45 protein-coding genes and 1 pseudogene (1 of these 46 running past the window's edge) are annotated in these 57,671 nt (G+C 69.2%); 24 read left to right on the forward strand and 22 right to left on the reverse strand.

The window, feature by feature from the left end:
• On the reverse strand, positions 1-2,275 hold the 5' portion of the coding sequence (locus DBV35_RS26590) for an ATP-binding protein (RefSeq protein WP_170135045.1). It extends 995 nt beyond the left edge of the window; the window shows 2,275 of its 3,270 coding nt (coding positions 1-2,275); it begins with the start codon at positions 2,273-2,275; the stop codon falls past the left edge of the window.
• 495 nt (positions 2,276-2,770) lie between these two features.
• On the opposite strand from DBV35_RS26590, the gene DBV35_RS26595 reads away from it, so the two are divergent.
• Positions 2,771-4,180, forward strand: coding sequence for a calcium-binding protein (locus tag DBV35_RS26595; RefSeq protein ID WP_108663393.1), 1,410 nt, complete (start codon positions 2,771-2,773; stop codon positions 4,178-4,180).
• A 39-nt stretch (positions 4,181-4,219) separates the two neighbouring features.
• Here the strand turns inward: DBV35_RS26595 and purH are convergent, their stop codons facing one another.
• The 9 genes from purH to DBV35_RS26640 form a co-directional block, all read right to left on the reverse strand.
• Complete coding sequence (purH, locus tag DBV35_RS26600; RefSeq protein WP_108663394.1) at positions 4,220-5,809, reverse strand: bifunctional phosphoribosylaminoimidazolecarboxamide formyltransferase/IMP cyclohydrolase; 1,590 nt, start codon at positions 5,807-5,809, stop codon at positions 4,220-4,222.
• 14 nt (positions 5,810-5,823) lie between these two features.
• Positions 5,824-7,551 carry a heparinase II/III family protein gene (locus DBV35_RS26605; RefSeq protein ID WP_108663395.1) on the reverse strand — a complete coding sequence of 576 codons (1,728 nt, stop codon included), beginning with the start codon at positions 7,549-7,551 and terminating at the stop codon, positions 5,824-5,826.
• 162 nt (positions 7,552-7,713) lie between these two features.
• Positions 7,714-9,072 (reverse strand): RsmB/NOP family class I SAM-dependent RNA methyltransferase, encoded by a 1,359-nt coding sequence (locus tag DBV35_RS26610; protein ID WP_108663396.1) that lies wholly within the window; start codon positions 9,070-9,072, stop codon positions 7,714-7,716.
• A 78-nt stretch (positions 9,073-9,150) separates the two neighbouring features.
• The gene (htpX, locus tag DBV35_RS26615) at positions 9,151-10,095 is read right to left on the reverse strand and encodes a zinc metalloprotease HtpX (protein ID WP_108663397.1); all 945 of its coding nucleotides are present in this window, start codon (positions 10,093-10,095) and stop codon (positions 9,151-9,153) included.
• An 85-nt stretch (positions 10,096-10,180) separates the two neighbouring features.
• Entirely contained in the window at positions 10,181-10,846 is a 666-nt protein-coding gene (locus tag DBV35_RS26620) for a GNAT family N-acetyltransferase (protein ID WP_108663398.1), read from the reverse strand.
• Positions 10,847-10,927: 81 nt separating this feature from the next.
• On the reverse strand, positions 10,928-12,106 hold the full coding sequence (locus tag DBV35_RS26625; protein ID WP_108663399.1) for a CCA tRNA nucleotidyltransferase: 1,179 nt from the start codon (positions 12,104-12,106) through the stop codon (positions 10,928-10,930).
• Between the two features lie 103 nt (positions 12,107-12,209).
• Positions 12,210-12,479, reverse strand: a complete 270-nt coding sequence (locus DBV35_RS26630; protein WP_108663400.1) for a DUF6111 family protein — start codon at positions 12,477-12,479, stop codon at positions 12,210-12,212.
• Complete coding sequence (locus DBV35_RS26635) at positions 12,476-13,264, reverse strand: NUDIX hydrolase (protein WP_170135046.1); 789 nt, start codon at positions 13,262-13,264, stop codon at positions 12,476-12,478. The genes DBV35_RS26630 and DBV35_RS26635 overlap by 4 nt, the downstream gene beginning before the upstream one ends.
• Entirely contained in the window at positions 13,261-13,863 is a 603-nt protein-coding gene (locus DBV35_RS26640; protein ID WP_245944107.1) for a DUF1285 domain-containing protein, read from the reverse strand. Before DBV35_RS26640 ends, DBV35_RS26635 begins: the two co-directional genes overlap by 4 nt.
• Before the next feature lie 174 nt (positions 13,864-14,037).
• Between DBV35_RS26640 and DBV35_RS26645 the strand changes: the two genes are divergently transcribed.
• From DBV35_RS26645 to DBV35_RS26670, 6 genes are all read left to right on the forward strand, one after another.
• Complete coding sequence (locus DBV35_RS26645) at positions 14,038-15,039, forward strand: AAA family ATPase (protein WP_108663403.1); 1,002 nt, start codon at positions 14,038-14,040, stop codon at positions 15,037-15,039.
• A gap of 59 nt (positions 15,040-15,098) precedes the next feature.
• Positions 15,099-15,962 (forward strand): DUF58 domain-containing protein, encoded by an 864-nt coding sequence (locus DBV35_RS26650; protein WP_108663404.1) that lies wholly within the window; start codon positions 15,099-15,101, stop codon positions 15,960-15,962.
• A gap of 24 nt (positions 15,963-15,986) precedes the next feature.
• Positions 15,987-18,743, forward strand: coding sequence for a DUF4159 domain-containing protein (locus DBV35_RS26655; protein WP_108663405.1), 2,757 nt, complete (start codon positions 15,987-15,989; stop codon positions 18,741-18,743).
• A gap of 8 nt (positions 18,744-18,751) precedes the next feature.
• Positions 18,752-20,803, forward strand: coding sequence for a hypothetical protein (locus DBV35_RS26660; RefSeq protein WP_108663494.1), 2,052 nt, complete (start codon positions 18,752-18,754; stop codon positions 20,801-20,803).
• A 226-nt stretch (positions 20,804-21,029) separates the two neighbouring features.
• On the forward strand, positions 21,030-22,130 hold the full coding sequence (locus DBV35_RS26665; RefSeq protein ID WP_108663406.1) for an enolase C-terminal domain-like protein: 1,101 nt from the start codon (positions 21,030-21,032) through the stop codon (positions 22,128-22,130).
• A 340-nt stretch (positions 22,131-22,470) separates the two neighbouring features.
• A complete protein-coding gene (locus DBV35_RS26670; protein WP_108663407.1) occupies positions 22,471-22,812 on the forward strand; it encodes a DMT family transporter in 342 nt (113 codons plus the stop codon).
• A 26-nt stretch (positions 22,813-22,838) separates the two neighbouring features.
• Here DBV35_RS26670 and DBV35_RS26675 read toward each other — a convergent pair whose 3' ends face one another.
• Entirely contained in the window at positions 22,839-23,324 is a 486-nt protein-coding gene (locus DBV35_RS26675; RefSeq protein ID WP_108663408.1) for a GNAT family N-acetyltransferase, read from the reverse strand.
• Between the two features lie 213 nt (positions 23,325-23,537).
• Here DBV35_RS26675 and DBV35_RS26680 point away from each other — a divergent pair, with 213 nt between their 5' ends.
• A complete protein-coding gene (locus DBV35_RS26680; protein ID WP_170135047.1) occupies positions 23,538-24,599 on the forward strand; it encodes a sensor histidine kinase in 1,062 nt (353 codons plus the stop codon).
• Here the strand turns inward: DBV35_RS26680 and DBV35_RS26685 are convergent.
• The 9 genes and pseudogenes from DBV35_RS26685 to DBV35_RS26725 all read right to left on the reverse strand — a co-directional run bounded on the left by DBV35_RS26685 (position 24,523) and on the right by DBV35_RS26725 (position 35,271).
• Positions 24,523-26,397, reverse strand: a complete 1,875-nt coding sequence (locus tag DBV35_RS26685) for a tetratricopeptide repeat-containing sulfotransferase family protein (protein ID WP_108663410.1) — start codon at positions 26,395-26,397, stop codon at positions 24,523-24,525. The two genes, DBV35_RS26680 and DBV35_RS26685, sit on opposite strands and share 77 nt — an antisense overlap.
• 89 nt (positions 26,398-26,486) lie before the next feature.
• A complete protein-coding gene (locus tag DBV35_RS26690) occupies positions 26,487-27,485 on the reverse strand; it encodes an ABC transporter ATP-binding protein (protein ID WP_108663411.1) in 999 nt (332 codons plus the stop codon).
• Between the two features lie 899 nt (positions 27,486-28,384).
• Positions 28,385-29,371: pseudogene (locus tag DBV35_RS31200) on the reverse strand (ABC transporter ATP-binding protein); the annotation flags it as partial.
• Positions 29,371-30,258 (reverse strand): homocysteine S-methyltransferase family protein, encoded by an 888-nt coding sequence (locus tag DBV35_RS26700; protein WP_108663412.1) that lies wholly within the window; start codon positions 30,256-30,258, stop codon positions 29,371-29,373. The gene DBV35_RS26700 and the pseudogene DBV35_RS31200, both read right to left, overlap by 1 nt.
• The gene (locus DBV35_RS26705; protein ID WP_108663413.1) at positions 30,255-31,256 is read right to left on the reverse strand and encodes an ABC transporter permease; all 1,002 of its coding nucleotides are present in this window, start codon (positions 31,254-31,256) and stop codon (positions 30,255-30,257) included. The genes DBV35_RS26700 and DBV35_RS26705 overlap by 4 nt, the downstream gene beginning before the upstream one ends.
• Complete coding sequence (locus DBV35_RS26710; RefSeq protein ID WP_108663414.1) at positions 31,253-32,230, reverse strand: ABC transporter permease; 978 nt, start codon at positions 32,228-32,230, stop codon at positions 31,253-31,255. The genes DBV35_RS26705 and DBV35_RS26710 overlap by 4 nt, the downstream gene beginning before the upstream one ends.
• Positions 32,231-32,265: 35 nt before the next feature.
• On the reverse strand, positions 32,266-33,858 hold the full coding sequence (locus DBV35_RS26715; RefSeq protein ID WP_108663495.1) for an ABC transporter substrate-binding protein: 1,593 nt from the start codon (positions 33,856-33,858) through the stop codon (positions 32,266-32,268).
• A gap of 137 nt (positions 33,859-33,995) precedes the next feature.
• Positions 33,996-34,784 (reverse strand): creatininase family protein, encoded by a 789-nt coding sequence (locus DBV35_RS26720; RefSeq protein WP_342752401.1) that lies wholly within the window; start codon positions 34,782-34,784, stop codon positions 33,996-33,998.
• A 103-nt stretch (positions 34,785-34,887) separates the two neighbouring features.
• On the reverse strand, positions 34,888-35,271 hold the full coding sequence (locus DBV35_RS26725) for a RidA family protein (RefSeq protein ID WP_108663415.1): 384 nt from the start codon (positions 35,269-35,271) through the stop codon (positions 34,888-34,890).
• A gap of 140 nt (positions 35,272-35,411) precedes the next feature.
• Between DBV35_RS26725 and DBV35_RS26730 the strand changes: the two genes are divergently transcribed.
• From DBV35_RS26730 to DBV35_RS26770, 9 genes are all read left to right on the forward strand, one after another.
• Positions 35,412-36,425, forward strand: a complete 1,014-nt coding sequence (locus DBV35_RS26730) for an ABC transporter substrate-binding protein (RefSeq protein ID WP_108663416.1) — start codon at positions 35,412-35,414, stop codon at positions 36,423-36,425.
• Positions 36,426-36,439: 14 nt separating this feature from the next.
• Positions 36,440-37,243 carry an ABC transporter ATP-binding protein gene (locus DBV35_RS26735; RefSeq protein WP_108663417.1) on the forward strand — a complete coding sequence of 268 codons (804 nt, stop codon included), beginning with the start codon at positions 36,440-36,442 and terminating at the stop codon, positions 37,241-37,243.
• A complete protein-coding gene (locus DBV35_RS26740; RefSeq protein ID WP_108663418.1) occupies positions 37,240-38,085 on the forward strand; it encodes an ABC transporter permease in 846 nt (281 codons plus the stop codon). Before DBV35_RS26735 ends, DBV35_RS26740 begins: the two co-directional genes overlap by 4 nt.
• The gene (locus DBV35_RS26745; protein WP_108663419.1) at positions 38,082-39,335 is read left to right on the forward strand and encodes a cytosine deaminase; all 1,254 of its coding nucleotides are present in this window, start codon (positions 38,082-38,084) and stop codon (positions 39,333-39,335) included. The genes DBV35_RS26740 and DBV35_RS26745 overlap by 4 nt, the downstream gene beginning before the upstream one ends.
• Positions 39,317-40,705, forward strand: coding sequence for an FAD-binding oxidoreductase (locus tag DBV35_RS26750; protein ID WP_108663420.1), 1,389 nt, complete (start codon positions 39,317-39,319; stop codon positions 40,703-40,705). Before DBV35_RS26745 ends, DBV35_RS26750 begins: the two co-directional genes overlap by 19 nt.
• Entirely contained in the window at positions 40,705-41,292 is a 588-nt protein-coding gene (locus DBV35_RS26755) for an NAD(P)H-dependent oxidoreductase (protein ID WP_108663421.1), read from the forward strand. The genes DBV35_RS26750 and DBV35_RS26755 overlap by 1 nt, the downstream gene beginning before the upstream one ends.
• Before the next feature lie 176 nt (positions 41,293-41,468).
• Positions 41,469-41,972, forward strand: a complete 504-nt coding sequence (locus DBV35_RS26760; RefSeq protein ID WP_108663422.1) for a MarR family winged helix-turn-helix transcriptional regulator — start codon at positions 41,469-41,471, stop codon at positions 41,970-41,972.
• Positions 41,973-42,887 (forward strand): DMT family transporter, encoded by a 915-nt coding sequence (locus tag DBV35_RS26765; protein ID WP_281262248.1) that lies wholly within the window; start codon positions 41,973-41,975, stop codon positions 42,885-42,887. It begins immediately after the preceding gene.
• Positions 42,888-42,979: 92 nt separating this feature from the next.
• Positions 42,980-44,161: a pyridoxal phosphate-dependent aminotransferase gene (locus DBV35_RS26770; protein WP_108663424.1), complete on the forward strand. Its 1,182-nt coding sequence runs from the start codon at positions 42,980-42,982 to the stop codon at positions 44,159-44,161.
• Here DBV35_RS26770 and ubiG read toward each other — a convergent pair whose 3' ends face one another.
• Positions 44,162-44,899 (reverse strand): bifunctional 2-polyprenyl-6-hydroxyphenol methylase/3-demethylubiquinol 3-O-methyltransferase UbiG, encoded by a 738-nt coding sequence (gene ubiG / locus DBV35_RS26775; RefSeq protein WP_108663425.1) that lies wholly within the window; start codon positions 44,897-44,899, stop codon positions 44,162-44,164. It lies immediately after the preceding gene.
• An 80-nt stretch (positions 44,900-44,979) separates the two neighbouring features.
• Here ubiG and DBV35_RS26780 point away from each other — a divergent pair, with 80 nt between their 5' ends.
• From DBV35_RS26780 to DBV35_RS26810, 7 genes are all read left to right on the forward strand, one after another.
• On the forward strand, positions 44,980-46,218 hold the full coding sequence (locus DBV35_RS26780) for an aspartate kinase (protein WP_108663426.1): 1,239 nt from the start codon (positions 44,980-44,982) through the stop codon (positions 46,216-46,218).
• Between the two features lie 126 nt (positions 46,219-46,344).
• Positions 46,345-48,609, forward strand: a complete 2,265-nt coding sequence (gene ptsP / locus DBV35_RS26785; protein ID WP_108663427.1) for a phosphoenolpyruvate--protein phosphotransferase — start codon at positions 46,345-46,347, stop codon at positions 48,607-48,609.
• 8 nt (positions 48,610-48,617) lie between these two features.
• Entirely contained in the window at positions 48,618-49,679 is a 1,062-nt protein-coding gene (gene prfA / locus DBV35_RS26790; protein ID WP_108663428.1) for a peptide chain release factor 1, read from the forward strand.
• Positions 49,672-50,562: a peptide chain release factor N(5)-glutamine methyltransferase gene (gene prmC / locus DBV35_RS26795; RefSeq protein ID WP_157962002.1), complete on the forward strand. Its 891-nt coding sequence runs from the start codon at positions 49,672-49,674 to the stop codon at positions 50,560-50,562. The genes prfA and prmC overlap by 8 nt, the downstream gene beginning before the upstream one ends.
• A gap of 389 nt (positions 50,563-50,951) precedes the next feature.
• A complete protein-coding gene (locus DBV35_RS30920) occupies positions 50,952-51,647 on the forward strand; it encodes a DUF4167 domain-containing protein (protein WP_108663430.1) in 696 nt (231 codons plus the stop codon).
• A 329-nt stretch (positions 51,648-51,976) separates the two neighbouring features.
• A complete protein-coding gene (gene clpB / locus DBV35_RS26805) occupies positions 51,977-54,580 on the forward strand; it encodes an ATP-dependent chaperone ClpB (protein ID WP_108663431.1) in 2,604 nt (867 codons plus the stop codon).
• Between the two features lie 157 nt (positions 54,581-54,737).
• Positions 54,738-55,511, forward strand: a complete 774-nt coding sequence (locus tag DBV35_RS26810) for a class I SAM-dependent methyltransferase (RefSeq protein WP_157962003.1) — start codon at positions 54,738-54,740, stop codon at positions 55,509-55,511.
• An 82-nt stretch (positions 55,512-55,593) separates the two neighbouring features.
• On the opposite strand, the gene DBV35_RS26815 is transcribed toward DBV35_RS26810, so the two are convergent.
• Entirely contained in the window at positions 55,594-57,489 is a 1,896-nt protein-coding gene (locus tag DBV35_RS26815) for a M23 family metallopeptidase (RefSeq protein WP_157962004.1), read from the reverse strand.
• Positions 57,490-57,671 lie beyond the last annotated feature (182 nt).

The following is a 57,671-nucleotide window of genomic DNA, read 5'->3' on the forward strand; positions in this document are numbered from 1 at the left end:
CCCGCGCCTTGGCGATCTCGGCGAGCACGATGGCGGCGCGGGTGAGGCCGAGGAGCGCGTGGAACTCGAAGCGGATGTCGCCGTGACGGCGCGCAAGGTCGAGGATGCGCTGGTAGTTCTCGTCGACCTCCTTGGTCGCGTAGCCGCGGGTCGCGACGATCACCGCGCCGAAGGGAGGGCGAAGGGCGAGCTCCAGCCGGTCGCGCTCCTCCCCGTCCGCGATATCGGCGAGGTTCGCGAAGCCCTGCTCCAGATGGTTGCGCGCCTCGACATAGGCCGAGCGCGTGAGCGCCAGCTCCGCCGCCTTCACGAAGAAGGGCACCGCCGTCCGCGGCTCGCCGGCGGCGGCGTAGTGGTTGGCGAGCAGGTGCGGCTCGCGCTTCGAGAGGTCCCCGAAGCTCGCCTCCAGCACCTGCGCGACCTGGCGGTGGAACTCGCGCCGGTCCCGCTTCAGGAGCGAGGAGTAGGCGGCGTCGACGATGAGGGCGTGGGCGAAGCGGTATTCCACGCCGTCATGGAGGCGGCGCACGGCGATGAGGCCCTCGCGCTCCAGCACCTCGAGCCCCTCCTCCAGCGCGTCCTCCTCGAACGGCCATGTCGCGCGCAGGAGCGCCTTGGAGAATTGGCGGCCGAGGATCGCGGCGAACTGGGCGACGCGCTTGGTGCGGCCGAGACTGTCGAGCCGGGCCTGGAGGACCTGCTGCAGCGTGATGGAGGGACCGAGCCCGCTGGCGTCCGCGTCGTGCTCGCTGAGCGCGCGGTCGGCGAGCACACGCACGGCCTGCTGGATGAAGAGCGGGTTGCCGTCCGTCTGCTCCACGATCCGGTCGATGCCGAGCTGGGAGAGGGTCGTCTCGCTCGTGAGCAGCGCCACGAGGCTACGCGCCACTTTCGGCTCCAGCCGCGCGAGGCGCAGGACGCACCCGTCCTCGACCGTGCCGAGGTCGAAGCCGCCGCCGCGCGTCGTGAGGACGAGCAGGATCGGCACCTCGGTGATCGCCTTCACCATCTGGTTCAGGAACTCGGACGTCGTCGCGTCCATCCAGTGGACGTCCTCGACCACGATGAAGAGCGGCTGGTGGGCGGCGAGCCCGGTCACCCACTCGATCAGCGCCGAAAAGAGGCGCTCCTTGAATTGCGCGGGCGGAAGCTGGGCGATCTCGGCCGGGACGCCGAGCCCGATCGACATCAGCCGCGCCATCAGGCCGATCGCCTGCTCGTCGAGGATGATGTTGCTGCGCACGAACTGGGAGAGCTTCTGAAGCCGGCTCTCCGGGTCGTCCTCCGGCTTGATGCGGCAGACATACTCGAAATAGGCCGAGACCGGATGGAGTGCGGTGTCCTTGCTGAGCTCGGAGCACTGGAAGATCATCCGCGTCGTCGTCGCGTCGCGCGCGCTCGCATAGAGGTTGCTGACGAGCCGCGACTTGCCGATGCCGGGCTCGCCCTCGACCATCACCACCCGGCCGCGCCCCTCGCGGGCGAGGCGCCAGGCCTCGAACAGGGTGGCGCTCTCGTCCTCGCGCCCGACGAACTCCTCGCTGCCCAGCGGATGGCGGGCGAGGAAGCGGCTTTCGATGCGGCGGGGGGCGACGACGCGCCAGCAGCGGATCGGCTCGTCGAACCCGCGCAACTCGCGCGAGCCGAGATCGACATAGTCGAACTCCTCGCGGGCGAGGTCGTGGGTGCCGTCGCTGACGACGATCCAGTTCTCCTCGGCGACGCTCTGGAGGCGGGCGGCGAGGTTCGGCGTCTCGCCGACGACGGCCTCGTGCTCGGTGAAGCCGCCGGCGGCCATGTCGCGCACGACGACGGGGCCGGTCGCGATGCCGATACGCACGCCGAGCGCCACGTCCGGCCAGACCGAGAGGGAGCGCACCGCGTCGGTGACGGAGAGGGCGGCGTGCAGCGCGCGCGAGGCGTCGTCCTCGTGCGCGCGGGGGTAGCCGAAATAGACGAAGACGCCGTCGCCGACGACCTTGGCGACGAAGCCGTCATAGCCCTCGGTGTGGCGCGCGACGGTCTCGATATAGCTCGACAGCACCTCGGCCCAGTCTTCCGGGTCGAGCTTTGCCGACAGGAGCGTGCTGTCGATGAGGTCGCAGAAGAGGAGCGTCAGGAGACGCCGTTCGGAGACGGCCGACTGCCGGCGCACGCCGCCGCGCACACCGGCCGCGCGGCTCAGGGCGCGCTGCAGGCGCAAGGCTTCGACGTCCTCGATCCCGCGCGCGCGCAGGTCCTCGAGCGACAAGCCGCGCAAGGTGGAAAGGTCCATGACTTCGCCGGAAAAACGAGTGGCGACGTCGTGGAAACCGTTCGCAACCAACCACTGCCAGGCGTTTTCCATCCCGGTTCTTCAGTCTTCGCCATCGTCTCGTGTCGCGCTTGCCTGACAGCCCCCCTGCAAGCTGTCAAGAACAACTCCACCGGCCGCGCCACGCATTCGTCGAGATCACGCCAATGTTAAATAATCATCAGCGCCCACTGGTTCTTGCGCCAAACTGCTCAGAAACATGATGATTTCTCGTTTTATTTTCTAACTAAAGCATTTCGCCCCTGCGCACCTCCCGCTCGCGTTTCGCGGTGCCGGCGGATCGGACGAGGCGGCCCGGCGCACGCGCCGGCCGCCGGAGTCGCCCGCCGCCAAGCCTTGCATCGATGAAAATGCAATCGGGCGCCCCCGCACGAGTTGTTGTCATGTTAGTCTTCTATCCTCGGATCTCCACCGACTAAGAAAAACCGCAAGCAAAAGGCAAATGGAGGGCAACCGATGAGCTTCCAAAGCGACATCGATGATCTTGAGACGATCGACCCGTCGATCATTACGGTCAACGTCACGGGCGCGTTCAGCGGACCGAACTTCGTCAACGGAACGAGCAAAAATCCACAGACCAATACGATCCAGGTGATCGACTCGAACACCGCCGAAATCACCATCCAGGGTGGGCTCGACGGCACGATCTTCTACCGCCAGGTCTATACCGGCGAAAATTTCGGCATCACGCCGGACGGGCGGTACACGGGCACGATCTTCAGCTTCAAGGTCACGCAGATCGGGACGCCCGCCAACACCTTCTCGATGGTCCACCTCAACACGTCGCTGGACTCGGCGAACCAGTCGGCGACAGACCCGAACGTCGATTTCATCGACCTCCTCGTGGTGCCGCTGCGCTACCGCTTCAATGGCGGCCCGTTCGACGACACCTTCCTCACCGGCTCGTTCGGCGACGTCGCACGCGGCTTCGACGGGAACGACGAATTCAACGGCCTTGCCGGCGACGACACGCTGCTCGGCGATGACGGGCTCGACACGCTGCGCGGCAATGACGGGTCGGACGTGCTGCGCGGCGGTGCGGGCGACGACAGCCTCCTCGGCGGCGCCGGGCGGGACACGATCGTCGGCCATGACGGCGACGACCTCATCCTCGCCGGGGAAGACGGGGACGAGATCAACGCCGGCAAGGGCCGGGACGATGTCCGCGCCGGGTCCGGGGATGACAGGATCCTCGCCGGGGCCGGGGCCGACACCGTGACGGGCGCGTCAGGGGCCGACACGATCAACGGGGGCGGCGGCCGGGACGATCTGCGCGGCGGCAACGAGTCCGACGCAATCAGCGGCGGCGGCGGCAACGATTCCATCACCGCCGGCCGGGCGGACGACGCGGTCCTCGGCCAGGCGGGCGACGACATCCTTCTCGGCAATGCCGGGGACGACACGATGGATGGCGGCGGCGGGGACGACTTTCTCGACGGCGCGATCGGGGCCGACCTCCTCCACGGCGGGAGCGGGCGAGACGACATCTATGGCCGCGACGGCACGGACCAGATCTTCGGTGATTCCGGGGCGGACTATATCGCCGGCGGCACCGCGGGCGACTACATCGAAGGCGGCGCCGGAAACGACGTCATCGCAGGCAACCAGGCGAACAGGGTGACACCGGACTTCGCGGTCGACACCTTCATCTTCAACGGCGCGTTCGGGCGCGATGTCATCACCGATTTCGAGGTCGGCTTCGACGCGATCTCGTTCGGGGGCGGCATCACCGACAGCGACGTCACCACCATCATCGACGGTGACGACGTCGTCATCCGGGTCGACCGGAACGGGGTCCACACCGTGACGCTGGTCGGCGTCGCGGACGGGTTCGACCCGGAGATCGACATCAACTTCCTCTTCTGAGGAAGCGGCGCCCGCCCTCGAGGGGCGGGCGCTGGCGCCTCAGTGGCGGAAGTGGCGCATCCCGGTCATGACCATCGCCATGCCGGCCGCGTTCGCCGCCGCGATCACCTCCTCGTCACGGCGTGAACCGCCGGGCTGGATCACCGCCGTCGCGCCGGCCTTGGCGATCGTCTCGAGGCCGTCGGCGAAGGGGAAGAAGGCGTCGGAGGCGGCGACGCAGCCGATGGTGCGCGTCTCGGCCTCGCCTGCCTCGCGTGCGGCGTCGGCCGCCTTCCAGGCGCCGATCCGGGCCGAGTCGACGCGGCTCATCTGGCCCGCGCCGATGCCGACCGTCGCACCGCCCCTGGCGTAGACGATGGCGTTCGACTTCACGTGCTTCACCGCGCGCCAGGCAAAGCGCAGGTCCGCCCACTCGGCCTCGGTCGGGGCGCGGTCGGTCACGACCTTCAGCTCCACCTCGTCGATGACCCCGGCGTCGAGGTCCTGCACGAGGAGGCCGCCGCCGACCGAGCGCACCATCGTGCCGCCGGGCGCCGGAAGGCCCTTCGTGAGGAGAACGCGCACATTGGGCTTCGCGGAGAGGACCGCGAGCGCCTCCTCGGACGCGCCGGGCGCGATCACGACCTCGGTGAAGATCGCGGCGATCTTCTCGGCCGTCGCCTTGTCGAGCGCGGCGGAGAGGGCGACGACGCCGCCGAAGGCGGAGACGGGATCGCACAGGCGCGCCGCTTCGTAGGCCTCGGCGAGGCTTGCGGCCGTCGCGATGCCGCACGGGTTCGCGTGCTTCACGATGACGACGGACGGCCCTTCGGTGAAGTCGGCGACCGCGGTGAGCGCGGCGTCGGCGTCCGCGACGTTGTTGTAGGAGAGCGCCTTGCCCTGGACGACATCGGCGGACGCGATGCCCTCCCCGCCGACCGAGCGGTAGAAGCCGGCGGACTGGTGCGGGTTCTCGCCATAGCGCATCTCGGCGACGCGCCGGCCGCCGAAGGCGCGCCAGACGGTGTGGTCGACGCTGGTGTCGTCGTCCACCGTCGCGCCGTCGAGCCAGCCGGCGATCGCCGCATCATAGGCGGCGAGGCGGGAGAAGGCCTTGGCGGCGAGGCGACGGCGGAGCGCGAAGGGCACCGCGCCCTCCCCCGCCTCCAGCGCGTCGGCGACGGCGCCATAGTCGGCCGGGTCCACCACCACCGCGACGTGGTGGTAATTCTTCGCCGCGGCGCGGGTCATGGACGGGCCGCCCACATCGATCGTCTCGACGAGGGAGAGCTCGTCCGCCGCGTTCTCGAGCGCGTTCTCGAACGGGTAGAGGTTGCACACCACGACGCCGATCGGGACGATGCCGGCCTTGTCGATCGCGGCGACGTGCTCATCCTTCGACAGATCGGCGAGCAGGCCGCCATGGACGGCGGGATGGAGGGTCTTCACCCGGCCGTCCAGCATCTCGGGCACGCCCGTGAGGCTCGCGACGTCGGTGACGGGCAGACCCGCCTCGGCGAGCGTCCGGCTCGTCCCGCCGGTCGAGACGAGCTCGATGCCGAGGGAGACGAGGCGCTGGGCGAACGGCACGAGCCCCTCTTTGTCCGAAACGGAAAGTAGGGCGCGTCGCACCTTGTTCGGCGTGGTCATGGTCGCTCTCTGGTCTATTCGGGTTCAATGTCCTCGGCGCTTTCCGCCTCGATGTCGAGCGGCGCCGCATGACGGGCGATGTGCCAGCGGACGGTGTCGTCGGTCAAACTATTCCCGGCGACGACGATCTGGGTTGTGCGGCGGACCTGGCGCGGCCCGACGAGCACGATGGAGTCTTCAAGCGCCAGTCCCGGCCCCTCGTCGAGCCCGAAGAGCCAGATCGCGCTGTCCGGCAGCGTCATGAGAACGCGGTTCCGCTTCGGCTCGAGCCGCGCCTTCACGTTGGGGCCGAGATGAAAGCGGACGACGAAGGGATACCCGTCGAGCCGGTCCGGCCCGATGAGGCGGTCGGTCCCGTCGAGCCAGAGCCCGTCGTCTGACAAGGCGAGCGTGCGCTCGTGGAGGAGGCCGAACGCGTCGTGATAGCCGTCATGGTCGGCGCGGGCGGTGAGGCCTTCGCGCGTGACGTCCACCCGGCGCGGGCCGCGATAGAGGACGGGGCCGAGATAGCCGACGAGGGGCCAGCGCTCCAGCACCTTGGCGCTCGACCGCTCGGCGATGACGAGGGTCGATTGCGCCGCGCTGGCGCGGGCGGCGGCGATCCAGTCCGGCCGCGCCCGCTCCAGCGCCCCGCAATTGACGACGAGGCGCGTCGCCCCGTGGGCGAACTCGAAGGCGAGCGTGCTCGCATGGGCGCGCTGGGCGTGGGAGGGAGGCGGCGCGCGCCCGGTGTCGAAGAGGACGACCGTGCCGCCCGCGGCGAGGCGCTGATAGCCCGAATAGCGCGCGTTCGGCGCCGGGTGGCCCTGCACGTCGTCATAGTCGAGCGCGGCCTCCATCAGGGCGGGCGAGACGATGCCGGTGCCGTGGAAGGTCGCAAGGCCCCCGTCCCCGTAGCGGAAGAAGCGCAGCATCGGGAAAACGCGGTCGATCGTCTCGCGCAGAAAGTCCGGCGTGGGGAGCTGTCGGCGGGTGAGCGCCTCGCGCAGCGGGATGAGGACCGCGAGGATGGTGAGAAGCGCCTCGGGGCTGCGGGAGGCGTGGCCGCCATCGGGGAGGATCTCGTCGCTCACCGCATCCGCGAGCGCGCCCATCGCCTTGCGCGCGAGCCGCCCCTCGTCGGCGATCACCGTGCCCGCGATGGCGAGCGTTGCGGCGACGCGCAGCCGCGTCATCCCCTTCGGCAGGAGCGCGAGGGCGCGCTCGAGGCGCCGCATGTGCCGGCCGAGGGCGCGCATATAGCGCTGGCGGAAGGCGGGGTCGGCGCCGATGAGGAGGAGCGGCGACTGGACGAGCCAGGCATATAGGCGGTCCGCCATCACGTCCGGCTCGTTGGCGATGTCGCCGTTCGCGCTCGGCGCGGCGAGCCACTCGTCGAAGAGGGCGCGGGCGTTCGAGGAGGACAGGCGATCGGCCTGCGCGTCGAGATGGTGGAGCCAGCCGAAGCTGTGGAGGGCGCGCGCCCAGTCAGGCGAGGGCGCGTCGATCATGAAGGGGGAGCGCGCCGAGGCGTCGACGACGACGCCCGCGAGGGCGAAGACGCCGGCATAGATGTCAGCCGCGACCGCCGGATCAGGGTCGACGAGCGCCTCGGGGGCGAACATCACGCGCGCGGGGATGACCGAGACCGGCCGCTGCCACAGGAGGACCCGCACGCCGGCGAGCACCCGCGCCGAAAGCCGCCTGAGGGCAAAGCCGATCAGCGAGGAGAAGGTCGTCACCGTGGGGCCGGACTTCGACAACAGGTTCTCGTCTTCTCGCGGAGGCCGTGGTCGACGTCCGCTCGTTGGCAGGGCTTCGGCGAAGCGGTTCGCGCTCATCTAGCGCATGTTGCCACAAAGCGAACCCACCTTCCTCCGGCGGGCGCGCGGCACCTGCGAAAATCTCCGCCTTGGGGCGGGTTTTCAGACTTTGCGGAAGCGGGCGGCGAAGAAGCCGTCGAGGCCGCGCAGCTCTGTCTCGGGGATCGCCATGTGCGGCAGTGTGCGCATGGTCCCCTCGGGCGTCGCGAACGCGGCGGGGACGCCCTCATTGATCGGGTCGAGCTGGAGCGCCGGGAGGTGCTTGGCGACGAAGCGGATCTGCGCCTCGCCCTCCTCCGGCTCGATCGAGCAGGTGGCGTAGACGAGGCTGCCGCCGCTCTCCACCCGGTCGGCGGCGTGGCGCAGGAGATCCTTCTGGACGCGCGAGAGGGCGGTGATGTCGGTCTTCGACTTCGCCCAGGCGACGTCCGGCTGGCGGCGCATGGTGCCCGTCGCCGAGCAGGGCGCGTCGAGGAGCACGGCATCGTAGGTGCCGCCCGCCTCCATCGCGTCGCCGACGACGACCTCCACACGGTCGCTGAGGCGCGTGCGGGCAAGGTTCTCGCGCAGCCGCTCGGCGCGGGCCGGGTCGATCTCCACCGCGGTCACCTTCGCGCCGCGGGCGGCGAGCTGCATCGTCTTGCCGCCGGGGGCCGCGCACAGATCGAGGACGCGCTTGCCCGCGACGTCGCCGAGGATGAGGGCCGGAAGCTGGGCCGCGAAATCCTGCACCCACCAGCCGCCTTCCGCGTAGCCCTCGATCTCCGTCACCGTGCCGGTCGGCAGGCGCGCGCCGCCGGTCGGCAGCGGCTCGGCCCCCTCGGGCAGCGGGCCGCCGGTCGCGGCGAAGGCGAGGTCGAGGCTCGGCTCCTCGCGGTGAATGGCGGCGATCGCCCCCGCCGTCGCGGCGCCATAGATCTCGACCCAGCGCCGCCACACCCAGTCCGGCGTGTTCGCCTCCACCGGGAGGCGCGCGAGGAGAAGGTCGCGCTCGCGCACGAGGCGGCGCAGGACGGCGTTGGCGAGGCCGGCGAAACCGCCCGTCGCCCCGTCGCCCTTCAGGAGCGCGACCGCGACATTGACGGCCGCATGGTCCGCCTGGCGCATGAAGAGGAGCTGCGCGGCCGAGATGCGTAGGATCGCGCGCACGGCGCTCGCCCGCTTCGGCAGCGGCTTGTCCATGAGATTGGCGAGGCACCAGTCGATATCGCCGCGGCGGCGCACCGTGATGCGCGCGATCGCGCGGGCGAGCGCGGCGTCGCGCGGGTCGAGGGCGCGCGTGTCGTCGCCATCGAGGACGGCGGCGAGCGGCTGATGGTCCTCGCAGACCGCGGAGACGATCTCTGCGGCCGCGGCGCGCGGGTCGCTGCCGCTCGTCTCACGCGCGCGCTTGGCGCCCTGGTGGTTGCCACGGGAGGGCGGTCGCCGACGCGCGCCGCCTCTGGTCTCGGTCTGTGTCATCCGCCCAATTGGCGCACAAATCGCGCGCCACTCAAGAGGAGATTCGCCGCGCTCCCGTGTCGGCGCGGCGCGGGCGGCTCAGCCCCAGGGGCCGGAGTTGCGCGGGCGGCCGCGCGGAGCCGACGGCGCGCCCCAGGGACCGCGCGTCTGCCGGTCCGGGGCGGGCGCGAGAGAGGCCGGCGTGCCGCCGATCTCGCCCGCATACTCGCGCAGCCGCGCGATGCGGTTCGCGGTGTTCGGGTGGGTGGAGAAGAGGTTGTCCATCCGCTGGCCCGACAGCGGGTTGATGATGAACATGTGCGCGGTCGCGGGCACCGCCTCCGCCTCTTCGTTGGGGATCGTGCGGCCGCGCTCCAGCTTCTCGAGCGCCGAGGCGAGCCACAGCGGCTGGCCGCAGATCTCTCCGCCGCGCCGGTCGGCCGCGTATTCGCGCGTGCGGCTGATCGCCATCTGCACCAGCATCGCCGCCAGCGGGGCGACGATCATGGTGAGGAGCACGCCGATGAAGCCGAACGGGTTCTCCCTGTTGCGGCCGAACAGGAAGGCGAAGTTCGCCAGCATCGAGATCGCGCCGGCAATGGTCGCCGTCAGCGTCATGATGAGGGTGTCGCGGTTCTGGACGTGGGCGAGCTCGTGGGCCATCACGCCGGCCACCTCCTCGCGCGTCATGCTGCGCAGGAGGCCGCGCGTCGCCGCCACGGCCGCGTTGTCCGGATTGCGCCCGGTCGCGAAGGCGTTCGGCTGGTCCTCGTCGAGAATATAGACGCGCGGCATCGGAAGCTGCGCGCGGGCGGCGAGCTCACGCACGATGCCGTAATATTCGGGGGCGGTGCGCTCATCCACCTCCCGCGCATGGTGCATGCGCAGGACGAGCTTGTCCGAATTCCAGTAGGAGAAGAAGTTCAGCGCCACGGCGATGCCGAACGCCACCAACATTCCCTGCTGCCCGCCGATGACGAAGCCGACGCCCATGAAAAGCGCGGTCAGGCCCGCGAGCAGGAGTGCCGTCCGAAAATAGTTCATCCGCCCGTCCGTCTATCTCCGCTCATACAGGCAAAATATTTGTACCCTGCAGAGCATTATCAACAGGCCCGGGCGCCTGAGACCGCTATCCGGCGGCGCTTTTGTCCTCGCCCGCCGTGGGAGCCTCCCACCGCAAAACGACGAACTTGTGGCGGTCGAAGAGCGGACCGAGGGGGCCGAGCGACACCGTCTTGATCGCCTTGGCGCCGACGCCCTGGTAGACGCGCATCGCGGCATCCGCGGTAATGCTGGCTTCGGTGCGCCACGCGCGCTTGCCGCGGCGCACGACCTCGTCGCCGAGCCAGTGGAGGAGCGCCGTCCCGATGCCGCGCCCGCGCGCCTTCGGATCGACCTTGAAGCCTTCGAGATAGAGCTCGTCGGCGCGGCCGCGACGTAGCGTCGCCTCCGTCAGGAGATAGCGCGCCGTGCCGCCGACGGCTCCGAAATGCTTGCGATAGCGGGAGGCGTCCGGCCAGACCGAGCCCTCACCGTCCATCCGGTAGGAGATGAGGCCCGCGACCTCGCCCTTCACGAGGGCGATGCAGATCCGGTCCGGCCGCAGGCGGTTGCCGAGCACCTTCTCGCGCACCTCCGGCAGGCCGACGATGCGGTTCAGCGTGGCGCGCTGGGCGACGGAGTAGGCTGCGGCGTCCGCCTGGAGGCTCTCCGGCACCGGAGAGACGAGCATCCAGTCTTCGCCCTGCTTGTAGATGCATTCGGGCGGGATGTCGGTGTGAGTGGCGGCGGCCATGGTGCGAGTTCCGGAACAGACGCGTGACAAGGAGACCATCGCACGAGGCGATGGCGGCGGCGCAAGCCGGTTCCTCACATACTATGCGTCTTTCTCCAAGTGCGCACGGTCGAGGGCGAGGAGCGTGTCCTTGTCCATCAGGAAGTCGCTGTCGCGCCAGACGCCTTCGAGACGCTTGAGGCGCACGCCGATCTCCGGCCCGCTCGGCGCGCCCTGCTCCAGGAGATCGGCCCCGGACACGGGGAAGCGCGGGCGCACCCAGGCGCGCGCGTCGCGTAGGATCCGGCCGACATCGATGACGTCGACCCCCTGCGCGAGCGCCAGCAGGAGCCCGTCGCAGAAGGCCTGATCGCCGTGTTCATAAAGAAGGACGCGCACGTGCGGGGCAGAGCGCGGCGGCATCTCCCGCGCGGCGCGGAGCGCGGCGAGCCCCCGGTCGCGCCGCTTGCGCGAGAGTTTCAGCGCGGTCGCGGCGGCGGAGAAGGCGTCGACGTCGAACTGGACGAGCGCGACGAGGCCGAGGACGGGCGAGAGCGAGCGCCCCGCCGCCGCCTCGACGCGCGCGAGCGCACGGAAGCCGGCCGAGGAGAGCGGCATCGGCAGGAAGGGCGCGAGGAAATCCTCCGCGACGAGAATGTCCACCGCGTCGACGGCCCCCTGCGCGCCCATCAGGCGGAAGAGCTCGTGCTGGACGCGCTCGACCGCGAGCCCGGCGAGGAGCGCCTTGTGGGCGCGCGAGGCGGCGAGTCCCTCTGCGTCGAACGGGCCGCGCCCATAGGCGGCGTGGAAGCGGAAGAAGCGCAGGATGCGCAGATGGTCCTCGAGGATGCGCTGCCCGGCGTCCCCGATGAAGCGGACATGATGGTCGAGACAGTCACGATAGCCGCCGACATAGTCGCTGCCGACGCCGTCGCGGTCGACATAGAGGGCGTTCATCGTGAAGTCGCGCCGGCCGGCATCCCGCGCCCAGTCGTCGGTGAAGCGCACCGTGGCGCGTCGGCCGTCGGTCGTCACGTCCTCGCGCAGCGTCGTCACCTCGAAGGGCTGGCCGGCGATGGTGATCGTGAGCGTGCCGTGGACGAGGCCGGTCTCGTAGACGTGGAAGCCCGCCGCCTTGGCGACGCGGGCGACGGTCTCGGGCGTCGCGACGGTCGCGACGTCGATATCGTCGATCGGCTCGAGGAGGAGGCTGTTGCGCACGGCGCCGCCGACGACGCGCGTGTCGGCAACGCCGCCAAGCGCGTCAAACAGTTGCGTCATCGGCCTGCTTCTCAGCCAATGCGCGGACAGTTGGAACCGCTCGACCACGCGTCAGGCTACCATCGCTGCATTGCGGCACAAAGCGCCGCGCCCCGCTTTCCCCTCATTCGCGCGGCCGGAAGCCGCCGGGGATGAGCTGGCCGTCGCGCAATTGGGTGGGAACATAGACGCCGTCGCTCTCGCTGCCTGACATGGCGAAATATACGAAGCCGAGGATCACAAGGACGAGGCCGGCGAGAGAAAGATAGAAGGTGGCGCGGCCGAGACTCTGCACCCGTGCCCCTGTCGGCCCCTGCGTCGCGACGCGATAGACGAAGAAGCCGATGAACGGCAGCAGGAACAGGACGATCTGTGTGATGATGACGCGTATCATTCCGGATAGAGCCGTTCGCTGACGAGCTTCAGGATACCCGCGGTCACACCCCAGATCCGCCGGTCGCGATAGTAGACCTCGAAATAGCGCCGCATCTCGCCGTCGCGCTCCACCTCGACCTCCCGCCGCTCCGCGTGGCTCATCACGAGCGCCCAGGGTGCGGTGAAGGCGGCGGCCACCTCGTCGGGGCTCGCGTGGAGCACGACGGGGCGGCGCAGGACGCCGAGGACGGGGATCACATAGAAGCCGGTCCGCGTCACGTAAGGCTCGCTGACGCCGAGCGGGGCGACCGCGTCCGGCGGCAGGGCGATCTCCTCCTCCGCCTCGCGCAGTGCCGCCATCGTCGGCGTCTCGGCGTCCTCGATCTTGCCGCCCGGCAGCGCGATCTGCCCCGCATGGGCGGAGAGGTGCGCCGCCCGCTCGGTGAGGATGACCGCGAGGCGCCCCTCCTCGTCCTTGGCGAGCACCATCAGCACGGCCGCCTGGCGCAGCGGCGCGAAGTCCGGATCCGGCCAAAGGTGCGGGTTGAGGACGTGGTCGCCATGGACCGGCGTGTCGTCGCGCAGCGGCTCAAGCGGCGGATGGAGAAGTCGCGCGCGCCAGATGAGGTCGACGAAGGCGGGGTCCTCGGGGTCGGGCGGGAGGATCGCGATCGGCTCGGCCCCCTCGCCCGCGACCGGACGGACGGGAATCGCGTCCTGCGCCTGCGGCGAATGCGCCGTCTCGTCGGGCCCCGCTTCGGCCGTGTCACCGGCCTCGCGGCCCTCCATGTGGCGATCCGTCACGCGTCGGCCTCTGCGTTGGTGTCGAGGGGGAAGAAGGTGCCGGCGCTCCAGACGCCGAACCGGCCCGCCTCGCGCGGCGATTCGTCCGCAAGATCAGCAAGTTCCAGCGCCATCGGCCGTGTGAGTCGCGCCTCCAGCCCGCCGCGCACGCGCACATAGGGGAGGAAGCCGCCGGTGTCCGCCTCGACGCCCGCGCGCAGCGGATGGTCGGCGTCGACGGTCACGACATCGCCCACATTGGTGCGCAGCGTCAGGTTCATCGCCGCGCCCTCGCCTTCGGCGACCAGCTCGACGGCGACGAACGGGGCGTCATCCACATCGATCGTGACCTTCTCTACGGGAGTAACGAGGACGAAGCTTGCGTCAGGCTCTCTTCGCAGAACACTCGAAAAGAGCCGCACAAGCCGCTCCCTGTGGATGGGCGTCCCGAGATAATACCACGTGCCGTCGGCCGCGATCCGCATCGGGATGCGCCCGCAATCGGCGGGATTCCAACGCTCTACAGGCGCGGCTCCACCACCGAGCTCGGCCGCGCGCGCAATCAGCGCGCCGAGCGGGGTCGCGGGATCTTGATCGAGTTCGTCGTCTGTGTGCGCCACCAGACCGCAGCTCTCCAGTTGCAAGGCGTCGAGCGATGGGCAACGCTCTCACCCGACGATCTAATGCATAGCGTTCGGCCTTCCAAACCATGAACAAATGGTTAGGCGACTGCGGCCCAGACCTTGCTTTTAGTCATCAGGGTCGCCGGGCAGGCGAGCCCACAGAGGTGTGTTATGAATAACTTCAGTGTCATCGAGCCCACCGACGACCTTGTGCGCGTCGCCGAAATCGAAGCAGCCGTTGCCCGCCTCAGCGCCGCGAAAACCGAGGTGGATCGGATCATTTTCGGTCAGGGCGATGTGGTCGAGCGCTCGCTGATCGCGATCCTGTGCGGCGGTCATGCCCTGCTCGTCGGCGTGCCCGGCCTCGCCAAGACGAAACTTGTCTCCACTCTCGGCACGGTCCTAGGACTGGATGACCGGCGGATCCAGTTCACCCCGGATCTCATGCCGTCCGACATTCTGGGCGCGGAAGTGCTGGAGCAGGCCGCCACCGGCGAACGTGCCTTCCGCTTCATCAAAGGCCCGGTTTTTGCGCAACTTTTGATGGCGGATGAAATCAACCGCGCCTCGCCGCGCACGCAGTCCGCGCTGCTGCAGGCGATGCAGGAAGGCTTCGTCACCATCGCCGGCACGCCGCACGCGCTGCCGACCCCCTTCCACGTGCTCGCGACGCAGAACCCGCTCGAGCAGGAAGGCACCTACCCGCTGCCCGAAGCCCAGCTCGACCGCTTCATCATGCAGGTCGATGTCGACTATCCGGATCGTGACGCCGAACGCCGCATCCTCATCGAGACGACCGGCATCGACGACGCGACCCCCGCCCAGGTCCTCTCGCGCGACGAACTGATGGGGCTGCAGACGATGGTGCGCCGGATGCCCGTCGGCGAGACGGTGGTCGAGGCGATCCTCGATCTCGTCCGCTCGGCCCGCCCGGAAGAGAATGAAGAGCTCGCCGGCAAGGTCGCCTGGGGCCCCGGTCCGCGCGCCAGCCAGTCGCTGATGCTCGCGACCCGCGCCCGCGCGATGCTCCAGACCCGCCTCGCCCCCTCGCGGGAAGACGTGATCGCCCTCGCCGAGCCGATCCTCCAGCACCGCATGGCGCTCACCTACGCCGCGCGCGCGGACGGCTACACCGTGAAGGGCGTGATCCAGCAGCTCGTGAGCAAGATCTAGTGTTCCCCGGATTCCGGCGGCCCGATCACGGCACGACGGACGCCCCTTCGCAGGGGGCGATGCTGGAGGCCAAGTCCGCGGCCGCGAACCTGCCCGACCTCCTGGTGGAGGCCAAGCGCGTCGCGGCGTCGGTGGCGGCCGGCTGGCACGGACGGCGCCGCGCCGGCCCGGGCGAGACCTTCTGGCAGTTCCGTCCGTTCGATTTCGGCGAGCCCGCCCGGCGGATCGACTGGCGCCGCTCGGCCCGTGACGACACCCTCCTCGTGCGTGAGCGCGAGTGGGAGGCTGCGCACACGGTCGTGATGTGGGTCGACCGCACCGCCTCCATGCGGGTGCGCTCGCGCCTCGCGGAATCGTCGAAGGAGTCGCGCGCCCTCGTCCTCCTCCTCGCCCTCGCCGAGCTTCTCGGCCGCGGCGGCGAGCGGATCGGCCTCGCGGACGGCCCGCCGCCCACCTCGCGGCGCGACGCGGCGGACCGGATCGCCGACGCGATCCTGGAGACCGAAGGGAACGCTACCGCACGGCCGAAGCTCTACAATCTGCCGCGCCATTGCGACGTCGTCCTCATCGGCGACTTCCTCGACCCGATGGAGGAGTGGGCCGAGACGTTCCGCACCCTTGCGGGGCGCGGCGCGCGGACTCATCTCGTGCAGGTGCTCGATCCTGCGGAGGAACAGTTCCCGTTCGGTGGCCGCACCCGCTTCGTCGACCCCGAATCGGGGCTCGCCTTCCTCGTCGGCAAGGCCGAGGCGTGGCGCACGAGCTATCAGGATACTCTCGCCGCCCACAAGGCGGCGCTCGCGCAGGAGGCCAGACGGTTGGGCTCTTCGCTGATCGTTCATCACACGGATCGCTCCGCTGCGCCCGCGCTGCTCGCGCTTCGCACGGCACTCGCAGGGGAGCGTGACGGCCCGGCGGCATGATGCCTGCCGTATGAGGAGAGCACGATGAGTGTAGTGGGGTTCGGCGCGCCCGCAGTGCTTTGGGCGTTGTTGCTCCTGCCGCTTCTTTGGTGGCTGCTGAGGGCGACACCCCCGCGTCCGCACGACATCACGTTCGGTCCGACGCGACTGCTGCTCGGCTTGTTGAAGCGGGAGGAGACGCCGACCCGCACCCCGTGGTGGCTGATGCTCGTTCGCCTGGCGATCGCGGCCTTCGTCATCATCGCCCTCGCCCAGCCCATCCTGCGGCCGGAGAACGCGGTGGCGGTCGGCGACGGGCCGATGCTCATCGTCGTGGACGACACGTTCGCGGCGGCGGGCGACTGGGAGGCCCGCGTCGGCGCGGCCGAGCGCCTCATCACCGAGGCCGAGAGCGCCAACCGCGCCGTGATCCTCGTCGCGACCTCCGACGCCACGACCACCCCGCTCACCGCTGGCAGCCCGAGCGCCGCGCGCGACCTCCTCGCGAGCCTGGAGCCGCAGCCCTGGCGCGCCCGCCGCGGCGCCCTCGCCGACCGCCTCGCCGACATGACCGTCGGCGGCGTCGCCTGGCTGTCCGACGGGCTCGGCGGGGAGGACGATGTGCGCCTCTACACCGCCCTCTCCGAGGCGAGCGAATCGCCCGTGCGCCTCTTCGTGCCCGATCCGGGCGGCATCCTCGGCGTCTCCGACGTCCAGAACACCGCCGACGGGATGAGCGTGTCGCTCGTCTCCGACGCCGCCACCGACGGCACCGCGCGCCAGGTGCGCATCCTCGACGAGAAGGGCTTCGTCCTCGCCGAGGGTCCCGTGACCTTCACCGGCGGCGAGACCATCGCCACCGCGACCCTCAACCTGCCGACCGAGCTGCGCAACGACGCGATGCGCGTCACCGTCGGCGGCGAGCGCAACGCGGGGGCCGTGCGCCTTCTCGACGAGCGCTTCCGCCGCCGCACGGTCGGCCTCATCTCGGGCGGCTCGCTGGATCTTGCCCAGCCGCTCCTGTCGCCGCTCCATTATCTGCGCGCCGCGCTCGCGCCCTCGTCGGACCTGCGCACGCCGACCGCGCTCGACCTTCCGAGCGCCGTCGACGAGCTGATCGACGCCGGCACCTCCGTCATCATCCTCGCCGATGTCGGCACGCTCCTCCCCTCCACGCAGGATGCGATCGCCCGCTGGATCAATGCCGGCGGCGTCCTCCTGCGCTTCGCGGGACCGCGCACCGCCGACGGGATGGACGATCTCGTCCCCGTCCCGATGCGCGAGGGGGCCCGCACGCTCGGCGGCACCCTCTCCTGGGAAGAGCCGCAGCCGCTGACCGACTTCAGCAATGACGGCCCGTTCGCCTCCCTCGCCGTCCCGAACGACGTGACGGTGACACGCCAGCTCCTCGCCGAGCCGTCGATCGCGCTGACCCAGCGGACCTGGGCGGCCCTCGCCGACGGCACCCCCTTCGTCACCGGCCGCAATATCGGCGCGGGCTGGGTCGTGTTCTTCCACGTGACGGCCGACACGAGCTGGTCGAACCTGCCGCTCTCGGCCTCCTTCGTGGAGATGCTGCGCGCGGTGGTGGAACTCTCCGCGGCGACGACCGGCAGCGGCGACGGACAGAGCGGCCCGGCCCTGCCGCCCTATCGCGTCCTCGACGGGGCGGGCCGCCTCGTCGCGCCCGGCCCGCTCGTCGAGCCGCTCGTCCAGCGCGACATGGACCCCGGTCCGCGCCACCCGCCGGGCCTCTACGGCACCGACGGCGCCTTCCGCGCGATCAACCTCCTGAAGGACGGCGAGCGCCTCGCCGCCATCGATCCGGCCCAATTCCCGGACGCCAATGTCGGCCGCTACACGACCGAAGGGCCCACCGAGCTCAAAGGCACATTCATGACACTGGCCGCGCTTCTGCTCCTCGTCGACGCCATCGCGATCCTCGTCCTGATGGGGGCCTTCCGCCGGCGGATCGCCACCGCGATGATCGCGCTCGCGGCGGCGCTCCCGGCGCTCGGCCTGATCGGCACCCCGCCGGCCGCGGCCCAGACCCCGAGCGCGACCGAGTTCGCGATGCGCGCCTCTCTCGAGACGCGCCTCGCCTACGTCTCCACCGGGGACCAGAATCTCGACCGCGTGAGCGAGGCGGGGCTGCGCGGCCTCTCCGACGCCCTCATGCGGCGCACGGCCGTGGAGCCGGCCGAGCCGATGGGCGTCAACCTCGAGACCGACGACCTCGCCTTCTTTCCGCTCCTCTACTGGCCGCTCTCGCCCCAGAGCGAGCGCCCGTCCGACGAGGCGATCGCGAAGGTCGACGCCTACATGAAGAATGGCGGGACGATCCTCTTCGACACGCGCGACCAGAGCAGCGCCGTCCTCAACAGCACGTCGGCGTCCACGCAGGCGCTGCGCGACATCCTCTCCGGGCTCGACATTCCCCCGCTGGAGCCCGTCCCGCAGGATCATGTGCTGACGAAGACCTTCTACCTCCTCTCCGGCTTTCCGGGCCGCTGGGCGGGCTCGCCACTCTGGGTCGAGACGATCACGGCCGAAAGCTCGGCCGAGCGGCCGGCGCGGGCGGGTGACGGCGTGTCGCCGATCCTCATCACCGCCAACGACCTCGCCGGCGCCTGGGCCGTGAACCCGGACGGCACCTACCTCTTTCCGACGGTTCCCAACGACCCCTACCAGCGCGAGATGGCGCTTCGGGCCGGGATCAACATCGCGATCTACACGATGACCGGGAACTACAAGGCCGACCAGGTCCACATCCCGGCTCTCCTCGAGCGGCTGGGTCAGTGAGGGACATGATGGATTTCAGTCTCGCGTTCCATCCCTTCATCCCATGGTGGCTCGTCGCCGCGTTCGCGGTGGTCGGGCTCCTCTTCGCCGGGATCGGGCTCTTCCGCCGCGTGCGCGGCTCGACGGTGCGCGCCCTCGCGGTCGTGCTCTTCGCGCTCGCCCTCCTCAATCCCGCCCTCCAGCGCGAGGTGCGCGAGCCGCTCGACGGGGTGGTCGCGGTCGTCGTCGACCGCACGCAAAGCCAGCGCGCCGCCGGCCGCGTCGCCGCGACCGACGCGCTCGCCGAGACGCTGGTGGAGCGCCTTGAGGCGACCCCCGGCCTCGAGGTGCGCACGCTGACCGTCGACCGCGCCGCGCCCGACCAGGACGGCACGGTCCTCTTCGGCCCGCTCGCCGACCTCCTCGGCGACGTCCCGCCCGACCGGATCGCCGGCGCCCTCATCGTCACCGACGGCCAGGTCCACGACGTGCCGGGCACCGCCCCCTTCAACGCGCCGATCCACAGCCTCGTCGTCGGCCATGAGGACGAGCGCGACCGGCGCATCGAGATCGTCGCCGCGCCCCGCTTCGGCCTCGTCGGCTCGACCCAGACCATCGTCGTGCGCGTGCAGGACACGGGCGCGGAGAACGAGGAGATCCCCCTCACCGTCAAGATCGACGACCAGCTCGTGGAGCGGCGCCAGGTCATGGTCGGCGAGGAGGTCGCGATCGCCGCGCCGATCAATCATGGCGGCGACAATTTCTTCCAGTTCGAGGTGCCGACGGTCGAGGGCGAGCTTACCGACGTCAACAACACCACCGTCGCGATCGTGGAGGGCGTGCGCGAGAATCTGCGCGTCCTTCTCGTCTCCGGCGAGCCGCACGCGGGCGAGCGCACGTGGCGGAACCTCCTGAAGTCCGACGCCTCGGTGGATCTCGTCCACTTCACAATCCTGCGCCCTCCGGAGAAGCAGGACGGCACGCCGATCAACGAGTTGTCGCTGATCGCCTTCCCGACGCGTGAGCTGTTCAGCCAGAAGATCGACGAGTTCGACCTCATCGTCTTCGACCGCTACCACCGGCGCAACGTGCTCCCGGCGCTCTATTTCGACAACATCGCCCAGTATGTCCTCAACGGCGGCGCGGTGCTGATCGCGGCCGGGCCCGACTATGCGGGGCCGCGCTCGATCTATCACACCCCGCTCGCGGCCGCCCTTCCGGCCACCCCGTCCGGCTCGATCATCGAGGAGCCCTTCCGGCCCGAGGTGTCCGAGCGCGGCGCGCGCCACCCGGTGACGCGCAACCTGCCGGGCTCGGAGAGCGATCCGCCGGCCTGGAGCGAGTGGTTCCGCCAGGTGGAGACCATCCCGACCAATGGCGAGACGGTCATGACCGGGGCGCGCGCGAACCCGCTCCTCACGCTGGCGCGCGAGGGCGAGGGCCGCGTCGCGATGATGATGTCGGACCACATCTGGCTCTGGGCGCGCGGGTTCGACGGGGGCGGCCCGCACGTCCCGCTGCTGCGGCGCCTGTCGCACTGGCTGATGAAGGAGCCCGAACTGGAAGAGGAGGCGCTCCGCCTCGAGGCCGGCCCCGGCACGCTCACGATCGAGCGGCAGACCCTCTCCGACGCGGTGAGCCCCGTCACCCTCACCTCCCCCGCCGGCGAGACGCAGACGATCACGCTGGAGGAGGCCGAGCCCGGCCTCTGGCGCGCCGCGATCGACGCGCCAGACATGGGCCTCTATCGCGCGACGGACGGCACGCTCTCGGCGCTCGGCCATGTCGGTCCGGCGAACCCGCTTGAGGCGCAGGATCTGCGCTCCGACACGGCGAAGCTCGCCCCGCTCGCCGAGCTGACGCGCGGCTCGGTCCGCCGCGTGGAGCCCGGCGACGCGGCCCCGCGCGTGCTGATGCGCACCGACGGCCGCTCGATGGCGGGCACCGACTGGGTGGGCCTGCGCCGCTCCGAGGCGAGCGAGCTCGTCGGCATCGACCGCGTGCCGCTCTTCGCCGGTTTCCTCGGCCTCGCGCTCCTCTTGGCCGGCCTCTCCGGCACCTGGTGGCGCGAGGGCCACTGAGCCGAACCCGGCCCCACGGCCGGGGAGGAAGAATGAGGCGGCGCCTTTCGGGGCGCCGCCTTTTTTGTCGCGCGACGCCGCTGGTGAACGACCGAGCTGCGCCTTCCGCAGTGCCTTGCCCCGCGATGCGGGGCCACCGCGCATGGCTTGATTGTGCGATCCACGCGCGACTATCCTTGCGTGTGGATGCGCCCCGGTCCCCATCCGGCCGGAGGGAGGTTCGGCAATGCCGCTTGAGCGTCTCACTCTCAGAAGCGTGCGGGCGCGGCCCGTCGTCCTGCCGCTGGAACGGCCGATCGTGGCGCGCATCGCGACCATCACGCGATGGCCGCTCATCCTCATCGATCTGGAGACGGAGGAAGGCGTCACCGGGCGCGCCTATCTGGAGCCCTATCTCGAACACGCGATGCGCTATCTCGTGCCCGCGCTCCACGATCTCGGCCGGGCCCTCGCCGGGCGGCGGCTTGCGCCGGTGGAGATCTACGAGGCGGCGCGCAAGTCGCTCCACTTCGTCGGCTATGCAGGCCAGTCGATGATCGCGGCGTCCGGGCTCGACATGGCCGCATGGGACGCGCTTGCGCGCGCGGCGGGCGTGCCGCTCTGCGTCCTCCTCGGCGGGTCGGTGGGTCCGGTGCGAAGCTACAACAGCAACGGCCTCTGGCTGCGCGAGCCCGCCGCCGTCGCCGACGAGGCGGTCGCGCTTCGCGACGAGGGCGGCTTCACGGGGCTGAAGCTGCGCCTCGGCCGCGACGATGCGCGCATCGATCTCGCGACGATAGAGGCCGTGCGGCGTTCGGTCGGCGAAGAGATGCGCCTGATGATCGACTTCAACCAGGGCCTCGACATGGCCGAGGCCCGCCGCCGCTGCCACATGCTCGACCCGCTCGGCCTCGAATGGATCGAGGAGCCGGTCGTCTATGACAATTTTCGCGGCTGCGCCGCGCTCGCATCGGAGCTGAAGACGCCGCTCCAGATCGGCGAGAATTTCTACGGCCCGCGCGAGCTCCACGCGGCCCTCGCGATGAACGCCTGCGATCTCGTGATGCCCGACTTCATGCGCATCGGCGGCGTCACCGGCTGGATGCGGGCGCAGGCCATCGCCGGCGCGATGGGCATCCCGATCTCGACCCATCTCTATCCGGAGGTCGCCGCCCACGTGATGCGCGTCACCGAGACCGCGCACTGGCTGGAGTGGCAGAACTGGGCCGACCCGATCCTCGCCGAGCCCTACGCGGTCGCCGGTGGCGACATCGTCATCCCGGACCGCCCGGGCGTCGGGATGGACTGGAACGAGGACGCGGTGGCGGCCCACGCCGTGAGCCTCTGATGGCCGGAGCTTGACGAAACGGCGCAGCACCGCGCGACGCATACGCCGACAACGCGCCGGCAACGCTCCCAAGCCGAAGGCCGGCGTCGCGACCGATGCGACGGGGCTCGCCCATCGCATTGGTGCTGTTCGATTGACATCCTGATGGATCGCCGCCAACTGGTGACTGCCGAGAATAGAGTTGCAGGGTGGTGTCTCCTGCGCCCGTCCGAGACGGGTTCTTCCCAGCCACGGCGTCAAACCTGATCCCAACAGGAAGGCGCTGCGACCGCGTTCTCAGCCTTTCCTGGGGTTCTCCAACGGACGGACCGCCAGACGGCTGCCGGGAAAGCAAAGCATCATGCAAATCCACCTCGCCTCCACCCTCGCCCTCCTGGGCGCGATCGTCTTCGAGGTCGCCGGCACCAGCTTCCTGCAAAAATCCGCGCAATTCACGAAGCCGGTGCCCACCGCCATCATGGCGGTGCTCTACATCCTGTCCTTCTACCTTCTCTCCGTCGCGCTGAAATCGCTGCCGCTCGGGATCGCCTACGCGATCTGGGGCGGTCTCGGCATCGTCCTGACCGCGATCATCAGCGTCGTGGTCTTCCGCCAGACGCTGGACGTGATGGCCATGGTCGGGATCGCCCTGATCGTCGCCGGTGTGGTGGTGATCAACGTCTTTTCAAACGCCTCGCATTGAGGCGATCGGCCCGTCCCCACCGCCCCCTACCAGTCCGCCACCACCGCCGGCCCCGCCACGTCCCGCTTCAGAGGCAGGCACATCATGCGGTGGCGCTCGACGGGGCCGGGGAGCTGGATATCGTCCCAGACCTGCTTGAAGCCGGAGGGTTTGTAGAAGCCCGGGTCGCCGACGAGGACGATCGCGTCGGCCCCGCACAGCCGGCCCGCGTCGATCGAGCGGGAGAGGAGCGCGCGGCCGATGCCCTGCTTCGCCGCCGTCTCGGCGACGGCGAGCGGGCCGAGGAGATAGGCGGGCGCGCCACCCACTCTGATCTTCGTCTGCCGGATCGCCCCGATCACGAGCCCGGAGCGGTCCGCCACGAACGAGGTGCGCGGATCGTGCGGAAAGCCGTCGCGCATCCGCGTCGCCGTGCGCGTGTAGCGGCCGGGGCCGAACGCGACGGCATAGAGGGCTTCGACGGCATCGGCATCCGAGAGCTGCTCGGGCCGCAGGACAAGATCGGGGGGCATGGGACGCTCGCGCACGAATGACGGTTCGGCCGGGGGACGGCCGTCTGGACGGTCAAACAGGGCGATGTCGTCGGTATGTCATCGCGGCCGGTTAGCACGACAGCGTGTCATGAACAACACGCTTGCCGCATCACGCATGTAAGGAATTGCTTCCCTATCCGGCTCTTTGATAGTTTCGCTTCCGTCGAAGGCGGAGGTGCGGTCGAGGCAGGCATGGACGAGGAGACACTCGCCCGCATCAAGGCGACAATGCTGGAGCAGCTCGTCTGCTCGATCGACGAGAGCTACAGCCTCTGCGAGATGATTCTCGACGAGAACGGCGCGCCGTACGACTATCGCCTGCTCGACGTCAGCCCCTCCTTCGAGGCGATGACGGGGCTGAAGGACGCCGCGGGCCACACCGCGCGCGAGCTCGTCGGCGACATCGAGCAGAGCTGGGTCGACATCTACGGCAAGGTCGTGCTGACAAGGACTCCAGTCCGTTTCCAGATGGAGATGGCGCTCCTCGGCCGCTGGTTCGACGTCTACGCCGCCCCGCTCGACACCCCGCTCCTGTTCGCGGTGATCTTCCGCGACGTGACGCAGCGCAAGCGCGCCGAGGACGGAATGGACGCCGCCCTGCAGCAGCAGGCCCGGCTCCTGCGCGAGCTCAATCACCGCGTGATGAACAGCCTCGGCATGATCTCCTCCATCATCGCGCTCGAGACGCGGCGGTCGGAGTCGGAGGAGCATCGCGAATCCCTGTCGCGCATCAAGCGGCGGGTGCAGTCGGTCGCCGACCTCTATCGCACGCTCACCGCCGCCGACGAGGTGGTGGAGACCCGCGCCGACCACTTCCTGCAGAAGGTGGTGGACGATCTCGGCACCGCGCTCCTGTCCAACGATCAGATCCGCATTGAGACCGACCTCGCCCCGATCGCGCTGTCGACGAAGGACGCGACGCCGCTCGGCCTCATCGTGAACGAGCTCCTCACCAACGCGCTGAAATACGCCTTCGCGCCCGACGAGGGCGGCCGCATCGACGTCCGCCTCACCCGCGACGAGGAGATGGTGACGCTGGAGGTCGCGGACGACGGGCGTGGCGGGCTCGGCGAAGCGACCGGCACCGGGCTCGGCCGCCAGCTCGTCGATTCCTTCGCGCGCCAGCTCGGCGGGACGATCGATTCGGCGAGCGGGCCGGACGGCACGACCGTGCGCGTCACCTTCCCGGCGCTGGCCGATCCGGCGGCGCTGCCGGTGTCGTGGCCGGCTCCAACTGGGCGATCATCTCCGTGAGGTGGGCGGCGTAGCGTCGCCAGGCCTCGCCGCTCCCGCGATAGAGGGCCTTGCGCACCTGCGCGGTGCTCGCCGTCGCGACGGCGCGCCCGGCGGTGTGGAAGGCGAGGCAGGCCGGGTCCCATGGGAGGCCGCACGCGGCGAGGAGGCGGCGCGTCTCGTGCTGCTGGTCGTCGACGAGCTCCTCGTAGCAGATCTCGTGGATCCGTCCCGGCAGGCGGCGCTTCCAGTAGGCCATCAGGTCGGCCTGGATGCGGTAGTGCGCGGCGACGTCGCGCTGGTCGTAGGCGTAATTGTTCCCGAACGAGGCGAAGAAGTGCTTGTAGATCGACCAGCAGGTCGCGATCGCGTCGCGCTTCAGGTGGATGATCGGCGCTTCCGGGAAGGCCATCGCGATGAAGCCGATCCAGCGCGCGTTGACGAGCATCTTGTCGGTCACGACGCGTCGCGCCGGGGCGAGCTTGTCGAGCGCGGCGAGATAGTCGCGCCGGATCGCGGCGGGGATGTCGGCCGGCAGCGTCGAGACGGTCGCCCTTCGGATCGCCTCGCCGTGGGGGAGCAGCGCCCGCTCGAAGGCCATGATCTCACCGGCGCTGTCGACCGCCGGATGGCTCGCGAGGATCTGCTCGATGAGGGTCGTGCCCGAGCGCGGCATCCCGACGATGAAGATCGGCGTGCGGTCCCCCGGCTCCGGGACGGTGACGGGGAGCGGCCCGGCCTCGCCGAAGAAGGCCTTCAGCCCGTCATGGGTGCGGCGGACCTGCGCCGCGTCATAGGGGTGGCGGGCGGCGCGCAGGCGGTTGCCGGCGGCGAGGCAGGCGAAGGCCTCGTCCGTCTCGTCGATATCGTCGAGCGCCTTGAAGAGGGCGAAGGCGAGGTGCATCCGCTGCGGCTCGCCGATCTCTGCCCCGTCATAGAGCGCCCGCATCTGACTGAGGTGCGCGTCGCCGGGGCGGTAGCGGGTGATGAGGCTGAGATTGCGGTGCGCCTCGGCATAGTCCGCCTTCAAGGCGATGGCGCGGGCGTAGAGGGGGCGGGCCGCCTCCGGATCGCCCATCTCGAAGAGGGCGACGCCGAGATTGTTGTGCGCCTCGGGAAAGTCCGGCCGGAGGCGGAGCGCGGCGCGGTAGGCCGCGACCGCGTCGCCGTGGCGGCCCGCGCGGGCGAGCGCGTTGCCGAGCGTGTTCTGCGCGTCGGCGCTCTCCGGCCGCAGGGCGGCGACGGCGGCGAAATCGTCCACCGCGTCGGCGTGCTGGCCGAGATCCTTGAGGAGCGCGCCGCGCTGGAGGCGCGGCTCGGCGTCGTCCGGCGCGAGGGCGATCGCGGTCGCGAAGGCCTCGAGCGCGGCGAGCGTCTCCCCCGCCGCCTTCAGGGCGTGGCCGAGCTGGAGATAAGGGTCCGGGCAGGTGGGCTGGGCCTGGATCGCGCGGGTGAAGCTCTCGATCGCCCCGCGCGGATCGCCGGTCGCGAGGCGCAGCGCGCCGTGGGTGAGGTGGACCGGCATCGCGTCCGGATGCGCGGCGGCGGCGCGGGCCGCGGCCGCGAGCGCCTCGTTGACGCGGCCGGCCTTCTGGTGGGCACCGATCGCGGCGAGATCCTGGCGCAGGCGCGCCCCGTCCCGCCCCTTCCCCGGCCGCTGCGGCGCGCGGAGCGCCTTCAGCCCCTCGGCCGCGCGGCGGTTTCGCGGATAGCGGTCGAGCACCTCGTGATAGAGGCGGTGGGCCTCCAGATAGTGGCCCGCGCGGGCGAGAGTGGTCGCTTTCGACAGCGCACGGTCAACGGATATCGCGTCCGGCATATTGATGGCCTCGGATGCATCCGGGGCGGCCGGCGCCCCGCTCGGCGCCGAGTGTCGGCGACGGGCGTCGCCTCACGCTTGCATGCGGCTCAGGGGGCGGGCTGGTCGCGCCCCTCCTCCACCGCGTGGCAGGCGACGAGGGTGCCGCCGGCCGCGAAGGGGAGCGGCCGCTCGCGACGGCAGCGCTCGTTGGCGAGGGGGCAGCGCGGGTGGAAGGCGCAGCCGGGCGGCGGATCCAGCGGGTTCGCGATCTCGCCCGTCACCGCCGCGCGCGGCCGGCCGCTCATCTCGACATCGGGCACCGCGTCGAGGAGGAGGCGCGTGTAGGGATGGCGCGGCGCGGAGAAGAGGTCCGCCGTCGGCGCGACCTCCACGAGGCGGCCGAGATAGAGCACCCCGATCCGGTCGGCCATGTGCCGCACGACCGCGAGATTGTGGCTGATGAAGAGGTAGGTGAGGCCGAGCTGGTCCTGCAGATCCTTCATGAGGTTCAGGATCTGCGCCTGGACCGACACGTCGAGCGCGGAGGTCGGCTCGTCGCACACGAGGAAGCTCGGGTTCGAGGCGAGCGCCCGCGCGATGCAGATCCGCTGACGCTGCCCGCCGGAGAATTGGTGCGGGAATTTCTCCCGGTCGTCGGCGTGGAGGCCGACGCCCTCCAGAAGCTCCACCACACGCTCGCGCCGGGCGCGGCCGGAAAGGAGGCCGAAGGCGCGGATCGGCTCGGCGATGATCCGGCCCACCCGCATGCGCGGGTTGAGGCTCGCATAGGGGTCCTGGAAGATCATCTGCATGCGCCGGCGGAGCGCCCGCAGCGCGCGCGAGTTCCGGCCGACCGCGACGTCGTCGATCTCGACCGTGCCGCTCGTCGCCGGGATGAGGCCGACGACCATGCGCGCGATGGTGGACTTGCCCGAGCCCGATTCGCCCACGAGCGCGAAGGTCTCCCCCCGCGCGATCTGGAAGGTGACGTCGGAGACGGCGTGGACGAACTGGCGCGAACCGCCGTCGAGGCGCCGCTCCAGCCAGGCGGAGGAGACGTCGAACCGCTTCGTGAGGTCCGAGACTTCGACCAGCGCCTCGCTCATCGGTCGACGATCCTCTGCCAGTCGGGCTTCAGGAAGATGCTCGGGTCGGGGACGACCGCCGGGCGCTGCGCGGCGGGCGCGGGCGCGGGTGCGGGCGGCTCCGTCGCGGGCGGGGCGGCGGGCGTCCCCTCCCCGCTCGCCGCAGGTGCAGGCGTGGGCGGCGGCGCGGCGTCCTCTGGCGTCTCCTCGTGGCGATATTCGCCGGAGACGCCCACGACGCGGCTCTTCTCGGGGTCGAGCGCGCGTGCGGCGTCGATCGCCTCGTTCGTCTCCTTCGCGAGATATTCCGCCTCGGCCGCCGGGCGCATCTGGAAGCCGTCGGCGGCCTCGTCGACCGGATCGTCGACATAGAGGAAGTCGGCCGAGATCTTAAACTCCCGCGGCTTCTTCGGCGTTTCCGCGGAGTCAGGGGTCGTTGCCTCGCCGGCATCAGCCGCCGCTTCGGGTGCGGGCGCGGGCGCGGGCTCCGGCGCTTTCGGCTCCGGCTCCGGTTGCGGCTGCAGCTGCGGTTCCGGCTTCGGGGGCTCCTGGGGCGGGGGCGCGGGCGGAGCGGGCGGCTCCTTCACCGGCTCGACATAGGAGTAGTCGGCCGAGATCTCGATGAGGCTCCCGCGCGGGGCGGCCTCGGCGCGGGCCGCCTCCGCCTCGCGCGCCAGATATTCCGGCTCCACCGGTCCGCGCTTCGGCTGGGCGGCGCGCGGCTCGGCCTGCGCGGTGCGGGGCGCGCGCGGCGTGTCCTCGATGTGCTCGAAATCCTCGGTCAGCTCGACGAGGCGGCTGCGCGGCGCGCCGTCCGCCGGGCGGTCCTCGGCGACGGCCGCGGCCGCCTCCTGCGGCGCCGGGGCGGCCTCCACCTCGTCCACCGCCTCCGGTTCGTCGTGGACGAAGTCGGCGAAGACGGCCTCGCGGGCCTCGTCGGGGTCGTGGAGCCAGCAGGCGACGCGGCTCTCATCCACCGCGATCGGCTCGGGCCGGGCGAGGAGGCAGCGGGCGAACATCTCCGGGCAGCGCGGGTTGAAGGCGCAGCCGCGCGGGATCGCGTCGAGGCGCGGCATCGCGCCGGGGATCTGGGTGAGGCGCGCCATGCTGCGGTCGACGCGCGGGATCGCGCCCATCAGCCCGGCCGTATAGGGATGCTTCGGCCGCTTAACCACGTCCGCGACGGGGCCGATCTCGGCGATCCGCCCCGCATACATCACCGCCACGCGGTCCGCCGTCTCCGCGATCACGCCCATGTCGTGCGTGATGAGGACGACCGCCGCCTTGTGCTCGCGGCACATGCGCTTCAGCACCTTGATGATCTGCGCCTGGACCGAGACGTCGAGCGCGGTGGTCGGCTCGTCGGCGATGACGAGGGCGGGCTCGGCCGCGAGCGCGAGGGCGATCACCACGCGCTGCCGCATCCCGCCGGAGAACTGGTGCGGATAGGCGTTGAGGCGGCGCGCCGCGCCCGGAATGCCGACCTCCTCCAGGAGCTCGATCGCCCGGTTGCGCGCCGCGCGCCGGCCGAGCGGGAGGTGGGTGCGAATCGTCTCGGTGAGCTGGCGTCCGATCGTGTAGAGCGGATTGAGGCTCGTCAGCGGGTCCTGGAAGATCATGCCGATCTTGCGGCCGCGCAGGTGGCGCATCTCCTCGGGGCGCAGATCGTCGATGCGGCGGCCTTCGAGGCGGATCTCCCCCCCGGTGATCATGCCGGGCGGGTCGAGGAGGCCGATGATCGACGCGCCGGTCAGCGACTTGCCCGCTCCGCTCTCGCCGACGACGCCCAGCACCTCGCCGGGCGCGACGTCGAAGGAGATGCCGTCGATCGCGGTGAGGCGGCCATGGCGCGTCGCGAACTCGACCTTGAGGCCGCGCACGCTGAGGACGGGAGCGACGGCGTCCATCACCGGGCAGCCTCGAGCATGGTGCGCAGGCGCGCGATGTGGGCGGGGCCGACCTTGGTGCAGCCGCCGACGATGCGTGCGCCGCCCGAAATCCACTGCTCGGCGTAGCCTGCATAGGCGTCGGGCCCGATCTCCTCGCGCACGATGATGGCGTCCACCTCCTTCGTGGAGTCCCACTCGCCGGGAACTTCGCGATAGCCGTTGGCGCGCACGCCGATATCGACGTCGAGCGCGCAGCACGACAATTCGGCGAGCGCGGTGATCATCGCGTTCGGCGCGGTGCAGGTGAGGAGGAAGGCGGCGATCGGGAGCCCGGCGAGCGCGTTCACTGCGTCCGAGACGGTCTCTCCGCCCCTGAGGCGCGGCGGTCCGGCCTCGCGCAGCGTGAAGGCGACCCAGATCGGCCGGCCCGTCGCGGCGGCGGCCGACGCGGCGGCGAAGGCCTGGCCCGAGGTCCACATCGAGTCGCAGACGAGAATGTCGACATGGGGCGCGAGGAGCAGCGCGTGCTCGGCATATTCGGCCTCCATCAGGCGCAACGGCGGCATCTGCCACGGGTCGTCGCGCACATTGATGGGGGGCAGGATGCCGGCAATCAGCGCCGCCGGATTGATCTTCTCGCGCGCCCGGTCGGCGAGCGTGCAGGCGGCGATATTCACCTCGGCGAAGCGGTCCGCGAGGCCGAAGACGTTCATCTTGCGCCGCGTGATCGCGCTCGTGTTGGTGGAGATGATGTCGGCCCCGGCGCGCAGAAATTCCTCGTGGACCTGGCGCACCACCATCGGCTCCTCAAGGATCTGCCGCGCGGCCCAGACCGAGTGCACCGGCAGGCGCGAGCGGCGCCGCAGCTCATGCCCCATGCCGCCGTCGACGAGGCGGACCGTCATCGCAGCCTCGGATTCAGCGCGTCGCGCAGCCAGTCGCCGAGAAGGTTCACGGCGAGGACGAGGATCGCGAGCATCGCGCCGGGGAACATCGTGATCCACCACTCCCCCGAGAAGAGGAAATCCTGCCCGATCCGGATCAGCGTGCCGAGCGAGGGCTCGGTCACCGGCACGCCGACGCCGAGGAAGGAGAGCGTCGCCTCGGTGATGATGGCGAGGGCGAGGTTGATGGTGGCGATCACGAGGACCGGGCCGAGCACGTTCGGCAGGACGTGGCGCACCATGATGGTGAACGGGGAGAGGCCGATGAGCTTCGCCGCGAGGACGTATTCCTTCTGCGTCTCCACAAGGGTGGAGCCGCGCACGGTGCGCGCATACTGGACCCAGAAGGAGAGGCCGATCGACAGGGTCAGGACGTAGAAGGCGCTGTCCTCGCGCGTGAGGTCCGGCAGGAGGGCGCGGACCGTCCCGTCGATGAGGAGCGCGATCAGGATCGCCGGGAAGGTGAGCTGCACGTCGGCGACGCGCATGATGATGGCGTCGACGATGCCGCCCGCGTAGCCGGCGATCAGCCCCAGCGAGATGCCGATGAAGGCCGCGAGCGCCACCGAGGCGAGACCGACCGCGAGCGAGATGCGCGTCCCGTAGAGGATCGCCGACAGCATGTCGCGGCCCTGGTCGTCGGTGCCGAGCAGATAGGCCGTCGAGCCGCCATTGACCCAGGCCGGCGGCAGGAGGCTGTCGAGGAGGGAGAGCGAGGCGAGGTCGGTCGGATCGTGCGGGGCGATCCACGGAGCGAAGGCGGCCGAGAGGAAGATCGCGAGCGTGACGAGCGCGGCGAGCATCGTGAGCTTGGATCGCAGGAAGGCGTGGAGGAGGTCGCCCCCCGCCCCGCGCCGGCCGGCCGCGAAGGCGCGCGGGCGACTTTCGATCGCGGCGATGGTCGCCCCCGCTTCCCCGTCGAGCGGGGCGCGTTGCGGCGTGCCGGATGGCTCACTCATGCCGGCCTCCCCGACAGGCGGATGCGCGGGTCGACGGCGACATAGAGGAGGTCGACGATGAGGTTGATGATCACGAAGAGGGCCGCGATCATCAGGAGGTAGGCCGCCATGATCGGGATATCGACATTCTGCACGGCCTGCAGGAAGAGGAGCCCCATCCCCGGCCACTGGAACACCGTCTCGGTGACGATCGCGAAGGCGATGACGGAGCCGAGCTGCAGGCCGGTGATGGTGATGACCGGCACCAGCGTGTTCTTGAGGGCGTGGCCGAAATTGATCGCGCGGGCGGTGAGGCCACGTGCGCGGGCGAAGCGGATATAGTCGGCCCGCAGCACCTCCAGCATCTCGGCGCGCACGAGGCGCATGATCAGCGTCATCTGGAAGAGGCCGAGCGTGATCGCCGGCAGGATGAGCGCCTTGAGGCCCGAGACGGTGAGGAAGCCCGTCGTCCAGAAGCCGAGATCGACGACCTGGCCCCGCCCGAACGAGGGGAGCCATTGGAGGTTCACCGCGAACACGAAGATGAGGAGGATGCCGATCAGGAAGGGCGGCAGCGAGATGCCGACGAGGGAGACGGTCAGGAAGAGCTTCGACAGCCAGTGATCGCGGCGCAGGCCCGTATAGACGCCCATCGGGATGCCGATGAGGAGCGCGAAGAGGGCCGAGACGAGCGAGAGCTCCAGCGTCGCCGGCAGGCGCGCGGCGAGGAGTTCTGCCACCGGCTGCTTGAACTGGTAGGATACGCCGAAATCGCCCTCCGCCGCCTTCTTGATGAAGGCGACGAACTGGACCGGGACCGGCTCGTTGAGGCCGAGCCGCTCGCGCAGCTCGGCCCGCTCGGCCGGGGTCGTCTCGATGCCGACCATCTGGTTCACCGGATCGCCGACGAAGCGGAACATCGTGAAAGAGATCAGCGAGACCACCAGCATGACGAGGATGGCCTGGGCGATGCGACGGACGATAAACGCAACCATCGGCGGACGCGGGACGGCCGGAGCCGTCCCCTGCCTTATTTCTTGACGGTCGAGAGCAGGAGCGCGTTGTCGGGGCGCTGGAGCACTTCGACGTCGGACGCCTTGCCCCAGGCAAGGCCCTGCTGGTGCAGCGGGATGTGCGAAACCTCGTCGTTGAGGATGGTGTAGACCTGCGCGATCAGATCATCGCGCTTGGTGATGTCGTTCTCGACGAGGATCTCGGCCGCGAGGGCGTCGACCTTCTCGTTGCAATAGCCGCCGATATTGAACGGGCCGCCGGTCGTCCCGTCGTCGTTGCGGCAGGTGTTGAGGTCGCGGATCACGTTGTAGCTGTCGAACGAACCGGGCGTCCAACCGAGCAGGTAGAAGGACGTGTCGTAGCCGCCGGATGCGAGGATCTTCGCGAAATATTGCGCCTTCGGCTGGGCGTTGAGGTCCACCTTCACGCCGATCCGGGCGAGCATCGCGGCGACGGCCTGACAAATCTGCTCGTCGTTCACATAGCGGTCGTTCGGGCAGTCCATGCCGACGGTGAAGCCGTCGCCATAGCCGGCCTCGGCGAGAAGCGCCTTCGCGCCGTCAGGGTCATAGGGCAGGCGCGTGAACTCGTCGGACCGGGAGTAGAGGACGGGCGAGATCATCAGCGCCGCCGGGGTCGACAGGTTCCGCATGATCTTCTGCTTGATCGCCTCGATGTCGATCGCCTGGTAGAAGGCCTTGCGCACCCGCAAATCCTGGAACGGGTTCTTGCCCTTCACGCTCGAATAGAGAAGTTCGGGCCTGCGCTGGTCGAAGCCGAGGAAGATCGTGCGCAGCTCGGGCCCGGTGAGCGCCTCGGTCCCGGCATTGGCGTCGACGCGCGGAATGTCCTGGACGGGGATCGGGTAGACGAGGTCGAGCTCGCCCGACAGCAGCGCGGCGACGCGCGTGGCGTCGGAGCCGATCGGGGTGAACTCAGCCCGCTCGATGTTGAACTGGCGGTTGTCCCAGTTCCACCAGTCTTGATTGGCCTCGAACACCGTCTTCACGCCCGGCTCGTGGCTCACGATCTTGAAGGGGCCGGTGCCGTTGGTGTGGAGGGCGGCGTAGTTCTGGCCCTCGTCGGAGGCGGAGGTCACGGCGACGGCGTCGTTCTCCTCCGTCCACTCCTTGTCCATGATGCCCCAGGTCGGCCATTCGGCCGGCAGGATCGGGTTCGGCGAGCCGAGCTGAACCTCGACCGTGTGATCGTCGATCGCGACGAACTTGGCGTCGGCGGGGATGCGGGTCTTGAGGTCGGACCCCTTCGAGCGGACCCGGTCGGCGGAGAAGACCACGTCGTCGGCGGTGAAGGGGTTGCCGTTGTGGAAGGTGACGCCCTTGCGCAGGTGGAAGCGCCACGTGTTGTCGTCGACGACCTCCCAGCTCTCGGCGAGGCCCGGAATGAGGTTCAGCTCGGGGTCGAGGCTGACGAGGCCCTCATAGATGTTGCCGAGCGTCCAGAGCGAGAAGGTCTCGTTCAGGGTGTACTGGTCGAGTGATTTCAGCTCGCCCTGGAAGGCGAATTTGAAAGTCTTCGCGTCATCCTGCGCGAGCGCCGCGCCACTGAAAAGTGCCAGAATGGTTGCACTGATCCAAATGCGCTTCATCAGGCGCTCCTCCTTGTCCGCCAAGCCACAAAGTCCGGCGATCTTCCTCGGGGTGAGACTAGCCACACCTCCCCCTTCCCGTCCACTGGTGCAGTGAAGCGGGATGCGGAGGTGCATTAATACTTTCGTTCGGAACTTTATTTGAGAACGGAGAGATCGATCGTCGCGACATCGCGCAGAAGCTCGATGAAGCGGTCCGCCTGGTGCGCCGCGATGCGGGCGCCGAGGTCGGGGGTCGCCGCCGTCGCGTCGCCGACGACGCCGTTCGGGTTGAGATCGCCCGCCTTCCAGGCGAAGGCGTGGGGGCCGTGGGCGCGCAGATGGAGGCGCTCCTCGATGAGGCGGGCCTGCTCGCTCGCGAAATTGTCGAGATAGTCCTCGCGCACCAGATCGGGGCGGAAATGCTGGATGAGCGCGGTCTCCACCATGCCGCCATGGATGCCGTAGGCGCGCTCCGTCTCGCCGATATCCTCGCCCTCGCCGAAGCGCATCCAGGCGGTGTGGACGGCGAGCATGTCGAAGCGCACGCGCAGTTCGCGCGTCACGATGTCGAGCATCGCCGTGTTGCCGCCGTGCGAGTTGGCGAAGACGATCCGGCGCACGCCCGCGCGGGCGATCGAGGTCGCGATCTCGAGCCAGGCCTTGATCGCGGTCTCCCACGCCATCGTCAGCGTGCCGCGATAGCTGATGTGCTCGTTCGACTTGCCGATCGACTGGACTGGCAGGAAGGTCGCGGGGATATCCTCCGGCAGGCGCTCCACCACCGTGCGCACCATCCCCTCGCCGATGATCGTGTCGGTGCCGAGCGGGAGGTGCGGTCCGTGTTGCTCGATCGCGGCGGTGGGGACGACGGCGATCCAGTCGTCCGTGTCGGTCGAGAAATCGAGCGCGGTCATGTCCGCCCAATAGGGCCGCGGCAGCATCATCGGCGGGAAACTCCAAGGGCCGTTCCGTCAGGCTTCACCAAGGCAAGGCCGGGGTGAGGCGGGTGACCTTATGGGCGGGCCGCGCCGGGTGGCAAGCGTAGGATCACGGCAACGCGGCGAGCGCCTCCACCTCCACGAAGAACGCCTCGCGGGCGAAGCCGGTGACGACCATCAGCGTCGAAGCCGGGGCGGGATCGGCGACGTAGCGGTCGCGCGCGGCCATATAGCCGGCGAGATGCTCGCGGCCCGAGACGTAGGCGTTGAGGCGCACGATCGCGCTCTTGTCCGCGCCCGCCTCCTTCAGGATGGCGTCGATGTTCGCAAAGCAGAGTGCGGCCTGGCCCTCGGCGTCCGCCGGGACCGCGTCGTCCGGCCCGATGCCGAGCTGGCCGGACAGCACGAGGAGACGCATCCCTGCCGGAATCTCGACGGCATGGGCGTAGTTCGCGAAGGGGCGGCGGATGGTGTTGGGGGTGTGGCGTTTCATGGTCTCGTCGGCGGCTGTCGCGGGGCGTCGCGGGCCCCCATGACGGCACAACATTTGCTTGAATTCAACGCGTGTTACGTGCGCGATGGCGCGCGATCAGCCACGATGCTAAGGCAATGCCAATGGACGAGGGGACCCCAATGCACCGCACGATTCTCACCGCGCTCGCCGTCGCCGTCGCCACCGCAGGGACCGCACAGGCACAGAGTCTGACGCCCGTGACCTTCGGCACGAACTGGCTCCCGCAGGCCGAGCATGGCGGCTATTACCAGGCCGTCGCCGACGGCACCTACGCCGATTGCGGGCTCGACGTGACGATCCAGTCGGGCGGGCCGCAGGTGAACAACCGCGCCCTCCTCCTCGCCGGCCGGATCCAGTTCCATATGGGCGGCAACCTCCTCCAGGCCTTCAGCGCGGCCGAGCAGGGCATCCCGCTGGTCGTCGTCGCGGCGCACTTCCAGAAAGAGCCGCAAGTCATCATGACCCATCCGGGCCAGGGCCTCGACAAGTTCGAGGACCTGAAGACGATCAAGCTCCTCATCGGCGACAACGGCTTCCAGTCCTACTATCAGTGGATGATGGACGCGTATGGCTTCACCGCCGAACAGCGCGAGCCCTACACGTTCAACCCCGCCCCCTTCCTCGCAGACCCGCGCAAGGGGCAGCAGGGGTACGTGACGTCCGAGCCGTTCGCAATCGAGCAACAGGGCGGCTTCACCCCGAACATCTTCCTCCTCGCCGACTACGGCTTCAGCACCTACGCGACCACGGTCGAGGTGATGCAGGAGACGATCGACGAGATGCCCGACGCGGTGCAGTGCTTCGTCGATGCCTCGGCGATCGGCTGGTACAACTATCTCTACGGCGATCCGTCCGGCGCCAACGCGCTGATCCTCGACGCCAACCCCGAGATGACGCCCGAGCAGCTCGCCTACTCCATCGACAAGATGAAGGAATACGGCATCGTCGATTCGGACGAGGCGCTCGATCTCGGCATCGGCGCGATGACCGACGCGCGCTTCAAGGACTTCTACGACAAGATGGTCGCCGCCAACGTGACGCCCGCCAACCTCGATATCGGCGCGATCTACACGCTCGACTTCGTGAACAAGGGTGTCGGCCTCGACCTCAAGAAAGAGCTGACCGGCCAGTAAGGCCAAGCGGATCGATGCAAGAGAGCGCGACGGCGACGCCAACCCTCCAGGCGGCCCCCATCGTCACCCTGTCGGGCGTCGGCAAGACGTTCGACAACGGCACGGTCGCCCTCGCCGGGACGGATCTCGTCGTGCGTCGGGGCGAGTTCCTGTCGTTGCTCGGTCCCTCGGGCTGCGGCAAATCCACGATCCTGCGGCTCGTCGCCGGTCTCGACGAGCCGACCGTCGGCACCATCGAGTGGCACGACAACGCCAAGGGCCGCGCCGCGCAGCGCGAGCGCAATGTCGGCTACGTCTTCCAGGAGCCCACGCTGATGCCGTGGGCGACCGTCTTCGACAATGCGTGGCTGCCGCTGCGCCTCAAGGGCATCTCGCGCCGCAAGGCCGAGGGGCAGATCATGACCGCGCTCGAGAGCGTCGGACTCGCCGATTTCCGCGCCGCCTACCCGCGCGAGCTCTCCGGCGGCATGAAGATGCGCGTCTCCATCGCCCGCGCGCTCGCGACCTCCCCTTCCATCCTCCTGATGGACGAGCCGTTCGCCGCGCTCGACGAGATCACCCGCTTCCGCCTCAATGACGACCTCCTGCGCCTGTGGGACGAGAAGGGGTGGACGGTGATCTTCGTGACCCATTCGGTGTTCGAGTCCGTCTACCTCTCCACCCGCATCGCGGTGATGACCGCGCGGCCGGGGCGGATCGCGACGGAGGTGATCGTGGACGAGCCCTCCCCCCGCACCGAGGCGTTCCGCACGAGCCCGAAGAATGGCGAGATCGCCCGCCGCACGTCCGAGGCGCTGCACCGGGCGATGGGCGAATGACGAGCGTCGCGAGCGAGGCCGTGAAGCCCCCGCTCACCGCGAGCGAACGACGTCAGCGGCGGGACAAGCGGCTGCGCGTCGGCCTCCCCCTCGTGGTGCTCGCCACGCTCGTCCTCCTGTGGGACGCGCTCGTCGTCCTCAACGGCATCCCGACCTACATCCTGCCGCGCCCATGGCTCGTGCTCGCGACGATCGTGACGGACTGGCCGGTGCTCGGCCCGTCCCTCTTCAACACGCTGTCGATCACGCTCCTCGCGCTGCTGCTTGCGACCGTGGGCGGCGTCCTCCTCGCGATCGCGCTCACCCAGTCACGGATCGTGGAATATTCCTTCTTCCCGATCGCGGTGGTGCTGCAGGTCACGCCGATCGTGGCGATCTTCCCGCTGATCAACATCTATGTCGGCAACGACCTCGCGAAGATCCTTCTGTGCGCCTGGATCGTCGCCTTCTTCCCGATCCTGTCGAACACCACGCTCGGCCTCAATTCCGCCGACCACAATCTGCGCGACCTCTACCGCCTCTACGGCGCCTCGCGCTGGCAGACGCTGCGTTATCTCCAGCTTCCGGCCGCGATGCCATACTTCCTCGGCGGGCTGCGGATCGCGGGCGGCCTCGCCCTCATCGGCGCGGTGGTCGCCGAGTTCGTGGCGGGCGCGTCGGGTTTCGGGGCGGGGCTCGCCTCCCGCATCATCGAGTCGGGCTATCGCCTCAACATCCCTCGCCTCTTCGCCGCGCTCCTCCTCATTTCCGCGACCGGCATCGTCATCTACGTGTTGCTGAGCCTGCTTTCGAACCGCATCTTGGGGAAATGGCATGAGAGCGCGACGGGACGGCGCGGATGAAACTGATCAACGCTGCAATACCGTCAGCCCTCATGGACGGGGGCGACGGGCTCACGCTCCATGACGTGACGCTCGACGGTGCGCGGATCGCCGCGATCGCGCCGGCCGCCGGGATGAACGACGTGGGCGCCCTCGATTGCGCGGGCGGGATCCTCGTCCCCGGCTTCGTCGACATGCACACCCATATCGACAAGGGGCACATCTGGCCGCGGGCCGCCAATCCGGACGGCACCTTCATGGGCGCGCTCACCGCGACCCGCGCCGATCATCCGAACTGGTCCCCGGCCGACCTCAGGGCGCGCATGGATTTCTCGCTGCGCGCCGCCTACGCGCACGGGACCGTCGCGATCCGCACTCACATCGATTCCAACCCGCCGCGCGGGTCCGTCTCCTGGCCGGTGCTCGCCGAGGTGCGCGAGGCGTGGGCCGACCGGATCACCCTTCAGGCCTCGAGCCTCATGACGCTCGACGCGCTGCCGGACGATCTCGGCCCCTTCTTCGACTTCGTGACCGCGCACGGCGGGATCGTCGGCGCCGCCTTCCGCAGCATGCCCGACATCGCCGAGCGCGTCGCCGCCCTCCTCGCCGAGGCGGAGGACCGGGGGATGGACGCCGACTTCCACGTCGACGAGACGCTCGACCCGGAATCGAACTGCCTCGAGATCATCGCGCAGGAGGCGAAGCGGATCGGCTTTTCCGGCACGATCACCTGCGGCCATTGCTGCTCGCTGATGGCGATGGACGAGGACGCGTCCGCCCGCATCCTCGACAAGGTGGCAGAGACGAACATCGCGATCGTCAGCCTGCCGATGTGCAACCAATATCTGCAGGATCGCGTCGCCGGCCGCACCCCGCGCATCCGCGGCGGCACCCTCGTCCACGAGATGCGGGCGCGCGGCATCCCGGTCGCGATCGCGTCCGACAACACGCGCGACCCGTTCTACGCCTATGGCGACCTCGACATGGCGGAGGTGTGGCGCGAGGCGACGCGGATTCTCCAGCTCGACCACCCGGTCGGCGACTGGCCGCGAGCTTTTTTTGCAACGCCGGCGGACATCATGGGCCTCGCGAACCGTGGCCGTCTCGCGGTCGGCGCGCCCGCCGATCTCGTTCTCTTCAAGGCGCGCTCTTGGACTGAGCTGTTCGCACGCCCACAATATGACCGTAGTGTCATTCGGAACGGCGCCGTCATCGAGGCTGCTCCGCCCGACTTTTCTGAGCTGGACGGCCTATGGACATCGCCGCACTGAAGACGGACCTCGCGGGGCTTCAGATCGAAGTGAACCCGCGGATCGTGCAGCAGAAGAGTCGCGACTTCTACTGGTACTCCCCCGTCCTCAAGCGGCAGCTCGACAGCGTCGTCGCCGATGTCGTCGCCACCCCGCGCAATCTCGACGAGCTTCTCTACATCCTCGGCTCGTGCTGGCGGAACGACGTGCCGGTCACGGTGCGCGGCGCCGGTACCGGCAATTATGGGCAGGCGATGCCGCTCGCGGGCGGGCTCGTCCTCGACCTGTCGGGGATGGCGCGCATCCTGTCGATAGAGCCCGGCCGCGTCATCGCCGAGCCCGGCGCGATCCTCGCCGATATCGACGCGGCGGCACGTGCGAGCGGGCAGGAGCTGCGCCTCTCCCCCTCCACCTATCACACGGCGTCGATCGGCGGCTTCGTCGCGGGCGGCTCGGGCGGGGTCGGCTCGATCCGCTGGGGCGGGCTGCGTGACGCCGGCAACATCATCCGCCTGCGCCTTGCCGCGATGGACGGGACGGTCGGTTCGCTCATCGACCTCACCGGGCCCGACATCGCCAAGGCGAGCCACGCCTACGGCACCACCGGGATCATCACCGAGGTCGAGATGCCGCTCGCCCCGGCCTATGACTGGGTGGACATGATCATGTCCTTCCCGACGCTCGAGGGTGCGATCCGCTGCGGCGAGGCGCTCGCGGCGGCGGACGGGCTGCTCCTCAAGAATGTCGCGGTCATGGACGCGTCGGTGACGCCCTATTTCAAGCGCCACGCGGGCTATCTCACCGCCGGCGAGGCGGTGGTCGTCGTGATGGCCGCGCCGTTCGCGGCGGGCGATGTCGTCCACCTGGGCCGGCACGCGGGCGGGCGCGTCGTCTTCCGCTCCGACGCGGAGGCGCCCGAGACTCTGAAGAAGCTCCCGGCCGCGTTCGAGCTGTGCTGGAACCACACGACGCTGCGGGCGCTGCGCGTCGATCCCTCGATCACCTACCTCCAGGTTCTCTACCCGCAGCCCGACATCTGCGGGAAGGTGCTGAAGATCGCCGAGCTTCTGGGCGAGGAGGCGCCGACTCACCTCGAATTCGTGCGCTTCGACGGGGCCGTCGGCTGCTTCGGCCTTCCGCTGCTGCGCTACACGAGCGAGGAACGGCTCGACGAGATCGTCGCCCTCCACGAGGCGCACGGCTGCCCGATCTTCAACCCGCACCGCTACACGCTGGAGGAAGGCGGGATGAAGCAGACCGACGCGACGCAGCTCGCCTTCAAGAAGCGCGCCGACCCGAAGGGGCTCCTCAATCCCGGCAAGATGATCGCCTGGGACCAGCCCGATTTCGACTACGGAAAACCCTACCTCTTCCCGTCCCTCAGTGTCTGATGCGCGCGCTGGTCGTCTACTGCCACCCCAATCCGGACAGCTTTTCGGCCCACATCCGTGACGTGATCGTCACGACGCTGGTCGAGTCCGGGCACGAGGCGCAGGTGATCGACCTCTATGACGAGGCGTTCGACCCGGTGATGGGGCTCGACGAGCGGCTCGGCTACCACACCCCGGTCGAGAACGAGATCCCCGTCGCCGAGCACCTTGCCCGGATCCGCTGGTGCGAGGGCGTGATCTTCATCTACCCGACCTGGTGGTTCGGCCTTCCGGCGATGCTGAAGGGATGGCTCGACCGCGTGCTGATCCCGCACGCGACCTTCACGATGCCGACCGAGAGCCGGCCGATGCAGCGCCAGCTCACCAACATCCGCACCGTCGCGGTCTTCACGACGTGCGGCGCGCCGTGGTGGCAGTCGAAGCTCATCGGGGAGCCGGGGCGACGCACGCTGCTGCGCGGCTTCCGGGCGATCTGCAATCCGATCTGCCGCACGCATTACGCGGCGCTCTACAAGATCGATTCCTCCTCGCAGGACCGGCGCACGCGCCATGTCGGCAAGGTGCGCGAGATCATCACCCGCCTCTGACGCCGCCGCCTGATGCGGCATGGAGGTCACCGGCGGCGCTGCTGTCGCCGAAATGCGCCCCAGTCCCGCGCCGCCAGCGCTTGCGGTATGCTGCGACGCAACGTATGCAGCGTTGAAGCTGGCTTTTCCTTCGCGAGGCCGCGCAGCCGCGCGTCCGCGGATGCACCGAGGTGCAGATGGCGTTCGACCACGCAAAAACGGCGACCTACCGTCTGGCGCAGGCGGCGAAGGCGCAGCGCACCAGATCGGGAGCACATCTGTCCGCTCTCGGCCTCCACCCGGGCCAGGAGGTCGTGCTGAAGGCGCTCGCGCGCACCGACGGCATGACGATGAGCGAGCTTGCCGCCGAGCTCGGCGTCCAGCCGCCGACGGTGACGAAGATGGTCACCCGCCTCGCCGCCTACGGCTTCCTGGTGCGGCAGACGTCCGACACGGACGGTCGCCTCGCGCGCGTGTTCCTCACCGACCCCGGCCGCGCGCTGATCGCGGACATCGACAAGACCTGGAAGCGCCTCGAGAAGGAAGCGCTCTCCGGGTTCGACGACAAGGACCGCAAGAGGCTTCGCCGCCTGTTGCGGAAAATGGAAAAAAACCTCCTCGCGGCGAACGGCTCCGGCTCGAACGGCAAGAACAGCCAGATCGATGATGACGACGACGACGCCGAGGATGCGACCGCTTAAGTGCCCTTTTTAGCCCCTGCCAATACGGAAGCCGGCGCCGCCATTCGCGGCATTCTCCTGATGACCTTCGCGGCGGGGATGTTCTCCTGCCTCGACACGACCGCGAAATATCTGGGCCGGACGATGGATTCGGCGGAGATCGCGTGGCTTCGCTACGCCGCCCACGTCATCCTCCTCGCGCTGTTCTTCCGCGTCTGGCGCAATTTCCGCCCGTTCCGCACGAAGCACCCCTTCATGCACATTCTGCGGGGCCTCTGCCTCCTCGGGGCGACCTTCTTCAATTTCTGGGCGCTGCGCTATCTCCAGCTTGCCGAGGCGACGGCGATCATGTTCGCCGGCCCCCTCGTGGTGACGGCGCTGGCGGGCCCCCTCCTCGGCGAGCAGGTCGGCATCCGGCGCTGGATCGCGGTCGGGATCGGCTTCATCGGCGTCCTCATCGTGACGCGCCCCGGCACCGGGGCGATGCACTGGGCGGCCGGCCTCTCCGGCCTCGCGATGCTGTGCTACTCGAGCTACTCGCTCCTCACCCGCCGGATGCACCGGACCGAGACGCAGGAGAGCCTCATGATGCTCTCGGCGATCGTCGGCGTCGTCCTCCTAGCGCCCTATTCGGGCGAGGCGGTGACGAGCCTCAGCGGGTGGTCCTGGGTGCTCGCGCTCCTGATGGGCGTCTTCGGCGCGACGGGGCACGGCGCGCTGGTGATGGCGCATCGCGTCGCTTCCGCCTCGATGCTCGCCCCGTTCATCTACACGCAGATGGTCTGGATGATCATGTTCGGCTACGTGATCTTCGGCGACACGCCCGACAAGTGGACCGTGGTCGGCACGATGGTGATCGCCGGGGCGGGCCTCTACATCCTCCACCGCGAGCGCGTGCGCGGCCAGACCGTCGTGCGCGACCCGGCCGTCCAATAACGCCGCGCCGCGCGGGCCTCGCGGTCCCGCGCGAGAAGGATTCCACGCCGCCCCAAAGCGCGCTAAGAGGCGCGGCAAGGAGGACACCCCATATGTTGCACACCGTCAGCGGTTTCGACCGGATCGGCGAAGAGAATGCCTTCGCCGTCCTCGCCCGCGCCAACAAGCTCGCCGAAGAGGGGCGGGACGTCATCAATCTCGGCATCGGCCAGCCCGATTTCCCGACGCCGGAGCACATCGTCGAAGCGGCCGTGAAGGCGCTGCGCGACGGCCATCATGGCTACACCCCCGCGACCGGCATCACGCCGCTGCGCGAGGCGATCGCGAACGACATCCAGATGCGCACCGGGGTCGCGACGGATGCGGGCAATGTCCTCGTCGTGCCGGGCGGCAAGGTGACGATGTACCTCGCCATCATCATGTTCGGCGAGCCGGGCGCGGAGATCATCTATCCGGACCCCGGCTTCCCGATCTACCGCTCGATGATCGAGTTCACGGGCGCCAAGCCCGTCCCGCTTCCGATCCGCGAGGAGAACGGCTTCGCCTTCTCGCCGCAGGACGTCGAGGCGCTGATCACCGACAAGACGCGGCTCGTCATCATCAACTCGCCGGCGAACCCGACCGGCGGCGTGACCCCGCCGGAGGACGTGAAGGCGCTCGCGCGCATCCTCGCCGCGCGGCCGGATATCGCGGTGATGTCGGACGAGATCTATGGCCGCATGACCTATGACGGCCTGCCCCACCTCTCGCTCGGCTCCTTCCCGGAGCTGCGCGACCAGCTCATTCTCCTCGACGGCTTCTCGAAGACGTACGCGATGACGGGTTGGCGCCTCGGCTACTCGCTGTGGCCTAAGCCGCTCTACGACAAGGCGCGCAAGCTCGCGGTGAACGCCTGGTCGTGCGTGAACGCGCCGGCCCAGTATGCGGGCATCGCCGCCCTCACCGGCCCGCAGGACGCGTCCGAGGCGATGGTCGCGGCGTTCGACGACCGCCGCAAGGCGGTGGTCGAGGCGCTGAACGCGCTGCCGGGCGTCACCTGCGCGACTCCGAAGGGCGCCTTCTACGCCTTCCCGAACATCAAGGGGACGGGCTGGAAAGCGAAGGCGCTCGCCGACACGCTCCTGCAGGAGACCGGCGTCGCCCTCATCGGCGGGCCCGATTTCGGCACGCTCGGCGAAGGCTATGTCCGCGTCTCCTATGCGGCCGCGAAGGACCGCATCCTGGAGGCGATGGACCGCATCGACGGCTTCCTGCGCAAGAGCGCCGCGGCCTGATCAGGCGAGCGGACGGACACCGACGATCATGTAATTGACGTCGGTGTCCTTCGAGACAGCCCACTCGTCCTTGAGCGGGTTGTAGGCGACGCCGATGACGTCGCGAGGGAGGAGGCCGTTCGCGTCGAACGCCTTCTCCAGCTCCTCGGGGCGGACGAATTTGGAAAATTCGTGCGTCCCGCGCGGCAGCCAGCGCAGCACATATTCCGCCCCCACGATCGCGAGCGCGAAGGATTTCGGGGTGCGGTTCAGCGTCGCGAAGATCGTGATCCCGCCCGGCCGCACCATCGACGCGCACGCGGCGACGAAGGCGGCGACATCGCTCACATGCTCCACGATCTCCATCGCGAGGACGACGTCGAAGCTCTCCCCCGCCTCCGCGAGCGCCTCTGCGGTGGTGTCGCGATAGTCGACCGGGACGCCCATCTTCTCGGCGTGGCGGCGGGCGACGGCGATGTTCATGGGCGCGGCGTCGGCGCCGACGACATCGGCCCCCATGCGCGCGAGCGGCTCGCTGAGGAGGCCGCCCCCGCACCCGATATCGAGGATGCGCAGGCCCGCGAGCGGCGCTTCGCCCCGCGCATCACGGTCGAAATGGCGGCTGAGGGTCTGTCGCAGGAAGGTGAGCCGCACCGGATTGAACTTGTGCAGCGGCTTCATCTTGCCGTTCGGATCCCACCATCCGGCGGCGAGACGGTCGAATTTCTCGACTTCGGCGGCATCGACGGTGGTTGTCATGTGAGACCTTGGTTGTTCGGACGCGGTTCACCTGCTAGCTAGCGGGCCCGGACCGCTCCGCAAAGTTTGATCTGCATTCCATGTCCCGCATTGTGATGAAATTCGGCGGCACTTCCGTCGCCGACCTCGACCGCATCCGCAACGTCGCCGCCCACGTGGCGCGCGAGGTCAATGCCGGTCACGAGGTTGCCGTGGTCGTCTCGGCGATGGCGGGCGAGACCAACCGTCTCGTCGCGCTGTGTCGAGAGGCCGCGCCCCTTCACGACGCGCGCGAATACGACGCCGTCGTCTCCTCCGGCGAGAACGTGACCTCCGGTCTCCTCGCCATCGTGCTCCAGACCATGGGGATCGAAGCGCGATCCTGGCAAGGCTGGCAGATTCCGATGCGCACCAACGACGCGCACGGGGCCGCCCGCATTGCCGACATCGACGCGACCGACCTCATCGACCGCTTCAAACGCGGCCAGGTCGCGGTGATCGCCGGCTTCCAGGGCCTGTCGTCGATGAAACGGATCACGACGCTCGGGCGTGGCGGCTCCGACACCACCGCGGTCGCCCTCGCGGCGGCGCTCCACGCCGACCGCTGCGACATCTATACTGACGTCGACGGCGTCTACACGACCGATCCGCGGATCGTGAAGTCGGCCCGTCGCCTGTCGCGCATCTCGCATGAGGAGATGCTGGAAATGGCCTCACTCGGCGCGAAGGTGCTGCACGTGCGCTCGGTGGAGCTCGCGATGCTCTACGACGTGCCGCTCAAGGTCTGCTCCAGCTTCGCCGATCCCGCCGTCACACCGCCCGGCACGCTGATCACCGGGGAGAATATCGACATGGAAGCCGAAACAGTCACATCCATCGCCTACTCGCGCGACGAAGCCCAGGTGACGCTGCGTGACGTCCCGGACGCGCCGGGCGTCGCCCACCGCGTGTTCGGGCCGCTCGCCGAGGCGAACATCAACGTCGACATGATCGTCCAGAACATCTCCGACGACGGGTCGACGACCGACATCACCTTCACCGTCCCCCAGGCCGACTTCGACCGCGCCATGGCGACGCTCGAAGAGCAGCGGGACAAGATCCGCTTCGCCAAGCTCCTTGGCGACACGGACGTCGTGAAGGTGTCGGTGATCGGCGTCGGCATGCGCTCGCACGCCGGCGTTGCGGCGACGGCCTTCAAGGCGCTGGGTGAACGCTCGATCAACATTCGGGCAATCACCACCTCGGAAATCAAGATCTCCGTGCTGATCGACGCGGCCTATTCCGAGCTTGCGGTCCGGACGTTGCATTCGGTCTATGGCCTGGACAAGGTGACGCGCTAAAATCGCCTCCGGGCAACCCGGCGGCGATTCGACGACAGCCGCGCGCATCCGAGTTGATTTTTGGGTGCATCGCGCGGCGTGTTATGGTTGAAGAGCCGTGATCGACCCCAGGTTGCAGGAGGAACGATGCGGGACACGCTCGCTGGACCGAGACAGCTCATCAAGCAACTGCACGCGGTCATGGCCGCGCCTCTGGAAGCACAGGCGCGCCTCGACCGGATCGTCCGCATCATCGCGGACAACATGGTTGCGGAAGTCTCCTCGCTCTACGTTCTGCGCGAGGATGGCGTCCTTGAGCTCTACGCCACCCACGGCCTCAACCCGTCCGCGGTTCACCGGACGGGGCTGAGGGTCGGGCAAGGTCTCGTCGGCCGCGTCGCGAAGACCGCGCAGCCTCTCAACATCATCAACCCCCGCTCCCACCCCGGCTTCGCCTACCTGCCGGAGACGGGGGAGGACGAGTACAACACCTTCCTCGGCGTGCCCGTCCTGCGGGCCGGGCGTATGCTCGGCGTCCTCACCGTGCAGAACCGCGCCCCGCGCCGGTACGACAACGAAGAGGTCGAGGCGCTGCAGACGACGGCGATGGTGATCGCCGAGATCGCCGGCACCGGCGACCTCGAGCAGATCCCGCAGCCGACCGCCGCGCTCGACATCAAGCGCCAGCTCCATGTGAGCGGCGTCTCGCTCGTCGAGGGGATCGGCCTCGGCCGCGTCGTCCTGCACGAGCCGCGCGTCGTCGTCACCCAGCTCCTCAACGACGATGCGGAGCACGAGCTCAACCGCCTGGAGACCGCGCTCGACAAGATCCGCGGCAACCTCGTCGCCCACCTCTCGCGCGACGAGGTGAAGGGCGACGGTGCGCCGCGCGACGTGCTCGAAGCCTTCCTGATGATCGCGCAGGACCGCGGCTGGGCGCGCAAGATGTCTGACGTCGTGCGCTCCGGCCTCACCGCCGAGGCCGCGGTCGAGCGCGTCCAGTCCGACAATCGCGCCCGGCTCCTGCGCTCGACCGACCGCCTCGTGCGCGAGCGGCTCCACGATCTCGACGATCTCGCGAACCGGCTCCTGCGCGAATTGATGGGCCGCTCGCCGACCTCGCTCGCCCAGATCACCGGTGACGCGATCATCGTCGCGCGCTCGATGGGCGCGGCCGAGCTCCTCGATTATGAGCGCGCGCGTGTGCGCGGCCTCGTCATGGAGGAAGGCACCCCCGCCTCGCACGTGACGCTGATCGCCCGCGCGCTCGGCATCCCGACGATCGGCCAGGCTTCCGGCGTCACCTCGCTGGTGGAATCGGGCGAGGCGATTATCGTCGACGCGGAAGGGGGCGATGTTCACATCCGCCCCTCCTCCGATGTCGAGAATGTCTTCGCCGAGAAGGTGCGCTTCCGGGCGCGCAAGCAGGCCCAGTATCGCCGCCTGAAGCAGCTCCCCGCCGTCACGCGCGACGGGCAGGACGTGACGCTGTCGATGAACGCCGGCATGCTCGCCGACATGCCGCACCTGAAGGAGAGCGGGGCGGCGGGCGTCGGCCTCTTCCGGACCGAGGTGCTGTTCATGGTGGCGCCCTCGCTGCCGCGCATCCAGGCGCAGGAGCAGCTCTACCGCAAGATCTATGAGGGGGCCGAGGGGCTCCCCGTCGTCTTCCGCTCGCTCGATATCGGCGGCGACAAGATCCTCCCCTATCTGCGCCGGGTGGAGGAGGAGAACCCCGCCATGGGCTGGCGCGCCGTGCGCCTCGGGCTCGACCGGCCGGGCCTCCTGCGCACCCAGATCCGCGCCCTCCTTCTCGCCTCGGGAGGGGCGGAGCTGCGGCTGATGTTCCCGATGGTGACCACCGTCGCTGAGTTCAACGCCGCCCGCGCCATGTTCGACCGCGAGCGCCGCTTCCTCCACACGCACGGCTACACGCTGCCGAAATCGACCAAGCTCGGCGTGATGCTGGAGACGCCCTCCCTCCTCTTCGAGCTGGAAGAGCTCCTGGCGGTGACCGATTTCGTCTCGGTCGGGACGAACGATCTCTTCCAGTTCGCGATGGCGGCGGACCGGTCGAACATGCGCGTCGCGGGCCGTTTCGACACGATGAGCCAGTCCTTCGTGCGGATGCTGAAGCGGATCGCGGATGCGTGCCGCGAGGCGAACGTGCCCGTCACGGTTTGCGGCGATTATGCGAGCCGGCCGCTGGAGGCGCTCTGCCTTCTCGGCCTCGGCTACACGCACCTGTCGATGCCGCCGGCCGCCATCGGTCCGGTGAAGGCTGCCATTCGTGCAACAGACCTGGGACGATTGCGCGCGCGCCTCTGGCCGAGGCTTGAACCGGGACGTGGAAACGACGATCTTCGTCATCTTCTTTCGCGCTTTGCGGACGCGAACGACATCCCAGTCTAGGAACGAGAATGGTGTTGCGTCAGCGGCTCGACGAGGTGGTCGACCGCTTCAACATTCTGGAACAGCGCATGGCCGCCGGCCCCCAGGCCGACGAGTACGTGGAGCTTTCGCGCGAGTATGCCGAGCTTGAACCGCTCGTGCGCTCGGTCGCGGCCCTGCGCGAGGCGGAGAAGGAGCTCGCCGGGATCGACGAGCTGATGCGCGCCGACGACGAGCTCGCCGAGATCGCCGAGGCCGAGCGCCCCGCCATCGTGAAGACGATCGACCGCCTCGCCGACGAGATCCGCGTCGCCCTCCTCCCGAAGGACGAGGCCGACACCAAGAGCGCGATCCTCGAGGTGCGCGCGGGCACGGGCGGCCAGGAGGCGGCCCTCTTCGCCGGCGACCTCTTCCGCATGTACGAGCGCTACGCCTCCGAGCACGGCTGGAAGGTCGAGACCATGAGCGTCTCCGAAGGGGACGCGGGCGGCTTCAAGGAAATCATCGCCGCCGTGCGCGGGCAGAACGTGTTCGCGCGGCTGAAATACGAGTCCGGCGTCCACCGCGTGCAGCGGGTCCCGGCGACGGAGTCGGGCGGGCGCATCCACACCTCGGCCGCGACCGTCGCCGTGCTGCCGGAGGCCGAGGAGGTCGACGTGCAGATCCCCGCCTCCGACATCCGCATCGACACGATGCGCGCGTCGGGCGCGGGCGGCCAGCACGTCAACACGACCGACTCGGCCGTGCGCATCACCCACCTGCCGACGGGCATCGTCGTCACCTCCTCCGAGAAGTCGCAGCACCAGAACCGTGCGCGGGCGATGGAGGTGCTGCGCGCCCGCCTCTACGACATGATGCGCCAGGAAGCCGACGACGCCCGCGCCGCCGACCGCAAGGGCCAGGTCGGCTCGGGCGACCGCTCGGAGCGGATCCGGACCTACAATTTCCCGCAAGGGCGCGTCACCGACCACCGCATCAACCTCACCCTCTACAAGCTGGGCGAGGTTCTCGACGGCACGGCGCTCGACGAGGTCGTCGATGCGCTCGCGACCGATCACCAATCCCGCTTGCTGGCCGAGGCCGATGGTTGACACCGATCCCCTTGGCCTCACCGGCGACGACATCGACCTGTCGAGCCTTTATAACGGGGTCAAGCGCGCCTTCCGCGAAGCCGGCCTCGCGACCCCCGACCTCGACGCCCGCCTCCTCGTGACCGAGACGCTGGGCGTCTCGACCGCCCAGCTCATCGCCAACCCGCGGATGCGCGTCGCCCCGGACCTTGCCGACGCGCTGAAGGCGCGGGTGCGCGAGCGCCTGTCGGGCCGCTCGATCGGCCGCATTCTCGGCCGCCGCGCCTTCTGGTCGCTGGATCTGAGGGTCAGCCCCAGCACGCTCGAGCCGCGGCCGGAGACGGAAACTGTCGTCGAGCTTGCGCTGGCTTTGCTTCAGCCGGTTGAAACCACGGCCCTCATCGCCGATCTAGGAGTAGGAACGGGCGCCATCCTGCTCGCCGTGCTGAGCGAACGGCTCAACGCATTCGGCGTCGGGGTCGACATCTCGGAGGATGCGCTGCGCGAAGCAGAGCGCAACGCCGAGCGGAACAATCTCGCGGATCGCGCCCGGTTCGTCGTCGCCAATTTCGGCGCGGCGCTGGCGCCGCAATTCGATGTGGTGGTGTCGAATCCGCCTTATATCGCAACGTCGGTGATCGAGACGCTCGATCCAATCGTGCGAGACAACGACCCCCGGCTTGCACTTGATGGCGGGGAAGACGGTCTTGATGCTTACCGTGTAGTATTTTCGCAGGCTAACCAGATGCTGAAGCCCGGCGGAACTTTGATCGTCGAGATCGACCCCAATGCTAGCGGCGAGGTCATCCGCGAGGCGGCCGAGCACGGCTTGTCGGCGGTGACGCTGGCGACTGATCTGAACGGCGACACGCGCGCCGTCGCGCTAAGGCGGATGAATGCTTGATGGGTCGGTCTTGGAAAAGACGTGACCACGATGTAATTAAGTCTTGGAAAGACGGGTTGGAACGGCTAACGTCCGCCTGTCGGCCGATGGGCCCCGGCAGATTCGCCGATGGAGCCCCATTGAGTGCCTGCCCCTCGAAAGGGGCACTGTTATCACTGACGCCATGAGGGCGACGATCGGGTCTGACGTGTGACGTACCCGCGGCTGGGTATTGCCGGCCGTCGTGTTCTTGGTGGGTGTGGTGCGCTGCTCGGCGGCGCTCCAAGGCGAACTGTGTGGGATGGAGATCGGCGCGTGTCGATCGGATTGGCCAATGGAAGGTCAACAAGCTTCCTTTGCCAGACATTCTGCAGGTTTGACGTATTGTCCCGGACGAGAAAAATGAACTGATGAGACCAAACAATCCGAACAAGCGTCTGCGCGGCCGCAATCGGAGCAAGAATAGCAATCCGCTTGCTCGGTCTTACGAGTCGAACGGCCCGGATGTTAAGATCCGTGGCAGCGCGCTCCAAATCGCAGACAAGTATTCCCAGCTTGCACGGGACGCGCAGTCGTCCGGCGATCGTGTGATGGCTGAAAATTATTTTCAGCACGCCGAGCACTACTACCGCATCGTCGCGCAGGCTTACGAGCAGTCGAACAGCCAGCAGCCACGCGAGCGCCGTGAAGACGGTGGCCGCAACGGCCGGTATGACGACCGCTTCGGCGGCGAGCAGCCTTCGATCAACGGCTTCGACGGGCTCGACGACGAGGACGAGGGCGTGCGCCGCACGATCCGCGCCAATGGCGACGATCGTGATGATGACGGCGACAGCGACGGCGACAATGATGGCGACGACGAGATCGCGGTCCACACCCATCACAACGGAAGCAACGGCAACGCCGCGAAGGCCGAGCCCGAAGCCGAAGTCGAGATGAACGGGTCCGACGAGGGCGGCCACGCCGAAGCGAACGCCGACGCGCCCAGCGAGGACGAGGCGAAGCCGAAGCGCCGCACCCGCGCCCCGCGCGCCCGCACCCGCACCCGCCGCACCGAGAGCGCCGATCAGGCCCCCGCCGGCGAACCCGCCGAACAGGCGAGCTGACGCCGGACGACGGCGCGACGGACGGCCCCGCGCAACGCGCCGCCGGTCGTCCGCGCACCGTCTCCCGGTGAGGGCAAAGGCGCACGCGCGTTGAGGCGAAGGCCTGGCGCGCCGGGCCTTTTGACGGGCCTGCGCGCCCATTCGGCATGCGTGCCGACAAATCGTGCAAATGATTGCGTGGCGGTTTGGTTTGGACCTTTTCTCCGCCCCACGCGTGCTTATCTCATGGATGGCGCCGGCCTTCTGGCGGCGCCCGTGGCGGCTCTTGCGCCACGTCACCCCATGCCGCTCTTCGAGCCTTCGCTGTTGAGCCGGCCTACGGAGGTTCCATGGATATTGAGAAATTCTCCGACCGCACGCGTGGATTCATCCAGTCCGCCCAGACCAATGCGATCGGTGCTGGCAACCAGCAATTCACACCCGAGCACCTGCTCAAGGTGCTGCTCGACGATTCCGAGGGTCTCGCCGCAGGTCTTCTGACCGCCTCCGGCGCGCGCCCGAAGGAGGCGCTTGCCGCCGTCGAGCGCGTCCTCGCACGCCTGCCCAAGGTCGGCGGATCGGGCGCCGGTCAGCTCCACCTCACACCCGCCACGGTGAAGGTGTTGCAGCAGGCCGAGCAGCTCGCGAAGAAGGCCGGCGACAGCTTCGTCACCGTCGAGCGCCTTCTCCTCGCGCTCGTGACCGAGCCCTCGTCCGAATCCTTCAAGATCCTGAAAGAGGCCGGGGCCACCCCCCAGGCGCTCGAGGACGCGATCGCCAAGCTGCGCAAGGGCCGCACCGCCGACACGGCCTCGGCCGAGGGGCAGTACGAGGCGCTGAAGAAGTACACCCGCGACCTCACCGAGGATGCGCGCGAGGGCAAGCTCGACCCGGTCATCGGCCGCGACGAGGAGATCCGCCGCACCATCCAGGTTCTGTCCCGCCGCACCAAGAACAACCCGATCCTCATCGGCGAGCCCGGCGTCGGCAAGACCGCCATCGCCGAGGGCCTCGCGCTGCGCATCGTCAATGGCGACGTGCCCGAGAGCCTTAAGGACCGCACGCTCCTCTCGCTCGACATGGGCGCCCTCATCGCGGGCGCGAAATATCGCGGCGAGTTCGAGGAGCGGCTGAAATCCGTCCTCAACGAGATCAAGTCGACCGGGAACGTCATCCTCTTCATCGACGAGGTGCACACCCTCGTCGGCGCGGGGAAGGCGGACGGGGCGATGGACGCCTCGAACCTCCTGAAGCCGGCGCTCGCGCGCGGCGAGCTCCACTGCGTCGGCGCGACCACGCTCGACGAGTACCGCAAATATGTCGAGAAGGACGCCGCGCTCGCCCGCCGCTTCCAGCCCGTCTTCGTGGACGAGCCCACCGTGGAGGACACGGTGTCGATCCTGCGCGGGTTGAAGGAGAAGTACGAGCTGCACCACGGCGTGCGGATCACCGACAGCGCGATCGTCGCGGCGGCGAACCTGTCGAACCGCTACATCGCCGACCGCTTCCTGCCGGACAAGGCGATCGACCTCGTGGACGAGGCCGCCTCGCGTCTGCGCATGCAGGTCGACTCCAAGCCGGAGGAGCTCGACGAGCTCGACCGCCGCATCGTCCAGCTCAAGATCGAGCGCGAGGCGCTGCGCAAGGAGGACGATGCCGCCTCGCGCGACCGTCTCGGCAAGCTGGAGCGCGAGCTGACAGACCTCGAGGAGCGCTCCGCCGCCCTCACGCAGCGCTGGCGCGCCGAGAAGGACAAGCTCGCCGGGGCGCAGGACGTGAAGGCGAAGCTCGACCAGGCCCGCATCGAACTCGCGAACGCGCAGCGCCAGGGCGACCTCGCCCGCGCCGGTGAGCTCGCCTATGGCGTGATCCCGGAGCTGGAGCGGCGCATCAAGGAGGTCGAGGAAGGCGGGTCCGACAACGCCGGCAGCATGGTCGAGGAGGCCGTGACGTCCAACCACGTGGCGCAGGTCGTGTCGCGCTGGACGGGCATCCCGGTCGACAAGATGATGGAGGGCGAGCGCGAGAAGCTCCTGCGCATGGAGGAGGAGCTCGAGAAGCGCGTCATAGGCCAGCCCGAGGCGGTGCATGCCGTCTCGTCCGCCGTCCGCCGCGCGCGCGCCGGGCTCCAGGACCCGAACCGGCCGATCGGCTCGTTCATGTTCCTCGGCCCCACGGGCGTCGGCAAGACCGAGCTCACGAAGGCGCTCGCCTCGTTCCTGTTCGACGACGACACGGCGATGGTCCGCATCGACATGTCGGAGTACATGGAGAAGCACGCCGTCAGCCGTCTGATCGGCGCCCCTCCGGGCTATGTCGGCTACGAGGAAGGCGGCGCGCTGACGGAGGCCGTGCGGCGGCGTCCCTACCAGGTCGTCCTCTTCGACGAGATCGAGAAGGCGCACCCGGACGTCTTCAACGTGCTCCTGCAGGTGCTCGATGACGGGCGGTTGACCGACGGCCAGGGCCGCACGGTCGACTTCCGCAACACCATCATCGTGATGACCTCGAATGTCGGCGCGGAGTTCCTCGCCGCGCAGGGCGAGGGCGACGAAGTGGAGGCCGTCCGGCCGCAGGTGATGGAGCTCGTCCGGGCGACGTTCCGGCCCGAGTTCCTGAACCGGCTCGACGAGATCGTCCTCTTCTCGCGCCTGAAGCGGGCCCAGATGGCCGCGATCGTCGACATCCAGATGGCGCGGGTGCGCCAGCTGCTCGCCGACCGCAAGATCACGCTGGAGCTCACCGAGGGCGCCCGCGAGTGGCTCGCCGAGCGCGGCTACGACCCGGTCTACGGCGCGCGCCCCCTGAAGCGCGTGATCCAGAAGGAGGTCCAGGACCCGCTGGCCGAGAAGATCCTCGGTGGCGAGATCATGGACGGCGACACGGTCCGCGCGTCGCCCACCACCGAGCGGCTCGTCTTCGAGACCATCCGCTCGGTCGCAGCCGCGGCCTGACGGTGGCGGCCACGCGCCGCCATCCCCCACGATCAGCCAGACAGGAGGCCGCCATTTGCGCGGCCTTTTGTTTTGCCGTTAACGTCGAAGGCCCTTCTGATTCGCCAAAGGCTCAACCATGTCGGTCTCCTTCAAAAGCCTCGAACACGCAGGCTGGATGGCGAAAGCGGAGCACTATGATTCCCACTTCGCGGACATCACCGCGCAGGCGGCGGTGCCGATCCTCGCGGCCGCCGGGGACCTCGCCGGCAAGTCCGTGCTCGACGTGTGTTGCGGCACCGGCGACCTCGCGATTGCACTGACCGAGGCGGGCGCCGACGTCACCGCCGTCGATTTCGTGCTCCCGATGGCCGCGATGGCGCGCGACAAGGCCTCCGACGCGCACATCGCCGTCGGCGACGGCGAGGCCCTGCCCTTCGCCGCCTCGAAATTCGATGTCGTGACCTGCTCGTTCGGCCTCTGGCACATGCCGACGCCGGAGCTGGCGCTCGCCGAGGCGCGCCGCGTCCTGAAGCCCGGCGGCCTCTACCTCTACACCGCCTGGGGTCCGCCCGAGGCGGGCTTCGACATCATGGAGCTCGTAAACGCGGCCATCAAGACGCACGGGACGATGGATGTCGGCCTGCCGCCCTCGCCGCCCCCCTTCCAATTCTCGCAGCGCCCGAGCGCGGTGCCCATGCTGGAGGCGGCCGGCTTCCGCGAGATCTCGCTGACCAAGCAGATGGCCTCCAAGTCGCATCGCTCCGGCGAGGAGGTGCTCGCGGTCCTCAACCGCGCGCTCGTGCGCGCGCCGATGCTGATCGACCGCCAGGCCGCCTCGGTGCGCCGCCTCGTGGTGGAGCACATCCGCATGAGCGCGGAGGCGCGGCGGACGGACGGGGTGATCCGCCTCCAATGGCCCTATGTGCTGGGGGTCGCGACCGCCGCCTGAACCGCGCCGTTCGGAACGAAAAAAGCGCCGGGTCCAAGCCCGGCGCTTTTTTTGTCGGTGGTCCAGTGGGGTGGCGGCGCCGTCAGCGGCGGGCCATCTCCATCCGCTGCGCGCCGATCAGCGCGTCGATGCGGTCGCGCTCGGAGCGGAAGGCCACGAGCTGCTCGCCCGTCAGCTCGCGCCCGCGGCGCAGGCGGATCTTGAGCGGGTTCACCGGACGGCCGTTGACGTGAACCTCGAAGTGGAGGTGCGGGCCGGTGGAGAAGCCGGTCGAGCCGACATAGCCGATGATCTGGCCCTGCTTCACGCGCATGCCCGGCTTGATGCCCTTCTCGATGCGCGACTGGTGCGCGTAGCCCGTCTCGTAGCCGTTCTTGTGGCGGATCGCGACCCAGCGGCCATAGCCCGCCTTCCAGCCCGCCTGCGTGACGACGCCGTCGCCCGCCGCATAGATGCGCGTCCCGCGCGGGGCGGCATAGTCGACGCCCTTGTGGAGGCGCTGGCGGTGGAGGATCGGGTGGCGGCGCATGCCGAAGCCGGAGCGGTAGACGCCCCGCTCCATCGGCTTGCGCAGGAGGAACTTGTCGCCCGTGCGCCCGTCCTCGTCATAATAGTCGACGGTGCCGTCGGGCGACTTGAAGCGATAGAAGCGCCGCTCGACCCCGCTCGCCGTCAACGCGGCATAGAGGATCTCGGCCGGCGTCCCCGCCTCGTTCTTCGCCGAGTAGAGCGCGGTGAGCTGGTCGCCCGCGCGCACCCGCGAATTGTAGTCGACATCGTTGCCGAAGGTCGCGAGGAGCACGTCGCGCACCCGGTCCGGAAGGCCGTTGTCGGTGGCGGTCTGGTAGAGGCTCTTATAGACGGTCGGCAGGCGGTCGTCGGACGAGGCGGGCTGCACCTCGTCCACCACCGGCGGCGCCCCCGGAGGCGCCTCGCCGAGGACGAACTTGCCGTCGTCGGTGAGGGCGACCGTCGCGACGTGGCTTTCCTTGGTGTAGATCGAGAAGCGGATCGGGCGGCGCTGCGCCTCCTCGTCCGTCTCGTCGAGCTCGAAGGCCATGCGCAGGATCTGACCGGGACGCAGCGTCTCGACGCCGATGCGCGAGAGCACGGCGTCGATCGCGGCGGTGTCGTCGCTGCCGATGCCGCTGCCGTGCAGGATCTTCGACAGCGTGTCGCCCGGCTGGACGACCTCGACGAGGTCGGAACTCGCCTCCTCGACGTCCTCCTCCGCCTCCGACGTCTTCATCAGCTCCGAGACATTCTCCGGCACGACGATGACGTTCGGCGGGGTCAGCGATGTTTCCACGAACGCATCCACATCGACGCGCGAGGCGACGGAGGGCTCGCCATACTGCTCCTCGCGAAGCTGGCGCTCGACCTCGTCCTCCTCGAGATCGAGGCTGCGGTCGATCGGGACATTGCCGTCGAGCGGCAGGGCCGACACGCTGACGGTGATCTCGCCATCGACCGCGCGGTCATAGATCGCGTCGGTCACGCTCTCGGCGGCCGCCTCGGCCGGACGCTCGAGCTCGCGCGGGTTGAAGGCCGGAATATCGCCGAGCTTGCCGCTGTCGAGCACGAGGCTCGCGCTGACGAGCTGGTAGGGGCGCTTGGCGATGAGGTTCTTGTCGCCCTGGCGCACGACCGTGCTGACCTCGATGATCCGGCTCGAGGCGACCGGGCTGAAGGCGGGGAGGACGCGGTCGCCCTTCTGCGCCTTCTGCGCCCGCTGGGGCACGATATTGTCGAAGGTGGCCGCCTCGGCCTTCACCACATAACGTCCGTCGAGCGCGGCGAAGAGCGCGCCCCCCATGAGGGCGACCGAAGTCACCGCCGTGACGGCGACGCCGAAGAGCCAGCGCACGCTGACGCCACGCCGCGTGTATCGCGAGGGGTCGGTGTCCCCCATCGCGATCGGCGGCTCGGTTCCGAGTTCGATCGACTTCTGTTTGCGGTGTTGATCCCAAGCAAGCACGCACACTCTCCCTGCCTGTTACGGTCCCACTTCTATCCCGCTTTGCCGGGATGGCCAATGCTGCGAGGCGCCGCGCCCCCAGCACAGGCCGAAACCCTCGCGTGGCCTGGCCATTTCCCGTCTTCCGCGTCGGACGCACCGCACGGACGCTGGCGAGGAGAGGGAGGCCCGCACGGCCCCGA

This window comes from Acuticoccus kandeliae (genome assembly GCF_003073115.1).

Excerpts from the sequence above, each read along its gene's own strand:
- DBV35_RS26595 (WP_108663393.1), top strand. The coding sequence starts at position 2,771 with ATGAGCTTCCAAAGCGACATCGATGATCTTGAGACGATCGACCCGTCG.
- purH (WP_108663394.1), bottom strand. The coding sequence starts at position 5,809 with ATGACCACGCCGAACAAGGTGCGACGCGCCCTACTTTCCGTTTCGGAC.
- DBV35_RS26610 (WP_108663396.1), bottom strand. The coding sequence starts at position 9,072 with ATGACACAGACCGAGACCAGAGGCGGCGCGCGTCGGCGACCGCCCTCC.
- htpX (WP_108663397.1), bottom strand. The coding sequence starts at position 10,095 with ATGAACTATTTTCGGACGGCACTCCTGCTCGCGGGCCTGACCGCGCTT.
- DBV35_RS26620 (WP_108663398.1), bottom strand. The coding sequence starts at position 10,846 with ATGGCCGCCGCCACTCACACCGACATCCCGCCCGAATGCATCTACAAG.
- DBV35_RS26625 (WP_108663399.1), bottom strand. The coding sequence starts at position 12,106 with ATGACGCAACTGTTTGACGCGCTTGGCGGCGTTGCCGACACGCGCGTC.
- DBV35_RS26630 (WP_108663400.1), bottom strand. The coding sequence starts at position 12,479 with ATGATACGCGTCATCATCACACAGATCGTCCTGTTCCTGCTGCCGTTC.
- DBV35_RS26645 (WP_108663403.1), top strand. The coding sequence starts at position 14,038 with ATGAATAACTTCAGTGTCATCGAGCCCACCGACGACCTTGTGCGCGTC.
- DBV35_RS26650 (WP_108663404.1), top strand. The coding sequence starts at position 15,099 with ATGCTGGAGGCCAAGTCCGCGGCCGCGAACCTGCCCGACCTCCTGGTG.
- DBV35_RS26655 (WP_108663405.1), top strand. The coding sequence starts at position 15,987 with ATGAGTGTAGTGGGGTTCGGCGCGCCCGCAGTGCTTTGGGCGTTGTTG.
- DBV35_RS26660 (WP_108663494.1), top strand. The coding sequence starts at position 18,752 with ATGGATTTCAGTCTCGCGTTCCATCCCTTCATCCCATGGTGGCTCGTC.
- DBV35_RS26665 (WP_108663406.1), top strand. The coding sequence starts at position 21,030 with ATGCCGCTTGAGCGTCTCACTCTCAGAAGCGTGCGGGCGCGGCCCGTC.
- DBV35_RS26670 (WP_108663407.1), top strand. The coding sequence starts at position 22,471 with ATGCAAATCCACCTCGCCTCCACCCTCGCCCTCCTGGGCGCGATCGTC.
- DBV35_RS26675 (WP_108663408.1), bottom strand. The coding sequence starts at position 23,324 with ATGCCCCCCGATCTTGTCCTGCGGCCCGAGCAGCTCTCGGATGCCGAT.
- DBV35_RS26680 (WP_170135047.1), top strand. The coding sequence starts at position 23,538 with ATGGACGAGGAGACACTCGCCCGCATCAAGGCGACAATGCTGGAGCAG.
- DBV35_RS26685 (WP_108663410.1), bottom strand. The coding sequence starts at position 26,397 with ATGCCGGACGCGATATCCGTTGACCGTGCGCTGTCGAAAGCGACCACT.
- DBV35_RS26690 (WP_108663411.1), bottom strand. The coding sequence starts at position 27,485 with ATGAGCGAGGCGCTGGTCGAAGTCTCGGACCTCACGAAGCGGTTCGAC.
- DBV35_RS26700 (WP_108663412.1), bottom strand. The coding sequence starts at position 30,258 with ATGACGGTCCGCCTCGTCGACGGCGGCATGGGGCATGAGCTGCGGCGC.
- DBV35_RS26705 (WP_108663413.1), bottom strand. The coding sequence starts at position 31,256 with ATGAGTGAGCCATCCGGCACGCCGCAACGCGCCCCGCTCGACGGGGAA.
- DBV35_RS26710 (WP_108663414.1), bottom strand. The coding sequence starts at position 32,230 with ATGGTTGCGTTTATCGTCCGTCGCATCGCCCAGGCCATCCTCGTCATG.
- DBV35_RS26715 (WP_108663495.1), bottom strand. The coding sequence starts at position 33,858 with ATGAAGCGCATTTGGATCAGTGCAACCATTCTGGCACTTTTCAGTGGC.
- DBV35_RS26720 (WP_342752401.1), bottom strand. The coding sequence starts at position 34,784 with ATGATGCTGCCGCGGCCCTATTGGGCGGACATGACCGCGCTCGATTTC.
- DBV35_RS26725 (WP_108663415.1), bottom strand. The coding sequence starts at position 35,271 with ATGAAACGCCACACCCCCAACACCATCCGCCGCCCCTTCGCGAACTAC.
- DBV35_RS26730 (WP_108663416.1), top strand. The coding sequence starts at position 35,412 with ATGCACCGCACGATTCTCACCGCGCTCGCCGTCGCCGTCGCCACCGCA.
- DBV35_RS26735 (WP_108663417.1), top strand. The coding sequence starts at position 36,440 with ATGCAAGAGAGCGCGACGGCGACGCCAACCCTCCAGGCGGCCCCCATC.
- DBV35_RS26740 (WP_108663418.1), top strand. The coding sequence starts at position 37,240 with ATGACGAGCGTCGCGAGCGAGGCCGTGAAGCCCCCGCTCACCGCGAGC.
- DBV35_RS26745 (WP_108663419.1), top strand. The coding sequence starts at position 38,082 with ATGAAACTGATCAACGCTGCAATACCGTCAGCCCTCATGGACGGGGGC.
- DBV35_RS26750 (WP_108663420.1), top strand. The coding sequence starts at position 39,317 with ATGGACATCGCCGCACTGAAGACGGACCTCGCGGGGCTTCAGATCGAA.
- DBV35_RS26755 (WP_108663421.1), top strand. The coding sequence starts at position 40,705 with ATGCGCGCGCTGGTCGTCTACTGCCACCCCAATCCGGACAGCTTTTCG.
- DBV35_RS26760 (WP_108663422.1), top strand. The coding sequence starts at position 41,469 with ATGGCGTTCGACCACGCAAAAACGGCGACCTACCGTCTGGCGCAGGCG.
- DBV35_RS26770 (WP_108663424.1), top strand. The coding sequence starts at position 42,980 with ATGTTGCACACCGTCAGCGGTTTCGACCGGATCGGCGAAGAGAATGCC.
- ubiG (WP_108663425.1), bottom strand. The coding sequence starts at position 44,899 with ATGACAACCACCGTCGATGCCGCCGAAGTCGAGAAATTCGACCGTCTC.
- DBV35_RS26780 (WP_108663426.1), top strand. The coding sequence starts at position 44,980 with ATGTCCCGCATTGTGATGAAATTCGGCGGCACTTCCGTCGCCGACCTC.
- ptsP (WP_108663427.1), top strand. The coding sequence starts at position 46,345 with ATGCGGGACACGCTCGCTGGACCGAGACAGCTCATCAAGCAACTGCAC.
- prfA (WP_108663428.1), top strand. The coding sequence starts at position 48,618 with ATGGTGTTGCGTCAGCGGCTCGACGAGGTGGTCGACCGCTTCAACATT.
- prmC (WP_157962002.1), top strand. The coding sequence starts at position 49,672 with ATGGTTGACACCGATCCCCTTGGCCTCACCGGCGACGACATCGACCTG.
- DBV35_RS30920 (WP_108663430.1), top strand. The coding sequence starts at position 50,952 with ATGAGACCAAACAATCCGAACAAGCGTCTGCGCGGCCGCAATCGGAGC.
- clpB (WP_108663431.1), top strand. The coding sequence starts at position 51,977 with ATGGATATTGAGAAATTCTCCGACCGCACGCGTGGATTCATCCAGTCC.
- DBV35_RS26810 (WP_157962003.1), top strand. The coding sequence starts at position 54,738 with ATGGCGAAAGCGGAGCACTATGATTCCCACTTCGCGGACATCACCGCG.